Raw genomic sequence first — 54,331 nt, 5'->3', positions numbered from 1 at the left:
TGTCGATCTGCGCCAGCGCGATGACATTTGTGCTGCTGCAATTCGCCACCCTGCGGCTGCCCTCGGCCAAGGTGATGGCCTATACCTATCTGACGCCAACCTGGGTGATCTGCTGGGAGATCGCACTGGGCAATGGTGCGCCGGGCGGGCTGGTTCTGGTGGGGATCGCCATGACGGTGGTGGCGCTGGTCATGCTGTTGGAAACACCGGCGCGGCGGGGATAGTCGGGCGGCTCATCCGCCCGGTTGGGCGTCTTCGCCCAGTTCCGTTGCAAGAAAGCGTTCGAACGCATCCAGATTGACCGGCTCGAACTGACCGAACCCCTGCATCCAGACCGAGGCCTGCCGCAGCGCGTCGGGTTCCAGCTTGCACCATTTCACCCGGCCGCGTTTCTCTTGCGTGATCAGCCCGGCACGGGTGAGGATCACCAGATGTTTCGAGATGGCCGCAAGCGACATCTCGAACGGTTCGGCCACATCGGTCACGGCCATGTCATCCTCGAGCAGCATCGCGAGGATCGCGCGCCTTGTAGGGTCGGCAAGCGCCGAAAAGACATCGTCGAGCGGGTCTGACATGAACTGGCAGAACCATATGCCGGCTGGATCGTCAACCGTTTGGTTGAATATGCATTTCTGGCGGTTTTGACCCCGGACCTGCCTGCGGCGCATTTGCACCCCGTTTTGAAATGTAATAAATATCTTTTTATTTCAATGTGTTGGGCGCAGGTTTGCTGGGGTGACAGAGGCGTTGACTCTGTGCCCCGGCCCCCTTAGCACATGCCCAAGACTGCGTAGGGGTGCCACCCGTGACCGAAGACGACCAAAAGCAGCGGCTGACGCAGCTTGAGGCGCGGATCGAAGCGGCCAAGAAGGCCCGCGAAACCGGCACCAAACGCGCGGATGCAAGCCATGCCCAGGGCGAATTGGCCTGGCGGATGGTGATCGAGATGGTTTCCGGTCTGGGGATCGGATTTGGCATCGGGTACGGGCTGGACAGCCTGTTCGGGACGATCCCGATCTTCCTGGTGCTGTTCACATTACTGGGTCTTGCCGCCGGGGTGAATGTCATGCTCCGCAGCGCGCGCGAAATCCAGGCGAAGACAGAGGCCGAAGCCGCAAAGGCAACGGCCGAGAGAGACGAGAGGGACTAGACGTGGCAAGCGAAGCACACGCCGCAGACAAGGCAGCAGAACACGCGGCAGAGGGTGGTAGCCTGGTCTTCCACCCGATGGATCAGTTCATCGTCAAGCCGCTGTTCGGCGACGGCGCGGTGGGCATGTTCACCATCACCAACTCGACCCTGTGGATGGGTCTGGCGGTGCTGGCGATCATCGGCCTGCTGGTGCTGAGCACCTCGAAACGCGCCATCGTGCCGGGCCGCATGCAGTCGATCGCGGAACTCGCCTATGGCTTCATCTACAAGATGGTCGAGGACATCTGCGGCAAGGACGGGGTGAAATACTTCCCCTATGTCATGACCCTGTTCATGTTCATCGTCACCGCAAACTTCCTGGGCCTGCTGCCCAAGTCGTTCACCACCACCTCGCATTTCGCGGTGACCATGGTACTGGCGCTGGCGGTTTTCCTGACCGTGACCATCCTGGGCTTCGTCAAGAACGGCGCCGGGTTCCTGAGCCTGTTCTGGGTGTCGAGCGCGCCGCTGGCCCTGCGTCCCATCCTGGCGATCATCGAACTGATTTCCTACTTCGTGCGTCCGGTCAGCCACTCCATCCGTCTTGCCGGTAACGTCATGGCAGGCCACGCGGTGATCAAGGTCTTCGCAGGCTTTGCCGCCATCGCCGCGATCAGCCCGGTTTCGGTTCTGGCGATCACCGCCATGTACGGTCTCGAGGTGCTGGTGGCCTTTATCCAGGCTTACGTGTTCACCATCCTGACCTGCGTCTACCTCAAGGACGCGCTGCACCCGCATCACTAATCTCAGCGGCGGGCCCGTGCCCGCCCTGTGTATCCAACACCCTGACATTCAACTTCCAATCGTAAGGAGACACATCATGGAAGGCGATCTCGCACATATCGGCGCAGGCCTGGCAGCAATCGGTTCCGGCGCAGCCGCAATCGGTGTGGGCAACGTGGCCGGCAACTTCCTGGCCGGCGCCCTGCGCAACCCCTCGGCCGCCGCGTCGCAAACCGCGACCCTGTTCATCGGCATCGCATTCGCAGAAGCCCTGGGGATCTTCGCGTTCCTCGTCGCTCTGCTGCTGATGTTCGCCGTCTAATTCGCGGAACCTGATCCTTACGCGCAGGTGGGCCCAGGCCATAGCGGCCCACCTGTTGTAAAGACAACGTTCCGACGGAGGACAACATGGCGACTGAAACAACCGGAGCTGTCAGCACCTGCGTCGATTCCCATGGCTCTGCCATCGGCATGCCGCAGCTGTGTTTCGACTGGTTCCCGAACCAGATCTTCTGGCTTGTCATCACGCTGGTCGTCGTCTTTCTGGTCCTGTCGCGCGTGGCCCTGCCGCGTATCGCGGCAATCCTGGCCGAGCGTCAGGGGACCATCACAAACGACCTCGCCGCTGCCGAAGACCTGAAAGCCAAGGCCGCCGCAGCGGAAGAAGCCTATACCAAGGCGCTTGCCGATGCCCGCGCCGAGGCGCAGCGTATCGCCGCCGAGGCCCGTGCCGAAATTCAGGCTGGCCTGAACGACGCCATCGCCAAGGCCGATGCCGAGATTGCCGCCAAGGCCGCTGAATCGGAGAAGGTGATTGCCGGTATCCGTGCCGGTGCGCTGGAAAGCATCGAAGCGGTTGCCAAGGATACTGCCGAGGCGCTGGTCGATGCGCTGGGTGGCAAGGCCGACGCGGCCTCTGTTGCCGGTGCCGTCGAGCAGCGGATGAAAGGATAAGAGACATGCGTAACATTCTCGCCCCTGTCCTGAGCCTTGTCCTGATCGCTGGCGTGGCCAGCCCGGCCCTTGCCGCGAGCGGCCCGTTCTTCTCGCTGAAGAACACCGACTTCGTGGTGACCATCGCGTTCCTCGTCTTTGTCGCGGTCCTGTTCTATTTCAAGGTGCCGTCGATGATCGGCGGGGCGCTGGACAAGCGTGCCGAAGGCATCCAGTCGGACCTGGACGAAGCCCGCAAGCTGCGTGAAGAAGCGCAAAGCCTCCTGGCCTCATTCGAGCGCAAGCAGAAGGAAATGCAGGGTCAGGCCGATGCCATCGTGGCTGCGGCCAAGGACGAGGCACAGCGTGCTGCGGAGCAGGCCAAGGTGGATCTGCAGGCGTCGATCGCCCGCCGTCTGGCCGCCGCCCAGGACCAGATCGCCTCGGCCGAGGCGGCAGCGGTCAAGGACGTGCGCGACCGGGCCATCGCAATCGCGGTTGCCGCCGCCGGCGACGTGATCGCCAGCAGCATGACCGCGACCGAGGCCAACAAGCTGATCGATGCCGGCATTGCCGACGCGGGTGCCAAGCTGCACTGACGTCAACAGCATGTACCGATCTGGAAAACCCGGCCGATGGTCGGGTTTTTCGATTCCAAAGATGTCGTCAGGGTAGTTGCCCGGGCGCAGTTCAGCTACGCCCGGCCTCATGCTCCAACCGCTGCCGGGCGATGGCCTCGTTGCGTTCGGCCTTTTCCTGATCGGCCAGACATTGCTCGACATAGCTCAGATGGTCGGACACGGCAGCGCGGGCGCCGGCCGGGTCACGTTCCTGAAGCGCGGCGTTGATGGCGCGATGCTGGTCCAGGATCGCCTCGCGCGTGGTGCGCTGGTGGAACATGATCTTGCGGTTATAGAACACGCCCTGCCGCAGCAGGTCGAACATCGAGCGCAGCATGTGCAGCATCACCACGTTGTGGCTGGCTTCGATGATCGCCATGTGAAACTCGGCATCCAGTCGGGCCTCGTCCTCGCTCTTGCCGCGCTTATGCGCCTCGACCATCTTGTCAAAGATTGCCTGAATCACCTTGAGGTCGCTTTCCGAGCCCAGCCGCGCCGCGCGTTCGGCCGCCAGCCCTTCGATATCGCGGCGGAACGAGAGATAATCGAACATCGCCTCTTCATGCGAGGCGAACAGTCGGGTCAGCGCGGGCGAGAAGGCATTGCCCAGAACCTCGGCCACAAAGATGCCCGAACCCGCCCGCGACACCAGCAGACCCTGTTCCTGCAATTCGGCCACCGCGTCGCGCAGCGATGGGCGCGACACGCCCAACCGCTCGGCCAGGTCACGTTCGGCGGGCAGCCGTTCGCCTGGTCGCAGGATGCCTTGCAGGATCAGCATCTCGATCTGGCGCACGACCGAGGTCGACAGTTTTTCGGGTTGGACTTTCTGGAATGGCATATGCGGGCGGGGCCTCTGAATGTGGTCAAAACATATGACCGGGCGCGGCGGGACGCAACAGGGCGCGTTCACGTCCTCTGTAACATTGGTCAGAATTATTGACTTAAATTTCCTGCTTTCTAGTCTCACCCTGATCACAGGGAGGACCGGAGCATGAGTCTGGAAGAAATCTTTGCCACGCGGGCGGGGCGGCTGAAGGCCTCGGAAATCCGCGAGCTGCTGAAACTGCTCGACCAACCCGATATCCTGTCCTTTGCCGGGGGCATTCCCGACCCGGCGCTGTTCCCGGCTGAGGCCTTTGCCGATGCCTTTGCCGAGGCGCTGACGCCGGCGCATCAGGCGCAGGCGCTGCAATACTCGGTGAGCGAGGGGTACCTGCCGCTCCGCCGCTGGCTGGCCGATCACATGGGCACGCTGGGCGTGCCCTGCGGCGCCGACAACATCCTGATCACCTCGGGCTCGCAACAGGCGCTCGATTACCTGGGCAAGCTGTTCCTGTCGCCGGGCGATACCGCGCTGGTGGGCTGGCCCACCTATCTGGGCGCGCTGGCGGCGTTCAACGCCTATGAGCCGGTCTATGACCGGCTGCACGTCAACACCAACCGTGCGCCCGAAGATTACCGCACCGCGGCCGAGGCCGCCGGCGGGCGGGTCAAGATGGCCTATCTCTCGGCCGATTTCGCCAACCCGACAGGCGAGACGGTGGATGAGGCCGGACGCGAGCGCCTGCTGGACCTGGCCGAGACGCTGGACTGTGCGGTGATCGAGGACGCGGCATATCAGGCGCTGCGCTATGATGGTGCGCCGGTGCCGCCGATCCTGGCGCTTGAGATCGCGCGCAAGGGTTCGATCGAAGCCTGCCGGACGCTCTATTGCGGGTCGTTTTCCAAGACGCTTTCGCCCGGCCTTCGGGTGGGGTGGGTGGTGGCGCCGCAGGCGGTGATCCGACAGTTGGTGCTGATGAAACAGGCCGCCGACCTGCATTCCTCGACCATCAACCAGATCGCCATTCACCGGGTGGCCGAGACCCTGTTCGACAGCCATGTCGCCAGCCTGCGTACCACCTATCGCAGCCGCCGCGACGCCATGCTGGCGGCGCTGGCCCGGCACATGCCCGAGGGCGTCGACTGGACCCGCCCCGAGGGCGGCATGTTCGTCTGGCTCACCCTGCCGCAGGGCATGGATGGCGCCGCGCTGCTGGCGCGGTCGCTGGACACGGTGCGGGTGGCCTTTGTGCCTGGGCGCGCGTTCTTTGCCGATGGCTCGGGCGCCAATACGCTGCGCCTCAGCTTCTCCTGCGCCTCTGAGGAGATGATCGAAGAGGGGATGGCCCGGTTGGGGCAGTTGCTGCGCGCCGGGTGAAACCATCTGTTAACCGGATATGATGCAGAGTGCGGCCATGCTCCGCCTGCTCTCTCTCATCGTGTTGCTGGCCGGTTGCGGCGGCCCCGGGCGCGAGTTCCGGGGCCTGCCTGCGACCCGTGTCGATGTGGGCGGCAGCGTGTTCGACGTGCGGGTGCGCGGCAATCTGGCCGAGGCGATCCGGGTCAATCCGCAATACGCCCCCCGCTTTGGCCCGATCCGCGAGCGGGCCGGTTTTGCCATGGCGCAGGTCTCGGGCTGCCGGGTGGTCGGCGTGCTGGGCGATCAGGCGGTGGCGACCGGCGTGCTCAGCTGCGACGGGCGCCCGGCCAACTGGGCGCAGCCTGCGGCGTTGATGCGGTTCGACTGTTTCGAGGTGGACAGCTGGACCAGCGGCGACACCGAGTATACCGATTTCGAATGTACGCCTTACTAGGGGTAAACGGGCCGGAAATCGCCATATATTGGGGATAACTCGGCCTGATCCGCCAGATGATGGGGCGTGGGCGTTGACAGGCGGCAAGTGGCACGGGCAGGCTGATTGAGCACTGGAATCACCGAAAGCCGCCCGCACTTGCGTTTCAACAGGCTCAAACTGACCGGCTTTAAAAGCTTTGTTGACCCGACCGATCTGATCATCGCGGACGGGCTGACCGGTATTGTGGGCCCCAATGGCTGCGGCAAGTCCAACCTGCTCGAGGCGCTGCGCTGGGTGATGGGTGAAAACCGTCCCAAGGCGATGCGCGGCGGCGGCATGGAGGACGTGATCTTTGCCGGTGCCTCCTCGCGCCCGGCGCGCAATTTTGCCGAGGTCACGCTGCTCATGGACAATTCCGAGCGGCTGGCGCCCTCGGGGTTCAACGATGCCGACCAGCTGGAAATCGTGCGCCGCATCACCCGCGACGTGGGCAGCGCCTACAAGGCCAATGGCAAGGATGTGCGCGCCCGTGACATCCAGATCCTGTTTGCCGATGCCTCGACCGGAGCGCATTCCCCGGCGCTGGTGCGGCAGGGCCAGATCGCCGAGCTGATCAACGCCAAACCCACCTCGCGCCGCCGTATCCTGGAAGAGGCGGCGGGGATTTCGGGCCTTTACCAGCGGCGGCACGAGGCCGAGTTGAAGCTGAAAGGCACCGAGACCAACCTGACCCGCGTTGACGACGTGCTGGAACAGCTGGGCACCCAGCTAGCGCAACTGGCGCGTCAGGCCCGGCAGGCGGCGCGCTATCGCGAGATCGGCGAACAGCTGCGTCTGGCCGAGGGTCAGTTGCTCTATCGTCGCTGGCGCGATGCCGACGAGGCGCGCGCCAAGGCCGAAGAGGTGCTGCGCCACCGTACCCTCGATGCCTCGCGGGCCGAGGCGGCCGCGCGTCAGGCCGAGGCGCTGCGCGTCGAGACCGAGGCGGCGCTGCCTGCGCTGCGCGAGGAAGAGGCGATCGCCGGTGCCGTGCTTCAGCGCATGCATGTGCAGCGCGACACGCTCAACGATCAGGAACAGCGCGCCCGCCAGCAGATCGAGGTTCTGACAGCGCGCATCGCCCAACTGGGTCGCGATATCGAGCGCGAGACCGGGCTGAACCGCGACGCGGGCGACACCATCGAACGGCTGGAATGGGAGGCGCGCGAACTCTCCAAGGCCGGCGCAGGCCATGCCGACCGGCTGGCCGAGGCGGCGGAACTGGCCCGTGAGGCGGCCGCCGTCCTGCAAGAGCGCGAGGACCATCTGAGCCAGGTGACCGAGGATGTGGCACGGCTGGCCGCCCGCCACCAGTCGGCGCAGCGTCTGGTCGAGGACAGCCGCAAGACGCTGGCCCGCTCCGAGGCCGAGGAGACCCGCGCCCGGGGCGCGGTCGAAGAGGCCCACGCGGCGCTGGACCGCGCGGGCGAGGCCTATGAGGGCGCCGAGAGTGCTGCCGAAGAGGCCGCCGAGGCCGCCGAGGCCGCCGAAGAGGCGCTGGCCGCCGCCGACGAGCTGCGCGGCGAGACACAGGCGCGCGAGGCCGAGGCCCGCGCGCAGCTCTCCGAAGCCGAGGGCGAACTGGGCGCCATCCGCGCCGAAACCGGCGCGCTGGCCAAGCTGGTCGAACGCGACACCGCCGAGGGTGGTCAGGTGCTCGACCTGATGCGGGTGGAGCCGGGCTATGAAAAGGCGCTGGGCGCGGCGCTGGCCGATGACCTGCGCGCCCCGCTGGTCGAGGGCGAGGGGCCGTCGGGCTGGCTTGACCTGCCCGATTACGACCACGGCCAGCCTCTGCCCGAGGGCGCCGAGCCGCTGGCGCTGCATGTGTCCGGTCCCGACCGGCTGAGCCGCCGGATCGCGCAGATCGGTCTGGTCGATGCCGCCACCGGTGCCCGCCTGCAAGCGGCGTTGAAGCCGGGTCAGCGGCTGGTCAGTCTCGAAGGCGATCTGTGGCGCTGGGACGGGTTCCGCGCCTGGGCGCAGGATGCCCCCAGCGCGGCGGCAATGCGGCTGGAACAGCTCAACCGGCTGGAAGCGCTGAAGCAGGAACTGGCGCAGGTCAGCGCCCGCGCCGAAGGCGCGCGCGCCGCCCATGACCGCCTGTCGCTACGCCTGCGCGAAGTGACCGAGGCCGACCGTCAGGCGCGCGAGGCGCGCCGTGCCGCCGATCAGCGCATGGCCGATGCCGCCCGCGCCCAAAGCCGGGCCGAGGCCGAGCGCAACCTGGCCCAGGGGCGGCTGGAAACGCTGGGCCTGGCCGTCACCCGACACAAGGAAGACGCGATGGCCGCCCGCGCCCAGCTGCGCGAGGCCGAGGCGGGGCTGGCGGATCTGGGCAATCTTGACACTGCCCGCGCCTCGGTCGAGGATATCCGTCATGCGGTCGAGGCGGCAAGGATCACGATGCTGACCCACCGCTCGACCCATGACGAGGTGCGCCGCGAAGGCGAGGCCCGCACCAAGCGCGCACAGGAGGTCACCAAGGACCTCAGCGGCTGGCGCCACCGGCTGGAAACCGCGGGCAAGCGCATCGCCGAACTGGAAGAGCGCAAGGCCGCCTCCGAGGAAGAGCTGACCGAAGCGATGCAGGTGCCCGGCGAAATCGCCGAGGCACGCGAGGACCTGGCGGAACAGACCGAAACCGCCGAGGCCCGCAGGGCCGGGGCCGCGGATCGGCTTGCCGCGGGCGAGACGAAACACCGCGAGGCGGCATTGGCCGAACGCGAGGCGGCACGTCTGGCGTCCGAGGCGCGCGAGGGACGTGCGGCTGCCGAGGCCCGGGCCGAGGCCGCCCGCGAGACCATGCAGGCCGCCGCCGAACGCATCGCCGAAGAACAGCAACTGACCCCGAACCAGCTGTTGGCGAAGTTGGCGGTAGAGCCGGACGCCATGCCCGACAGCGACACGCTCGAAGCCGAGGTCAACCGCCACAAGCGCCAACGCGACGCCATGGGCGCGGTTAACCTGCGCGCCGAAGAAGACGCGCGCGAAGTACAGGAAGAGTTCGACTCGCTGTCCAAGGAAAAGGGCGATCTGGAAGAGGCGGTCAAGACCCTGCGCAGCGGTATCGCGAGCCTCAACCGCGAGGGGCGCGAGCGGCTGCTTACCGCCTTTGAACAGGTCAATTCGAACTTTGTCATGCTGTTCCGCCACCTGTTTGGCGGCGGCGAGGCCAATCTGGTCATGGTCGAAAGCGACGACCCGCTGGATGCGGGGCTGGAAATCATGTGTCAGCCGCCGGGCAAGAAACTGTCGACCCTGTCTCTCTTGTCGGGCGGCGAGCAGACGCTGACCGCGATGGCACTGATCTTCGCGGTCTTTCTGGCCAACCCGGCGCCGATCTGCGTGCTGGACGAGGTCGACGCGCCGCTTGACGATGCCAACGTGACCCGGTTCTGCGATCTGCTGGACGAGATGTGCCGCCAGACCGACACACGGTTCCTGATCATCACCCACCACGCGGTGACCATGGCGCGGATGGACAGGCTGTTTGGCGTCACCATGCAGGAAAAGGGCGTCAGCCAGCTGGTCTCGGTCGACCTGAAAAAGGCCGAGGCGCTGGTCGCCTGATCCGCCTCACCGCAACGTGACTGGGGGCGGGTACGCAGCCGGGTTAGGTTTGGCTCATGATCCTGCGCCTTGCCCTTGCCTGCACCCTTGTCGCAACACCCCTGATGGCCACCGAATGGCGCCTGAAAGAGGGCGACCGCCCCCTGAACGCAGTCGAGTTGGAGGCATTGGCCGGGCGCACGCTGACCTTCTACGACGATGGCCGCTCGACCTATTCGGCGGGGGGCTCGTTTTCCTATACCTATTCCCCGGCCAATGGCGGCGGCACCGCGTTCGGCACCTATCACATCGCCGAGGATGGCAGCATCTGCACCCGCTTCCGCAACGGTCTGGGCCGCTGTGACCTCTATGTGCTGAACGGCATCCGGCTGCTGCTGATCACCGAAACGGGCGAGCGGTATCCGGTCCGGCCAGAGTAAGGCGCTCCCTTACAATTGGCTAAGCAGTTCCGCCGTGGGCCAGGCATCGGCGGGCAGGCCCAGCCGCGCCTGCTCGGCCTGGACCGCAGCGCGTGTGCCCGCGCCCAGGATGCCATCGATCTTGCCCACATCATGGCCGCGCGCCTGCAACTTCTGTTGCAGCGCCTTCATGGCGGCACCGTCCAGCCCGGGCGCGGGGTTGCCAGCGTCATAGACCTGACCGCCCTCCAGCCGTGTTGCGAAATAGGCCGCCGTCAGCACATAGACAAAGCTCTGGTTCCATTCGAAATAGACGTCGAAATTGGGATAGGCGAGGAAGGCCGGCCCCTTGTGACCCTGCGGCAGGATCAGCGAGGCGGGCAGATCAGCCAGCGTTCCGGCGCGCGGGCGCACGCCCATCGCCTGCCACTCCACCGCTGAACGCGGCTTGCCCGGCCCGCTCAGCGACCAGTCCATTTGCGCGGGCACAGTTACCTCTTGCAGCCAGGGCTCGCCCGCGCGCCAGCCCAGATGCGACAGCATCCGCGCACCCGACATCAGCGCATCCGGCGCCGAGGTCTTGAGGGTCACATGCCCGTCGCCATCGCCGTCGACGCCGTTTTCCAGGATGTCGCGCGGCAGCATCTGCACCATGCCGATCTCGCCCGCCCAGGCGCCGGTGGTGCGGGCGGGGTCGAAATCGCCATGCGCGAAAAGTTCGATCGCGGCAAAGATCTGCGGCCGGAACAGTTCAGGCCGGCGGCAATCATGCGCCAGCGTGACCAGCGCGTTGCGGGTGTTGAAATCGCCCTGATAGCCGCCGAAATCGGTCTCGAACGCCCAGAACGCTAAAAGCACGCCGCGCGACACGCCGTATTCCGCTTCGATCCGGTCGAACACCGCATCGTATTTGCGTCCCATCGCCTTGCCGGTATCGAGCCGGTTTTGCGAGATCAGACGGCGCGAGAACTCGACAAAGGGTTTCTGGAACACGCCCTGTGCGCGGTCGGCCCTGAGCACCTTGGCGTCCTGCGCCGCCCCCTGAAAGAAGCGGTCGACCAGCGCCGGGTCATGGCCCATCGAAACCGCCTCGGCTTTGAGACCATCGACAAAGCTCGAAAAACTGCCGCCGCATTGCGCCAGCGCCGGAGAGGCCAGCACAATAGCGGCCATGATCTGGGGAAGAATGCGCATGATGTCCTGTTGGTTTGGTCCTTGAATACGATCAGAAGATCGCCGCCAGCGCCACCAGCGTCAAGGTCAGACCCAGGGCCAGCGCCCAGACCTGCCACAGCAGGGTCACCGCGCGTTCGATCTCGCGCGGGCCGATTTCTTTGCGGCCCTCTTCGTTTACCCAGGCCAGATGCCGGATTTCGCCGTGATAGCTGCGCGGCCCGGCCAGCGCGATGTTGAGCGCGCGGGCCATGGCGGCCTCGGGCCAGCCGGCATTGGGCGAGATATGGCGCTGGGCGTCCTCGACGATGCCGCGCCAGTGGCGCCAGCCATTGGACAAGAGCACGATCATGCTGCAGGTCAGTCGGGCCGGGATCAGGTTGAGCAGATCATCCAGCCGTGCAGCGGCCCAGCCGAACTGCGCATAACGCTCGTTCAGATAGCCCACCATGCTGTCGGCGGTGTTGATCGTCTTGTAGAGCAGCAGGCCCGGCAGGCCACCGACCAGAAACCAGAAGGCGGGCGCGATCACCCCGTCGCTGAGGTTTTCTGCGGCGCTTTCGATGGCGGCGCGCGCCACCTGCGGTTCGGACATGGTGGCCGTATCGCGCGAGACGATGCGGGCGACGCTGCGCCGGGCCTCGGGCAGCGACAGGCGCAGCGCGTCGGCCACATCCGCCACATGCCCGGCGAGCGATTTCTGTGCCAGCAGGATGGCGCAGATCAGCACCTCGGCCACCGGTCCCAGCAGCGACAGCAGCGCACCCACCGACAAGGCACCCACCGCCAGGATCGCGGTCACCGCCACCCCTTTGAGCCGGCGATGTCCGCCCTCGTTCAACTCGTCATCCAGAACCGAGATGATGTCGCCGATCAGAACCGCCGGATGGCGCAGGCGCGACCACAGCCATTCGGGCTCTCCCAGCGCGGCATCGAGCAGCATGGCAAAGCCGAGCAGCAGGGCGGTGCTCATAATGCGCTCTCCAGCCGGCCCCAGCCTTCGGCGGGGGGAAGGCCCAGCCGCAGGAAATGGCCGGAATAGGGAAAGATGCGGCTCCAGATCCGGGCCTGGGCCAGGCGGTCCTGCCAGGCGGCGGCATCATCGACGTGGTAAAGGCGGAACAGGTCGGTGCCGCCCAGACGCTCGGCGCCGCGCGCGGTCATCAGCGTGTCGAGCCGGGCGGCCTCCTGCGCCAGCCTGATCCGGGCCTCTTCGGCCCATGCAGGATCGTTCAGCGCCCTTGTCCCGATGCGCAGCGCCGGACCCGACACCGCCCAGGGGCCAGTCAGGTCATTGAGGCGCGCGATGGTTTCGGGCAGGGCGACGGCAAAACCGAGCCGCAGCCCGGCAAGCCCCCAGAACTTGCCAAAGCTTTTCAGCACCACGGTGCCCGGGCGCGTGGCCAGATGCGCCAGCGAGGTCTCGGGTGTCACGTCGCCAAAGCTCTCGTCGATGACGCAAAGCGCGCCTTCGGCCTCGGCCTCGGTCCAGATGCGGCCGTCGGGATTGTTGGGATGCACGATCACCCGTGCCTCGGCCGGGCCATCATCGACCACCTGCCAGCCATGGGCGGCAAAGGCGGCGGCATGTTCGTTATAGGTGGGCCGGGTGATCCGCACCCGCGCGGGCTCTGCCAGCGCCGGAATGCGCGCGATCAGGGCCGAGGCGCCGGGCGCGGGAAGGATCGCCGCCGCGTCGGGCAGGTGCCAGAACGCGCGCGCGGCGCGGGTCAGCTCAGCAAAGGCACCGTGATCGGGCAGCGCCGTCCAGTCCTCGGGCAGCAGCGCCCCAACTGGATAGGGCAGGGGGTTGATGCCGGTCGACAGGTCGATCCAGTCGGCGCGCGCGCCACCATATTGGCGCATCGCTCCGTCCAGCCCGCCGCCATGGTCACGGCGTGCGCGCGGATCGGTCGGATCGTCCGGCTTGGCGGACGGATTGGCAAATCCCGTGTTCATGTCCCTGTCATCCCCGACATCGCGACTTGCATCAAGCGGATTTCCGCCCGAAGCTCAAGGGAGGAACGCGGCTTCCCGGGTGCGGCGGCCGCTGTTAACAATTTGTAAAGTATTTGATCAGATTACGGAGCCAAGGGAGACTGGCACCGCAAACGAACTCAAACAAAAGTGCCGGGTTAACTGTTATGCATGTATTGATCGTCGAAAGTAACCCAGAGCTTGGTGCGCTCTGGCAACGCCATCTGCAACGCCAGGGTCTGCAGGTCACGTTGGTGACGTCGCAAGAGGATGCGATCCTGGCGCTCTATCGTGCTGAGTTCGAGATCATCGTTCTTGACCTGGTACTTGAGCAGGGCAGCGCCCTGGCGGTTGCGGATTTCGCCAGCTACCGGCGCCCGGATGCGCGGGTGATTTTCGTTACCAACACGACCTTCTTTTCAGACGGTTCGATCTTTGCCCACAGTCCCAACGCCTGCGCCTATGTGCATGGCGACACGCCGCCCGAGGATCTGGCGGCGATGGTCGAGCACTACGCCACCGCGCGCTGATCGCGTCCATGCGGCGCGAGATGGTCGAGCTCGGGTCCGATCGGAACGATTCGGTGCGGATTGATGCTGTCGTGGCTGTAATGGTAGTGCCGGATGATGTGATCCATATGGACGGTGCCAGCCACACCGGGCCATTGATACAGTTCCCGTGTATAGGCCCAGAGGTTGGGATAATCGATCAGCCTCCGCCGGTTGCATTTGAAATGCAGATGATAGACCGGATCAAAGCGGATGAGCGTGGTGAACAGGCGCCAATCGGCCTCGGTTACCTGGTCACCCATTAGGTAACGGTTGTTCGCAAGACGTGATTCCAACCAGTCCAGAGTGTCGAACAGTGGGTGCACCGCAGCGTCATATGCCTCTTGAGTCGTGGAAAATCCGCATCTGTAGACGCCATTGTTTACGTTTTCGTAAATACGCGCGTTCACCGTCTCGATTTTTTCTCGGATGCTCTCCGGCCAAAAATCCTCGTGGTTTCCGGTCAGGTGATCGAAGGCCGAGTTGAACATGCGGATGATCTCGGCGCTTTCGTTCGAAACGATGGTCCGGCGTTCGGTATCCCACAGGATCGGCACGGTGACGCGTCCGGAATAGGCTGGGTCGGCACGGGTATAGATCTGATGGGCATAGTTCAGCCCATACAGACGGTCACCGGTGCGGCCCTCTGTCTCGGGTGCAAAGGTCCAGCCTTGGTCCAACATGTCGGGATGTACGACCGAAACCGGGATATGTGTGGACAAACCCTTGATTTCGCGAAAGATCAGGGTCCTGTGCGCCCAGGGACAGGCATAGCTGACATAAAGGTGGTAGCGCCCCGATGCGGCGGCAAAGCCGCCTTTGCCGGATGGTCCGGGGGCGCCATCGGGGGTGACCCAGTTGCGGAACTGCGCCGCCGAGCGCTGGAAGGCGCCGCCGCTGGATTTGGTATCGTACCAGGTGTCATGCCAGATGCCGTCGATCAGCAGGCCCATCGGAGTCTCCTTCTGCTTTGATCAGCATCTAGGATCTGCGGTGCGGGATACCACGCCGTTGCCGCGCACGTGACCTGCGCAGGTGCACATCCGGCGCGGCCCCGCGGAAAGCACGCGGGTGCCATGCACCGAACATGAAAATCTTTGCTTGATTTTAATGGATGCTGCGGCAGGCTGATGAGGTTCGCACGGAGACGCTTTATGAGCACCTATATTTCAAAAGAAGTCGGCGAGGATCTGGCCCGGGCCCGGATCGCTGGATTGAAGAAGATGAGCCGCTTGCGGGTGGAACATATCGGTATGTTTTATACTGTACTTCGGCTGTGGCGCGACGGGTTTGCCGTCGAAGCCGAAAGCACGCCGCCACTGCGCGGGCTGGTCGATATCTACGAGGGGTCAAACCTGCTCTATCAATGCCTGATCGTGGCCTCGGGCGGCGAGCGCGGCGAGATGGTCTATGAGTTCAAGCGGCATACCCTGGCACAGGACCGCGCGCCGCTCGACTTCGAACGCGCGGTGGATGCGCCTGTCGGGTTGCTGGGCGAGGGATAGCCCCCTGCGGGCGTTCTCGCTGAGCCCGCTCCTGCACTACACCTATTGCAGATCGCCGAAGGCGCTGTTGAGCCGGTCGATCGCCTCTTCGATCCGCGCCCTCTGGGTGCCAAGGTTGAAGCGCAGAAAATTCTCGCCACCGGTACCAAAGCTGGTGCCGTGATTTACCGCGATCCTGGCCTGCTGTTCGACCCGCTCGGTGAATTCGGCCCGGTCCATGCCCGTCCCCGAGAAATCCACCCAGGCGAGATAGGTCGCTTCGAGCGGCATCGCGCGCAAACCGGGAATGGCCGAGATGGCGCTTTCGAAGAGGCGCCGGTTCTCGTCCAGATAGGCCAGCAGCCCATCAACCCATTCCGCCCCTTCGGGAGAATACGCGGTCAGTGTCGCCATCTGCCCGGTCGAGTTCGGTGCCAGCGAGAGCGCGGCCATCCGCTTGGCGAAACGTCCACGCAGTTCGGGGTCGGGGATGATTACCTGCCCGGTATGCAGGCCCGCGATGTTGAACGTCTTGGACGGCGCAGTGAGCATCAACAGCCGGTCGACGATATCGGGCGCCGCGTTGGGCATCGGGATATGGGTGTGTCCCGGATAGACTAGGTCATGATGGATCTCGTCCGACACAAGAAGCAGATCGTGCCGCTTGGCGAAATCGGCCACCGCGCGCAGTTCCTCTTGCGTCCAGACCCGGCCGCCGGGATTGTGCGGCGAGCAGAGGATCACCATCCTCTCGTTGCCGGTCATTTGCGCGTCATAGGCGGCGAAATCCATCTCGTACCGGCCGTCATTGTTGACCATCTGGCATTCCACCACTTGCCGGCCCGCATTGCGGATCACCTTGGCAAAGGCGTGATAGACCGGGGTGAACAGCACGATCCCGTCTCCCGGCTGGGTATAGGTGTCAAGGCACATGCCGACACCGTTCACCAGCCCGGTGGTGGTAAAGATCGCCTCGGGCGTCACATCCCAGTCGTGGCGGCTGCGCATCCACCAGCGGATCGCGTCGGTATAGGGTTTGTCATAGTTTACATAGCCCAGGATGCCATGGTCCGTCATCTCGCGCAGCTTGGCCAGCACGTGTTCGGGCGCGCGGAAATCCATGTCGGCGACCCACATGGCCAGACCGTCCTGTGCGGGCACGCCATAGATGGGTTCCATCATGTCCCATTTAGAGCAAAAGGTTCCGTGGCGGTCGATCAGGTCGTCAAAGCTCATCTGGGTCTCCGAGGGTCAATTGTCGGCCAGAGGCTAGCCAGTTTGCCGCCATGCGCAAGGGGCGTTGCAGCAGGGCGGTCAATCGCCTAAATCGGGACCATGAAACGTGCTATTCTCATTCATCCCGATCCGCGCCTGAAAAAGGTCTGCGCGCCCGTGGCCGATATCTCGGACGAATTGCGGGCGCTGGCCGACGACATGCTGGAGACCATGTACGACGCGCCGGGCATCGGCCTGGCCGCGCCGCAGATCGGTGTGCTCGACCGCTTGATCGTGCTGGATTGCGTCAAGGAAGAAAGCGCGCCCGCGCGCCCGCTGGTGATGTTCAACCCGCGTATCCTGGCTTCTTCGGACGAGACCAATGTTTACGAGGAAGGCTGCCTGTCGATCCCCGAGCAATATGCCGAGGTGACCCGCCCCAAGGTGGTGGATGTCGAATGGATCGACCGCGACGGCAAATTGCAAAGCGAGACCTTTGACGGGCTCTGGGCCACTTGCGTGCAGCATGAGATCGACCATCTGGATGGCAAGCTGTTCATCGACTACCTCAAGCCGCTGAAACGCCAGATGATCACCCGCAAGATGCAGAAGCTGAAGCGCGAGCGGGCGCGGGCGTGAGCGTCCTGCCGATCCTGACCTGGCCCGATGCACGCCTGTCGCAGCGCTGTGACCCCGTCGAGGGGATCGTGCCCGACGATCTGATCCGCGACATGTTCGACACCATGTATGCCGCCAAGGGGCGTGGGCTGGCCGCGCCGCAGGTGGGCGTGATGCAGCGGTTTTTCGTCATGGATGTCGGCTGGAAAGAAGGCACGCCCAGCCCAATGGCGATGATCAACCCTGTGATCATGGCCGCCGAGCGGGTGCCGGTCGAGATGGAGGAAGCCTGCCTCTCGATCCCCGGCCTCTCGGTGCCCGTCACCCGGCCCAAGGCAGTGACGGTGCAATGGACCGCGCCCGAGGGCGACATTCACATGGCCGATTTCGACGGGTTCGAGGCGCGCTGCATCCAGCACGAATTCGACCATCTGAACGGGGTCGTCACGCTGGATCATCTGGACCCGCAGGCCCGCGCCGCCATGCTGTCCGCTTATGAGGAAAACCATCCATGACCGTCCGCCGCTGTCTGCCCTGGCCCGACAAGCATCTGCGCAGCCGCGCCGCCGAGGTGAGCGAGATCACCGACGAGATCCAATCGATCTGGAACGACATGATCGACACGATGGAGGCGATGCCGGGCGTGGGGCTGGCCGCGCCACAGATCGGGGTGATGCTGCGGCTGGCGGTGGTCGATGGCTCGTCTGAGCGGGGCCGTGCGGTTCGGATGGCCAACCCCGAGATCCTGCATGCCTCGGTCGAGCTGCGTGAACATGACGAGGCGAGCCCCAACCTGCCCGGCGTCTCGGCCAGGCTGAAACGCCCGCGTGCGGTGACGGTACGGTTCCTGAACGAACAGGGGCAGGTCGACCGGCGCGATTTCGTCGGCATCGAGGCGACCAGCGTGCAGCATCAGATCGACCACCTGAACGGGCGGATGTATTTCGACAATCTCAGCAAGGTCAAACGCGACATGCTGCTGCGCAAGGCGCGCAAGCTGGGGGGCTGAGGTCATGCGCGTCGTGTTCATGGGAACCCCCGATTTCTCGGTTCCGGTACTGGAGGCGCTGGTAGGTGCGGGGCATGAGATCGCCGCCGTCTATTGCCAGCCACCCCGCCCGGCGGGGCGCGGCAAAAAGGACCGCCCCACGCCCGTCCATGCCCGTGCGCTGGACCTGGGGCTGGAGGTGCGCCACCCGATCTCGCTGAAAGGGGCCGAGGCGCAGGCGGATTTCGCGGCGCTGGGCGCCGATGTGGCGGTTGTGGTGGCCTATGGGCTGATCCTGCCGCAAACGGTGCTGGACGCGCTGCGCCACGGCTGCCTCAATATCCACGCCAGCCTGTTGCCGCGCTGGCGCGGCGCGGCGCCCATTCACCGGGCGATCATGGCGGGAGATGCTGAAACGGGCATTTGCATCATGCAGATGGAGGCGGGGCTGGATACCGGGCCGGTGCTGTTGCGCGCCACGACACCCATCGGGGCAGAGGAGACCACCGGCGCGTTGCATGACCGCTTGTCGGCCATGGGGGGCGACCTGATCGTTGAGGCGCTGGCACGTCTGCCCGAGTTGACTGCGGAGCCGCAGCCCGAGGATGGCATCACCTATGCCGCCAAGATCGACAAGGCAGAGGCGCGGGTCGACTGGACTCGCCCGGCGGTCGAGATCGACCGGCAGATCCGGGGCCTCTCACCCTTTCCCGGCGCCTGGACCGAGATCGCGGGTGAACGGGTGAAACTGCTCGCCTCGCGCCTGGCCGAGGGGCAGGGCGCCCCCGGCGCAGTGCTGGACGATGCGTTGACCGTGGCCTGTGGTACCGGCGCTGTGTCACTCACCCGCTTGCAACGGGCGGGCAAAGGGGCGCAGGATGCCGACATCTTCCTGCGCGGCTGGCCCGTGCCAAAGGGAACCCGCCTGTAGAAGGGGATCGCGTATGTTCATGGTTCTGATGGGAACGGTCGTGATTGCCGGGATCGTCGGCTACATCTCGGAAAAATCGGGGTTCACCCATAACGGCTATCTGCAATCCATCATCATCTGTGTCGGCGGGGCCTTCCTGTTCTACTTCCTGCGGATCATGTTCGGGATCGGTTTCGGATCCCCGGGGATGAACGCCATTCTCTCTTCGATTGGCGCGCTGATCATCGTGCCCTTCCACTGGAGGAAATGAGATGCATGTCGTTGTCCTGATCATCATCGGCGCCGCTGCCGGGTTCCTCGCCACCCGGCTGATGCGGGTCGAGGCGGATATTCCCACCACCATGCTGATCGGCATCGTGGGCGCGCTGATCGGCGGGCTGATCCTGCGGGCGCTGTTGACGATGATGGGCTGGTTGTCGGGCTTTGTCGGCGCGGTGCTGGGGGCGCTTCTGGTTGTCTGGCTCTGGCAGACCTATCTGCGGCGGCGCTGAGACGCGCCGGGGGGATGCGAGGCTCTGCCTCGCGCTCCGGAGTATTTTGGGCGAAATGAAGGGGGGTCAGCCGCGCGTGCGCGGCGGGCGGCTCTTGTAGACCGGCAGGCGCCAGCCAAAGACCAGCGATCCGGCGCGCAGCCCCCAACAGACAAGCGCGCAGAGGCCCAGCGCGGGCAGGGTGGCCAGCCCCAGCCCGGTGGCGATCACTGCCGCCACCGCCCCCGCCAGCGCGCAGGAGACATAGAGTTCGCCCTGTTTCAGGACCAGCGGCACCTCGTTGCAGACCACATCGCGCATCAGCCCGCCCAGACAGCCGGTCATCATGCCCATCAGCACCACGATCACCGGCGGTTGTGCCTGCGCCAGCGCCACCCCGGTGCCGGCAGCCACCGCGATGGACAGCGCGAAACTGTCGAGCCAGATCAGAAGGCGATAGCGGCTTTCGACCAGGTGTGCGGTGAAAAAGACCAGCGCGGCAGCGCCCGAGGCGATCAGGATATAGGCGGGTTGCCCAACCCAGAACACCGGGTCGCGGCCCAAAAGCAGGTCGCGCATGGTGCCGCCGCCCACCGCCGTCAGGCAGGCGACAAAGGCAAACCCAACCAGGTCGAGCTGCGCCCGGCTGGCCACCAGCGCGCCGGTCAGGGCAAAGACCAGGACCGAGGCGTAATCGAGCAGGGCAAGCAGGCTCACGCGCGGGCCTTCTTCGGCTTGAAGGGTTTCATGCCTGCGCGCGCCAACTCGTCGGCGCGTTCGTTTTCCGGGTGGCCCGCATGGCCCTTGACCCATTCCCAGGTCACGTCATGGCGCGCCTGCGCCGCATCCAGCCGCTGCCACAGCTCGACATTCTTGACCGGCTTCTTGCCGGCGGTTTTCCAGCCGTTGCGCTTCCAGCCGAAGATCCAGCCGGTCACGCCGTTCTTTACATAGGCGCTGTCAGTGACCACGGTGATTTTCGAGGGCCGTTCCAGCGTTTCCAGCGCGTTGATCGCGGCCAGCAGCTCCATCCGGTTGTTGGTGGTCTCAGCCTCGCCACCGCACAGCTCGCGTTCCTTCAGCACGGTCTCGCCCTCGATGGCGCGCAACAGCACGCCCCAGCCGCCGGGGCCGGGATTGCCGGAACAGGCGCCGTCGGTATAGGCAAAGAGCTCAGGCATGGGCGCGCATCGCGATCCAGTCCTCGACCTTGCCACTGAGGCCCGGCCCGGCGCCGAAGGCGCGGTCGATAACTGTGAAACCGGCCTGCTGCAACAGATGCTCCAACGCGTCCTCCTGATGGTAGCTATAGAACCGGCCGAGGCTGTCACGCCCTTCGCCGGTTCCGAGTTTGAGGGCGATATGGAAAATCCCGCCGGGTTTCAAGGCCCGATGGAGCCGGGCGAGATGGCCGGGAAACTCGACATGGGGGGCATGCAGCAGGCTGAAATTGGCCCAGATGCCGTCATAGGCGGCGGTCTCCCCGATCTCGTCGAAACGGGCCTGACGGGCGGTGACGCCTGGGTGTTGCGCCGCCAGCGCCACCATCTCGGCCGAGGCATCAACCGCCACGACCGCAAGTTCTGCACGCGCCATTTGGGCCGCAGAGGTGCCGGGGCCGCACCCGAGATCCAGCACCCGACCGCCGCTTGGCAGCATGGCGACAAAGGCCTCCAGCATGGGGTCGGCGGCGTTGTAATCCTCGGTCAGCGCGGCATAGTCGCTGGCGCGGCTGTCATAGATGCGGATCGTTTCTGGATCGCTCATAGAAAGGCCCCCACCGCCAGACACAGGGTGACAACCGCTGTCAGCAAGAGGCGCAGCCGCATCCACCAGACCGGCGCCAGGCCCCAGCTGGCAAAGGCGGCATCCAGCATCAACAGGCCCAGAAAGCCGAAGATCAGGTTGATCGCCGCTCCGGTCGGGCCGCCCCCGGTCATGAAGAAGGCCCAGAGCGCGGGCAGCACCGCAAGCGCATAGCCGGTCGCGGCGCGGCGGTCATCGGCCTTGGTGGCAAAGCCCCAAAGGACGCCGGACATGAAGGCAAGGATGATCTGGCCATAGGCGATCTGCACATAAGGTCCCACAAAACGCGGGCCGAGCGCAGCGGCGCCCCAGGCCTGCAAGGCCGGGCTCAGATAGGTGAGCGCGCCCCAGAGGAACGGGATCAGCCCGGCAAGGCCCAGGATCAGCGGTGCGCGGGGGATGGTGGTCATGTGCGCTCCTTCAAAGGTGAGCCGATGAGGCAATCAACGGCAATGCCGAGATTGAAAAAGGGGTCTCAACAACCGACCGAGTTTGTCGCCCGCGCCTGTTGAGTATTCGCGGCCAGACTAGCCACGATTGCCGTTGGGTGAAAGCGCGGTTTCGGTGACGCTTGCCAGCAGGTTGCAAATGCTGGCTGTCGCGTTTGCAACAGAAGCGTCTACCGTGCTGAAATTCGGGTGGGGATCATTTGCGCAGGCTCATGCCGGCTGCCGCAATACCCGCGGAACCTTGAACTCGACATGTTCGACCGCGGTTTCGACCACCTCGACCGTCACGTCGAACCGTGTGCGAAAGGCGTCGATCACTTCATTCACCAGCAATTCGGGGGCCGAGGCACCAGCAGAGACGGCAACGGTTGCGATGCCGTCCAGCGCGCGCCAGTCGATGTCACCGGCGCGCTGCACCAACTGCGCATAAGAGCAGCCCGCCTTGGCCGCGACCTCGACCAGGCGGCGCGAGTTCGACGAGTTCGGCGCCCCAACGACGAGGAGCGCGTCCGATTTCGGCGCCACCGCCTTGACCGCCTCTTGCCGGTTGGTGGTGGCGTAACAGATGTCTTCCTTGTGCGGGCCGACGATCTGCGGGAACCGGGCCTGAAGTGCGGCCACGATGTCGCGGGTATCGTCCACCGACAGGGTGGTCTGGGTGACAAAGGCGAGGCGTTCTGGGTCACGCACCGCGATGCGGGCGACATCCTCGACCGTTTCGACCAGCAGCACCTCGCCCTCGGGCAATTGCCCCATGGTGCCGATGGTTTCAGGGTGACCGCGATGGCCGATCATGATGATCTGAAGGCCGCGTTCCGCGTGCCGCTCGGCCTCGATATGGACCTTGGACACCAGCGGGCAGGTGGCATCGACATAGATCATCTTGCGTCGCTCGGCCTCGGCCGGGATCGCTTTGGGAACCCCGTGGGCGGAAAAGATCACTGGCCGGTCGTCGGGGCATTCATCCAGTTCCTCGACAAACACCGCCCCTTTGGCGCGCAGCCCGTCGACCACGAACTTGTTGTGCACGATCTCGTGCCGGACATAGACGGGGGCGCCCCATTTCTCGATTGCCATCTCGACGATCTTGATGGCGCGGTCGACACCGGCGCAAAACCCGCGCGGCGCGGCAAGATAAAGGGTGAGGGGCGATTTGGTCATGGGCGGGTCTCCTTGCCTGAGCACAGGTAAGGTTTTGTGCGGTTCAGATCCAGCCCGGTTCTGGGTGTCACGAATCCGTCACCGGAGCCGGCTAGAAGGCGGGTATTGAAGCAGGCAGTGATACTTAATGATATACGGCCAGATGATCGCTCATCTGGCCGTATTTTCTTGATGGGGTGTGCTGGCTCGGATCAGTTGCCGTTGGCCGCAAACGAGCGCGGCTCTGCCGGCACTTCGCGCGGGGGACGGCCGATCACATCACGCAACTCTTCAAGCTCGATGAAGTTGTCGGCCTGCCGACGCAACTCGTCCGAGATCATCGGCGGCTGGCTGCGGATGGTCGAAACGACCGAGACACGCACGCCCTGACGTTGCAGGCTGGCCACCAACGGGCGGAAATCGCCATCGCCCGAGAAGAGCACGATATGATCGACGCGCGGGGCCAGTTCCATGGCATCGACGGTCAGTTCGATATCCATGTTCCCCTTGACCTTCCGGCGCCCCATGCTGTCGGTGTATTCCTTGGCCGGTTTGGTCACCATGGTGAACCCGTTATAGTGCAGCCAATCGACAAGCGGACGGATCGGAGAGTATTCGTCGTTTTCCAGCAGTGCCGTGTAATAGAAGGCTCTCAGCATCTTTCCGCGACGCATGAACTCCTGCCTGAGAAGCTTGTAGTCGATATCAAAGCCGAGAGCCTTGGCCGCCGCATAAAGATTCGAACCGTCGATGAACAGCGCTAGCCGTTCGTCCTTATAAAACATAATTGTTCCTTCCGGTATGTACCGAAACCGCCTGCTGTCCGTGAGTGAGTGCAAATAAATTCGGCGGTTCGGTGGCACTAATGTAGGAGAATCGGCATGTATAGCAAGTCCACTCTTGACGTTCACGGAAGCCGCTTATGATCGAGAAAGAGCAAATTGGCGTTATCGCATTGGGAGGAAATCTTTCTTTTGATCAAAATCCTCCGCGCATAACGTTGCGGAATGCGACGAATGAGCTGATTGCGCGCGGGGTAAGGGTGCTCGCAGAGAGTCGGTATTTTACAACCCCGTGCTTTCCAGCAGGCGCGGGACCCGACTATATCAACGCCGCGATTTCCTTCAGCTCCGAGCTTTCTCCGGCCGCTCTCTTGCAGCTATTGCACGAAGTGGAGGCGGCATTCGGGCGCGCCCGCGAACAGCGCTGGGGTATGCGCACATTGGATCTGGACCTGATCTGTTATGGTGACCGAATCCTGCCGGATCGCGAAAGCTATGACGCCTGGCGACAGCTGGACCCGGCGCGCCAGACCAAACTGGCGCCCGACCAACTGATTCTGCCTCATCCCCGGTTGCAGGATAGGGGCTTCGTGCTGGTGCCGATGGCAGATGTCGCCCCCGAATGGCACCATCCGGTCCTGGGGCTGACCGTGCAGGAGATGCTGGCGGCGCTGCCTGCCAGGGACCTAGCCGAGATCCGGCCGCTTTGACCGTAAAACCGGGCATTTCCCGCTTGTCAAGCTGGGGAATCGCGCCTAGAACCGTGCTTTCTGGACAAAGCTGCACTTTGGAGAGTCGCTGATGGCCCGCGTGACGGTAGAAGATTGCGTAGACAAGGTTCCGAACCGGTTCGAGCTGGTATTGCTTGCCGCTCATCGGGCGCGTGAGATCTCTGCCGGCGCCTCGATCACCGTGGACCGCGACAATGACAAGAACCCGGTCGTGTCGCTGCGCGAGATCGCCGACGAGACCCAGAGCGCCGACGAACTGCGTGAACGCCTGATCGAGGCGAACCAGACCCAGATCGAGGTGGACGAGCCCGAAGATGACCAGATGGCCCTGCTGATGGGTGCCGAGAGCGACCGCCCGGCCGAGGACGACATGTCCGAAGAACGCCTGCTGCGCGCCCTCATGGAGGCCCAGGGGCAGGGCTGAGAACGCCGCGTGAGAGGATGCGGACCGGATGATTTCTGCTGACGACCTGATTGCCCTGGTCCGCAACTACAATCCCAAGACCAATGCCGAGCGTCTGACCCGGGCCTATGAGTTCGGGCATCAGATGCATGATGGCCAGTTTCGCCATTCGGGCGAACCCTATTTCACCCATCCTGTTGCCGTCGCCGCCATTCTGACCGAACAGCGGCTGGACGATGCCACCATCATCACCGCGCTGCTGCACGACACGATCGAGGATACCAAGGCCAGCTATGGCCAGGTGTCCGAGCTGTTCGGCGAAGAGGTGGCGATGCTGGTCGATGGGGTGACCAAGTTGACCAACCTGCAACTGTCGTCGCGCGAGACCAAGCAGGCCGAGAACTTCCGCAAGCTGTTCATGGCCATGTCCAAGGACCTGCGGGTGATCCTGGTCAAGCTGGCCGACCGTCTGCACAACATGCGCACCATCAAGGCGATGCGCCCGGATAAGCAGGCGGTCAAGGCGCGCGAGACGATGGATATCTATGCGCCGCTTGCCGGGCGCATGGGCATGCAGTGGATGCGCGAAGAGCTGGAGGATCTGGCCTTTCGCGTGCTCAACCCAGAGGGGCGCCAGTCGATCATCCGCCGCTTCATCACGCTGCAACGCGAGACCGGCGATGTAATCCACAGGATTACCGGCGACATGCGGCACGAACTGGACAAGGCGGGCATCGAGGCCGAAGTGTTCGGGCGTGCCAAGAAGCCTTATTCGATCTGGCGCAAGATGCAGGAAAAGGACCAGGGATTCTCGCGCCTGTCCGATATTTACGGCTTTCGCATTATCACCCAGTCCGAAGAGGATTGTTATCGCACGCTCGGTACCATCCACCAACGCTGGCGCGCGGTGCCTGGCCGGTTCAAGGACTATATCAGCCAGCCGAAATCGAACGGCTATCGCTCGATCCACACCACGGTGTCGGGGCGCGACGGCAAGCGGGTCGAGGTGCAAATCCGCACCCGCCAGATGCATGACGTGGCTGAAACCGGGGTGGCGGCGCATTGGTCCTATCGCGACGGGGTGCGCACTCAAAACCCCTTTGCCGTCGATCCGGCCAAGTGGATTGCGGGCCTGACCGAACAGTTCGACAGCGAGGAGGATCACGAAGACTTCCTCGAAGCGGTCAAGCTCGAGATGTATTCCGACCAGGTGTTCTGCTTCACCCCCAAAGGTGACGTGGTCAAGCTGCCGCGCGGCGCCACCCCGATCGACTATGCCTATGCCATCCATACCCGGATCGGGCATGCCTGCGTCGGGGCCAAGGTGGACGGGATCCGGGTGCCGTTGTGGACCCGCCTCAAGAACGGCCAGTCGGTCGATGTCATTACCGCCGAGGGCCAGACGCCGCAGGTAAGCTGGCTTGAAATCGCGGTGACGGGCAAGGCCAAGACTGCGATCCGACGTGCGTTGCGCGAGGTGGACCGTGAACGGTTCATCAAGCTGGGGCATGAACTGGCGCGCTCGGCCTTTGACCATGTCGGGCGCAAGGCCACCGACAAGGCCCTTGATACCGCCGCCAAGCACCTGCGGTTGAAGGATCGCGGCGAGTTGCTGGCCCGTCTGGGTTCGGCCGAACTCACCGCCCATGACGTGGTGCAGGCTGTCTATCCCGAGTTGGCCCCAGACGAGGGCGACGCCATTCCCCCGCGCCGCGCCGTGATCGGTCTGGAACCGGGGCAGAGCTTTGACCGCGCGCCCTGCTGCCAACCGCTGCCGGGCGAGCGTATCGTCGGCATCACCTATCGCGGCAAGGGCGTGGTGGTGCATACGATTGACTGCGACCGGCTGAGCGAGTTCGAGACGCAACCCGAACGCTGGGTCGATTTGCATTGGCATTCCGGCACCCACCCGGCCGCCTATGGCGCCACGCTAGAACTGACGATCGGCAACGACGCCGGGGTGCTGGGGCGGATTTGCACATTGATAGGCGAGAAGAAGGCCAATATTTCCAATCTGGAATTCATAGACCGCAAGCCGGATTTCTATCGCCTCATGATCAGCGTCGAATTGCGCGATGTGGAACAATTGCATTCCTTGATGCTGGCGCTCGAGGCAGAGGGTGACGTGGCCTCGGTTGAACGCTACAGGGAAAAGGCCAAGGCGGGCGCCGTGGCGGTTTAAACGCCGGAAGGCAGGGAAAGGACATCCAAGCGTGGTTTTCAAGCGCCGAGATCGACGCTCTCCGCTGCAGGTGCTGTGGGAACTGATCTGGCCGCGTGGCGGTTGGACCCGTGCCTTTCACTATGTCAAACACCGGGTGCGTCGTCTGCCGGACCGGCCCGAACGGATCGCGCGGGGCATCGGTGCGGGGGTCTTCGCTTCGTTCACGCCCTTCTACGGCATCCATTTCGTGATCGCAGCCATCCTCGCTCGGCTGATCAACGGCAATATCCTGGCCGGGCTCAGCGGTACCTTCTTTGGCAATCCGTTGACCTATGTGCCGATCGGTGTGATCTCGTTGCAAACCGGGCATTTCCTGCTGGGAACCGAGTTTCAGGAAGGCGCCGAACAGGGGTTGATGCGCAAATTCGCCGGTGCTGCGGGAGAGCTGAAAGACAACTTTCTGGCACTTTTCACTGATCGCTACGCCGACTGGCAGGCGCTCGAGCTTTTCTATGATGAGGTATTCTTTCCCTATATGATCGGCGGCATCGTACCGGGGATCGTTGCGGGCGTTGTCTGCTATTACCTCAGCCTGCCGGTGATCAGCACCTATCAGAAACGCCGCCGCTCCAAGATCAAGGCCAAGTTCGAGGCGATCAAGAAAAAGGCACAGGCCGATCTGCCAAACCCGGAAAATCCCGGCTAGGGTCGGGCGCGAGCGAGTCGGAAAGGAAATCCCGTCATGTCTGTTCCCCACCTGCGTCTTGGCGTGAATATCGACCATGTAGCGACCGTGCGCAACGCGCGCGGCGGTGCCAGCCCCGACCCGATCCGCGCCGCGATCCTGGCCGAGCAGGCCGGTGCCGACGGCATCACCGCGCATCTGCGCGAGGATCGCCGCCACATCACCGATGCTGATATCGACGGGCTGATGGCGGCGCTCAGCGTGCCTCTCAACTTCGAGATGGCCGCAACCGACGAGATGCAGAAGATCGCGCTGCGCCACAAGCCGCACGCGGTCTGCATCGTGCCCGAAAAGCGCGAGGAACGCACCACCGAAGGCGGGCTTGAGGTCGCGCGCGAGGAAAACCGGCTGGCCCATTTCATCGCGCCGCTGCGCGAAGCGGGTTGCCGGGTGTCGATCTTCATCGCCGCCGACAAACGTCAGATCGAGGCCGCGCACCGGATCGGCGCGCAGGTGATCGAACTGCATACCGGGGCCTATTGCGATGCCCATGCCGAGGGCGATTTCGCCACCCGCGACCGCGAGTTGGAGGCGATGCGCGAAATGTCCGCCTTTGCCCATTCGCTGGGGCTCGAGGTGCACGCCGGCCACGGGCTGACCTATGACACGGTGCAGCCGGTCGCGGCCTTTCCCGAGGTGATGGAACTGAATATCGGCCATTTCCTGATCGGCGAGGCGATCTTTCGCGGGCTCACACCCGCCATCGCCGAAATGCGCCGCCTGATGGACGAGGCGCGGGCATGACACCCGGGCTTGGCCTTGTCGTCCTGGGCTGGCTGGTGGCGGGCGGCAGTCCCGGGCCTGCCACCCTGACGATTGCCGGTACCGGCATGGCCGAAGGGCGCGGGGCCGCACTGGCCGTGGCGCTGGGCATCGTGGCAGGTTCGGCCAGTTGGGGATTGGCCGCTGCGCTGGGCATGAGCGCGCTGATGCTGACCCATGTCTGGATCGTCGAGACGGTCCGTTATGCCGGGGCGCTTTACCTGCTTTGGCTGGCGGTGAAATCCCTGCGCGCGGGTCTGGCCCCCGCAGGTGTCAAACCCTTCAGAACCGCCACGGGCACGGCACGGCGGCTGTTCCTGCGCGGTTATCTGATCCACCTGACAAACCCCAAGGCGATCCTGAGCTGGGGTGCGGTCTTTGCCATCGCGCTGCCGCCCACGGCATCTCTGGCAAGCGTATTTGCACTGTTCGCTGTGCTCATCACCGCCTCGACTTGCCTGTTTCTGGGCTATGCGCTGCTGTTTTCGACCCGCGCCATCGGCGAGGGATACCGCCGTCTGCGCCGCTGGTTCGAGTTGAGCTTTGCGCTGCTCTTTGGCGGCGCGGCGCTGAAACTGCTGACGGCCCGGTTGCAATGATCCTGGGTATCGGCACCGATCTGGCCAATATCGAGCGGATCGAGCGCACGCTCGACCGCTTTGGCGACCGCTTTCGCAACCGCGTTTTTACCGAGATCGAGCAGCGCAAGGCCGAGCGTCGCGCCGACACCGCCGGCACCTATGCCAAGCGCTGGGCCGCGAAAGAGGCCTGTTCCAAGGCGCTGGGCACCGGCCTGCGCATGGGCATCGCCTGGAAGGACATGGCGGTCAGCAACCTGCGCAGTGGTCAGCCCGTCATGCAAGTCACCGGCTGGGCCGCCGAACGCCTGCGCGAGATGACGCCCGAAGGTTACGAGGCGATCATCCATGTCACCCTGACCGATGATCACCCCTGGGCGCAGGCCTTTGTCGTGATCGAGGCGCGTCCGCTCGCCGAGGCGGGGGAGGTGAACTTGACTTACCCCGCCCCGCCCCGCATGTAGCCCCGAAACGCCCGCAGCAACTGGAGAGCCTGATGGCCAGCAAAGCCGCCAAGACCGGAAATGCCTTTGTCGAGACGATCAAGACCATCGTCTATGCGCTGCTGATCGCGGGCGTGTTCCGGACGCTGTTCTTTCAGCCGTTCTGGATCCCCTCGGGCTCGATGAAGGAAACGCTGCTGATCGGCGATTTCCTCTTCGTCAACAAGATGGCCTATGGCTATTCCTATGCATCGTGCCCCAGCCTGGTATTGCCGCAATTCGGCATCGACATCGACGCCGAGGATGTTTGCGGCTGGGCCAAGGGCGACAATGACCGCCTGTTCGGCGGCACGCCCGAGCGTGGCGACGTGGTGGTGTTCCGTCACCCGGTTTCGGGGCGTGATTTCATCAAGCGTCTGATCGGCTTGCCGGGCGACCGCATCCAGATGAAGGACGGCGTCCTTTACATCAACGATCAGGCGGTAAAGCTGGAAGATGACGGCGTGTTCGAGGAACTGGCCGAGGCACAAGGCCCCCAGCGCCTGCGCCCGCGATGCGAAAACGGTCCGGTGGGCGAGGGCGGCATCTGCCAGAAGTCGCGCCAGATCGAGACGCTGCCCAACGGGGTCAGTCACAAGATCGTCAATATCGGCAATCAGGCCTCGGACCACACAGGCGTCTACACGGTGCCCGAGGGGCATTACTTCTTCATGGGCGACAATCGCGACAATTCCAGCGATAGCCGCCTGCCGCAATCGGCCGGTGGGGTCGGCTATGTGCCTTATGAGAACCTGATCGGGCGGGCCGACCGTATCATGTTCTCGTCGGCGGGCCGGTCGATGCTGTTCTTCTGGACCTGGCGCAGCGATCGTTTCTTCAAGGGGATCGAGTGAAGCTTTCGGCAGAGATGAAGGCCTTTGAGGCGCGGCTGGGCTACTCTTTCGAGCGGCCCGAACTGCTGGTGCGCGCGCTGACCCATGGCTCGATCTCCTCGGCCACCCGGCAGGACAATCAGCGGCTGGAGTTTCTGGGCGACCGGGTGCTGGGGCTGGTGATGGCGACGGCATTGCTGGAGGCGGACAAGGACGCGACCGAGGGTCAGCTGGCGCCCCGCTTCAACGCGCTGGTGCGCAAGGAGACCTGCGCCGAGGTTGCCCGCGAGGTCGATCTGGGCGCTGTGTTGAAACTGGGCCGCTCCGAAATGATGTCAGGCGGGCGGCGCAAGCTGGCGCTCTTGGGTGATGCGATGGAGGCGGTGATTGCCGCCGTCTATCGTGATGGCGGTTTTGCCGCTGCCGAGGCGGTGATCCTGCGGCTTTGGGGCGCGCGTATCCATCAGGTCGAGGCCGACGCGCGCGACGCCAAGACCGCGCTTCAGGAATGGGCGCAGGCGCGTGGCCAGACTCCGCCGCGTTATACTCTGGTAAAACGTTCTGGCCCCGATCATGCGCCGGTCTTTACCATTCTGGCAGAGCTTGCCGATGGCCGCCGGGCCGAGGCCACCGCCGGGGCCAAGCGGCAGGCCGAACAAACCGCCGCGCGCAAGCTGCTCGACAGTCTGGACTAGGCCCGCGATGCTGGCCCGCCTCGCCCTTTTGCTGCCCGCGCTGGCGCTGGGATATTGCGGGCAGGACGAGACCGCCACCGCCTATGGTGCCGCCGGGCAGGTCTGGCAGGCTCAGAGCATCGACGGCGCCACCTTTGCCGCCGGGGCAGAGCTGCGCTTTCCCGAACCGGGCCAAATTGCGGGGCAGGGGCCGTGCAACAGTTTTTCCGCCCGGCTGGACGCGCCCTATCCCTGGTTCGAAATCGCCGATCTGGTCGCCACCCGCGCCGCCTGTCCCGAGTTGGAGGCCGAGGGGATCTTCTTGGCCGCGCTGCTGGCGATGGAGCAGATCGAGGTCTCGGGCGCGGTGCTGATTCTGCGCAACGAGGCCGGGCACGAGATGCTGTTCAGGGCAGCCGACTGATCAGGTCGATCAGCCGCCCGCGCGCCTGCGGCAGCGGCGCATGGCCCAGGGCGGGCGCGACGCGGTGTTCCAGGAAATAGCCGGTGGTGCGCAGGGCCAGTGCGATCTCTGGATCCGATGCCGGGCCTTCGCCGCGCAGGCAGGGGGGCAGCGGCAACAGCCGGTCGGCCCATTCGCCCGCGGCCCCTGCGCTGACCGCGCGCCCGCTGCGCGGCGAGACATAGACCAGATCGTCGCTGGCGCCGGTCACCGCGCAGGCGCTCAGGTCAAGGCCAAAGCCCAGCGCGTCAAGCAGCGCCAGCTCCCAGCGCAGATAGGCCAGCGGCCAGATCTCGTCCTGACCCAGCAGGTCCAGCAGCTGTTCGGACTGCTTGTATAGTCGGGGATGCGCCTCGCGCTCGGGCAGGCAAAAGGACAAGAGCGAGACAACCGCGTTCAGCCCGGCCAGCGCCAGCCGCCCCGACATCGCCGCCGCCGCGCGCGAGCGCAGCGGTTCCACCGTGAAACTGCCCAGATGCTCCTCCAGCCGGGCGCGCCAGCTGAGGTCGAGCTGCGCCCCCGGTTGCAGGATCGGCGCGATGCGGCGGCTGGTACCACCCCGCACCACGCCCGCATGGCGGCCATGGCTGGCGGTAAAGGTGTCGATGATGGCCGAGGTCTCGCCGTGGCGACGCACGGAAAGCAGGATACCCTGATCACGCCAATCCATGTCGCCCCTCACGCTCGTTCGGGGCCAGAATGGCCGCATCCGGGGGCAGACCGCAAGGCCCGCCCGCGCGGTTCAGGCCCGTCTGGGCCTCAACCGCATTTGGAATGGCCGCAACTGCGGCAGGTCATGCAGCCCTCCACCATCTGCATGTCGAACTGGCCGCAGCTGGGGCAGGCCTTGCCGCGCGGCGCGTCGCCATTCACCACCTGCGCCTGCGGGTCCGATTTCAGGCCCATGCCCTCGCCTTCGAGAAAGCCGATGGCGATCAGGTGCTGTTCGATCACCCCGCCAATGGCAGCCAGGATCGAGGGGATGTACTTGCCCTTGACCCAGGCACCGCCGCGCGGGTCGAACACGGCCTTCAACTCCTCGACCACAAAGGACACATCGCCGCCGCGCCGGAACACCGCCGAGATCATCCGGGTCAGTGCCACGGTCCAGGCGAAATGCTCCATGTTCTTGGAGTTGATGAATACTTCGAACGGGCGGCGGTGGCCGTTGATGATGATGTCGTTGATGGTGATATAGAGCGCATGCTCGCTGTCGGGCCACTTGATCTTGTAGGTGTTGCCTTCGAGATGCTCGGGCCGGTCCAGCGGCTCGGACATATAGATGACGTCGCCATGGGGTGTCTGTGGTTCGGAATCGGAAGTGGCAATGACAGTAGGGGCGGTGTCATCAAAGTCGGGTAGCGTGATATTCAGGATCTTCTTAATTGCTAAGAGTTCCTCAACAGTAACTTTGCGACCCCCAGAAATGATCTTGCTAACTTTGGCCTCGTTAAAGTCCCTTCCAAGCTTCTTCGACAGAGCTATCCCGAAGTCGCGCTGGCTCATTCCTTTCTCAAGCAAGACCGCCTTAATCTGCAAACCGATGGGTTTATTGTCCTTTGCTACACTCAACACACTCCCGGTCACATCATTGGGCCGATAGGTGGTGCAGCCCTTGCAGCCCAGATCCCAGGCCTGCATGTAGACGTCCTTGAACTCGTCGAACGAGATGTCCTCGGGGCAGTTGATGGTCTTGGAAATCGAGCTGTCGATCCATTTCTGCGCCGCCGCCTGCATCCGCACGTGATCGGCAGGCGCCAGCGTCTGGGCGTTGACGAAATAGTCGGGCAGGGGGGTGTCGCCGAACTTGTCGCGCCACATCTGCACCGCGTAATCGACCACCTCTTCCTCGGTCCGGCTGCCGTCCTTTTGCAGCACCTTGCGGGTATAGGCATAGGCAAAGACCGGCTCGATCCCCGACGACACATTGCCGGCATAGAGCGAGATGGTTCCGGTGGGTGCGATCGAGGTCAACAGCGCGTTGCGGATGCCATGGGCGCGGATCGCCTCGCGCACATCCTCGTCCATGGCCCGCATGGTGCCCGAGGCCAGGTATTTCTCGGCGTCAAACAGGGGAAAGGCGCCCTTTTCCTTGGCCAGCTCGACCGAGGCGAGATAGGCCGCGCGGGCGATGGCGTGCAGCCAGTCCTCGGTCTGCTTGGCGGCCTCGTCGCTGCCATAGCGCAGGCCCAGCATCAAGAGCGCATCGGCCAGCCCGGTCACGCCCAGCCCGATCCGGCGCTTGTTCTGCGCCTCGGCGGCCTGTTCGGGCAGCGGGAATTTCGAGGCATCGACCACGTTGTCCATCATCCGCACGGCGGTGGCGACCAGCTTTTGCAGCGCCTCGGGGTCCAGTTCGGCTGCGTCTTCGAACGGGTTCGTCACCAACCGCGCCAGGTTGATCGAGCCCAACAGGCAGGCGCCATAGGGCGGCAGGGGCTGTTCGCCACAGGGGTTGGTGGCGGCGATGGTTTCGACATAGTTCAGGTTGTTGGCCGCGTTGATCCGGTCGATGAAGATCACGCCCGGTTCGGCATAATCATAGGTGGCCTGCATGATCCTGTTCCACAGGGTGCGTGCCTCGACCGTGTGATAGACCTTGCCGTCGAATTGCAGCTCCCACGAGCCATCGGCCTTGACCGCCTCCATGAAGGCATCGGTGACCAGCACCGACATGTTGAACATGCGCAGGCGGGCGGGGTCGGACTTGGCGGCGATGAACTGTTCGATATCGGGATGGTCGCAGCGCATGGTCGCCATCATCGCGCCCCTGCGGGAACCGGCGGACATGATGGTGCGGCACATGGCGTCCCACACATCCATGAAGCTGAGCGGCCCCGAGGCATCGGCGGCCACGCCCTTCACATCGGCGCCGCGCGGGCGGATGGTCGAGAAATCGTATCCGATGCCGCCGCCCTGCTGCATGGTCAGCGCCGCCTCTTTCAGCATCTCGAAGATGCCGCCCATGCTGTCGGGGATGGTGCCCATGACAAAGCAGTTGAACAGCGTCACCTGCCGCGCGGTGCCCGCACCGGCGGTGATGCGCCCGGCGGGCAGATATTTGAAATCCTCCAGCGCGGTGTAGAATTCCCGCTCCCAGCGGTCGGGATCCTGTTCGACGCGGGCCAGATCGCGGGCGATGCGGCGCCAGCTATCCTCGACCGTCTGGTCGATCGGGGTGCCGTCCGCCTGTTTGAAACGGTATTTCATGTCCCAAATCTGCTCGGCGATGGGGGCGGCGAAACGGCTCATCGGATGATTCCCTCGTGCTGGAAGAGACATCCAGACTAAACCAAATGTGAGGTAGGCCACAACTGCTTGATGCCCGGGTGGGGTGAGCTACAATATCAAGGTGGCCTTGGGACGACTCTGTGGGAAAGCTGTGGATAACTACCTCAATCTGATCAAGCTCAGCGTCGGGACGGAAAGCGTCGACAACCTTGCCGAATGGCAGGCGATGCGGCGGGCGCAGACGCCGGACGGGTTGCCGCGCCATGTCACCCGCATGTGGCCCAAACGCGAGAGCGAGATCCTGGCGGGCGGCTCGATCTATTGGGTGATCAAGGGGTTGATCCAGTGCCGTCAGCGGGTGCTGCGGATGGACGAGGTGACCGGGCAGGACGGCACCCGCCATTGCGCGCTGGTGCTCGACCCCGAATTGCACCGCACCCACAGCACCCAGAAACGCCCGTTTCAGGGCTGGCGCTATCTGAACCCCGCCGACACGCCGCCCGACCTGCCCAAGGGACGCGCGCAGGACGATGCGTTGCCCGAGGACCTGAACCGGGCCCTGGCCGAGATCGGGGTGATCTGAACCTCAGCCGGTCCAGGGGCTGTGACGCAGGATGTCGGCGAATTCCGCGACCAGCTGCGGGAACTGGGTCCGGGTGTGGATCAAGAGAGACACGCTGCGCTGTTCCTCCAGCCCGGCGATGGGGCGGAATGTCAGCTCTGTTGGCTGTACCCGTGCCACCGAGCGCGGCAGGATCGTCACCCATTTGCCCGTCCGCACCATCGCCAACAGCGAATGGGTGTTGTGCACGGTGATCCGGGCGCGGGGCAGGGCGGCGCGTATCTCGGGCGCCTCGATCAGCCCGCACAGGCTGTTGCGGATGAAGCCCGAGGCAAAGACCGCGTCGATATCGGGTGCCTGTGGTTGCTGCGCCAGCGGATGACCGGTGGCGCAAAGCAGGCCATAGGCGTCTTCGAACAGGGTTTCGCTTTCGACCCCGTTCAGCACCGGTTGGCCCGAGACAATGCCCAGATCGGCCTGCCCTTGCAGGATCGCATCCACCACCCTGCCGCTATCCATGTCGCGCAGTTCCAGATCCAGTGAAGGATGGCGCTGCATCATCGTCTCAATCGCGCCTGGCAGCGCCAGACCAGAGGCAGAGGGGATCGACGCCACCCGCAGCAGCCCCTGCGGCGCCCGCGCCGCCGCCTCGATCGCCTGTATGGTATCGTCGAACTGGCGTAACTGCTGCTGGGCAAAGCGGAACACCTCTTGCCCCAGCGGGGTCAGGCGGTTCTTGCGCTCGTTCTCGAACAGGCGCTGGCCCAGATGTTCCTCCAACTGTTTCAGGGTCATCGACAGCGCAGACTGGGTCCGCCCCATCCGCATCGCCGCATCGGCCAGGTTTCCTGTTTGTGCAACAGTGCTGAAACAGCGCAGCATCTCGATCTTGATCATGAGTTCAGAAAACCTGAAATTTCATTAAGAAGTTTAAGTTTGACCGATATGGTGCGCGGAGTCCACCATGACCCAATTCATTCGAGGAACTGGGCCAGAGGCATGTCGGACACAAAACTCAATCTCATCGCGGGCGAATGGTTGGCAGGCGAAGTTGAAATCGAAAACCGCAACCCGTCGGACCTGAGCGATCTGGTTGGTATGTTTGCCCAGGCCAGCGCCGATCAGCTCGATACGACGCTGCTTCAGGCCCGGCGCGCACAGGCGGAATGGGCGGCTTACGGGATGGAGCGCAAGCAGGCGGTGCTGATGGCCATCGGCACCGAGCTGATGGCCCGGGCCGAGGAACTGGGCACGCTGCTCAGCCGCGAAGAGGGCAAACCGCTGGCCGAGGGCAAGGGCGAGGTCTATCGCGCCGGTCAGTTCTTTACCTATTACGCCGCCGAATGCCTGCGCCAGTTGGGCGAGAATGCCGACAGCGTGCGCCCGGGCGTCGAGATCGACGTGCGCCGCGAGGCGGTCGGTGTGGTCGCGGTGATCAGCCCGTGGAACTTTCCCACCGCCACCGCCTCGTGGAAGATCGCGCCCGCGCTTTGCTATGGCAATGCGGTGGTGTGGAAACCGGCCAATATCACCCCGGCCAGCGCCGTGGCGCTGACCGAGATCATCGCGCGTCAGGACATCCCCAAGGGCCTGTTCAGCCTGGTCATGGGCTCGGGTCGCAGCATTGGCCAGCGGCTGGTGGAAAGCCCGCTGGTCAACGCGATTTCCTTCACCGGCTCGGTGCCGGTGGGCAAGGGTATCGCCTCCGCCGCCATCCAGAACCTGACCAAGGTGCAGATGGAGATGGGGTCCAAGAACGCGCTGGCGGTGATGGATGACGCCGATCTGGATCTGGCCGTGACGCTGGCGCTGGGCGGCGCCTTTGGCGGCACCGGGCAGAAATGCACCGCAAGTTCGCGGCTGGTGGTGCACGCGGCCATCCACGATGCCTTTGTCGAGAAGCTGGTGGCGGGCGCACAGGCGATGAAGGTGGGCCATGCGCTGGCCGAGGGCACCCAGATGGGCCCGGTGGTCAGCGCCCAGCAACTGGCCGAGAACCTCGCCTATGTCGATCTGGGCAAGTCCGAGGGCGCCGAACTGGCCTGCGGCGGCCAGCGGCTCGATATGCCGCAGGACGGCTATTACATGTCGCCCGGCGTGTTCCTGAACACCACCAACACCATGCGCATCAACCGCGAAGAGATGTTCGCGCCGCTGACCAGCGTGATCAAGGTCGGCAGTTATGACGAGGCGCTGAGCGTGGTGAACGATACCAATTTCGGCCTGACCTCGGGCATCGTCACCCAGTCGCTGGCACGCGCCACCCATTTTCGTCGCAACGCGCGCACCGGGGTGGTGACGGTGAACCTGCCGACCGCGGGCACCGATTACCATGTGCCGTTTGGGGGTCGCGGCGACAGCTCTTACGGGCCACGTGAACAGGGCAAGGCGGCGGCCGAGTTCTATACCACGGTCAAGACGGCGTATATCAGCGCGGGGGCACCACAATGAGCTATCGCATCGACGGCCTGCAATATGCCAACTGGTCGGAAAAGATCTTTCGCCAGCTGCGCGCGGGCCATGTCGATGCGGTGCATGTCACCATTGCCTATCACGAAAGCTTTCGTGAGACGGTCCTGAATTTCGAGAAATGGAACCGCTGGTTCGAGCAGTATCCCGACCTGATCATGAAGGGGCAGTGGGCCGGCGATATCGACATCGCGCGCGAGACCGGGCGCACCGCGATCTTTTTCGGGTTCCAGAACCCCAGCCCGATCGAGGACGATATCGGGCTGGTCGAGATCCTGCATACGCTGGGCGCGCGTTTCATGCAGTTGACCTATAACAACCAGTCGCTGCTGGCGACGGGCTGTTACGAGGCCGAGGATGCGGGCATCACCCGCATGGGCCGTCAGGTCATCAAGGAGATGAACCGGGTGGGGTTGGTGGTGGACATGAGCCATTCCGCCGACCGCTCGACCATCGAGGCCGCCGAGATCTCGGAGCGTCCCATCGCCATCACCCATGCCAACCCGCATGACTGGGCCCCGGCCCTGCGCAACAAGCGTCACGATGTGATCCGGGCGGTGACCGAAAACGGTGGCATGTTGGGGTTCTCGGTCTATCCCCATCACCTGAAAGACAAGTCCGACTGCACGCTGGACAGTTTCTGCGAGATGATCGCGCGAACCGCCGAGCGGTACGGCGTCGACCATCTGGGGATCGGCACCGACCTGTGCCAGGACCAGCCCGACAGCGTGGTGGAATGGATGCGCACCGGGCGGTGGTCCAAGGAGATCGACTTTGGCGAGGGGTCCGCCAGTGCGCCGGGCTTTCCCCCGATGCCGCACTGGTTCCAGGACAATCGCGATTTTGGAAATATCGAGAACGGGTTACGCGCGACCGGCCTGAACAAGGACGAAGTGGCCGGGATCATGGGTGGGAACTGGTACAGGTTCTTTGCCCAGAACTTCGTCCCGCAAGGATGAGAGAGATGGACACCGCCCCGAACAGGCACATCCAACGCAGGGATCCGGCGACAGTCATGCGGCTGTCGCGGCTGGGGTCGCTGCATCAATGCCGCCTCAGCTTCATGCGCATCCTGACCCGGCGCATGGCGCGCGAGAACTGGAGTTTTTCGCGCCCCGTGTTCCGCATCGACGCGGCGGGTGTGGGCCATGCCGTCTATACCGCGCAGGGACCCGACCGTGCCTATTCGCTGGTGGCCTTTGCCCATGACCTGCCGCCCGAGATGCGTTCGGATCGGGTGATCGCCACCGCCTGGGATGCCACATTCACCCTGTTCGACGGCATCCCGACCGAGGACGATATAGTGCGGCTGTCGCAGAACGTGCCGCTGCAAGAGGCGGGCCGGGTCAGCGAGCGCGAGATTTCGGTCAGCCGGGCCAACCGCTCGGTGCGGCTCTGGGCGCATGTGGTTGACGCGCTGGCGAGCGGGCAACAGCCCGACCGCGCCGAGATCGACAAGGTGGGCTATCTGATGCGCACCACCGCCGTCTATGGCTCGGGCAAGCTGGGCGCGGCGGATCGCGAGCAGATCGCCGACCGCCCCGAGATGCAGGTGCCGTTTCAGGCCGAGATGCTGTCGGTCTATCTGACCCGTGTCTTCGTGCGCGATTTGGTGCAGCACATGGCACGGGCCAAGGGTGGTGAAGGCGCGGTCGATCTGGACCCGGCGCTGGCGCGGCGGATGGGCATCGGCAATTCCACCGGCCTTGGCATGGCGCCCTATATCGTCAACCACCCGGTCCTGTTCAACAACTGGGTCATGGCCCGCGAAGAGGCGATTGCCCGGGTGCGCGGTGTTGCCACCGCCAGCCCCGACGCGACTGCGCAGTTTCGCCGGATGCTGAGGCGCAGCGAGGTGTCGCTGGGCCAGTGGCGTTCCGAACACCCGATCCAGCTTGAGAAACTGGCCGATCTGCGCCGCGACATGGAGGTGCTCTCGCGCCATGTGACGGGCGATGACCTGTTGAACGATCACCCCTGGGACCGGCTGATGCGCTGGGCCGAGGGCGCGCTCAGTGAGGAGGGGCAGGAACTGGTCGCCTCGCTGATCCTGGAACCCTATCCCGATCTGGTGGACGGTCTGGCCAGCTGCATGGCCGATGGCAACCCGGGTGCGTTTCGCATCGACGGGGCCATGCCGATCTCGGAACTGCGTGGCCTGATCGCGGCCAGCTACGCCTGGGCCTTTGATCTGGATTGGACGGTGCCCGAGAATTGCGCCCGCGCCTGGTATGTCTCCGAGGAGAAGCTGGAACCGCGTCTGGGCGAGCGGTTCGACGAGCCGATTGCCGAGTACGAACAGCCGCTGGCCCCGGCCCGCGATGCGGCGGCGGCCCATGCGGCACTGGCCGATTGGGACGGTGCCCGTCCGGTGGCGGAATTCCTGCTGGCCCATCCCGAACACCGCCACACCGTGCGCCGCGCCCAGATGAGCCGAGTGGCCCCATATGGCGAGATCCACGACAACACCATCAGCGCCTCGGTGCTGCCCATCGACATGCTGCGGGCGAAACTTGCCTTCTTTGGCGCTATCCATTTCGACCCCCGTTCGGATCGCTGGGTGCGGATTTGCATGTACGCGGGTGCGCCATACCCCGAGGAGCTTTCGCCCGAGACGGCGGATGACTGGGTCTATCCAGAGGTGCCGGCATGAGCTTTTCCCTCAACGAGATCGAGGCCACCGCCAAACGCGCGACGCGTGGCGCGGGCTATCCCTGGGGCCTTGCCGAAGAGGCGGCCAAGGCGATCCGCTGGCTGGCCGCCCATGATCTGGATGCCTGCGCCGAACTGGCCGGGCTGCTGACCCGGGTCGATGGGGTGTCGCTTGCCGATCTTTCTCCCGACCCAAGGGGCATGACCTGGGCCGCGCCGGGCGGCACGCTCTGCCCGCTGGCGGCGGGGGCGGCGCTTTCGGATCGCGCGGCAGAGCTGTCCGATGCAGGGTTTCGGCTGGAACAGGTGGCCCGGCCCGCGCTGCTGGTGCCCTTTGCCGCGCTGATCGCGCAGCAGATCGGTCGCCCGGTTTCCCTGCGCTGGGGGGGCGGATGTGCCGTCACCGATGGTAAGGCGCTCGACCTTTCCGGCGCGACACCGGACCTTGCGCCTCTGGTCGAGGTGACATTGGGCGGCCAGATCGACGCCGCGACGCCCATGCGCAGCCGCGCCCAACCCGCGCCCGAGACCTGGGCCACCCTGAACCGTTTCGCCCATCGCACCTATGCCCCCGCAACCGAGGAATCCCGGTTGAAGGGCGCAGGCGCGGGACTTTCCGACAATGACTGAACCGAGGACGCCATGACAGCAACCAAAACCCTGAGCCTGGACGAGATCGAAGATCTGAGCTTTCGCGCATTGGTGGCCGCTGGCACCTCCGAGGCCAATGCCCGGCCATTGGCCGTGGCCACCGCCGCGACCGAGGCCGACGGCATCGCCAGCCACGGGTTGCTCTATATCCCGATCTATTGCGAGCATGTGCAATGCGGCAAGGTCGACGGGCGGGCCGAACCCCGGCTCGACCGTCCCGCGCCCTCGGTGCTGACCGCGGATGCGGCGACCGGGTTTGCCCATGCGGCGATCGATCTCGGCTTTGACCAGCTGATGCCGCTGGCGCGCAGCCAGGGCGTTGCCGTTCTGGCGATCCGCAACAGCTATAACTGCGGCGTGCTGGGATATCACACCGCCCGACTTGCGCGGGCGGGGCTGGTGGGGCTGGGCTTTACCAATGCGCCCGCTTCGATCGCGCCCTCGGGCGGATCGAAACCGGTGGTCGGCACCAACCCGTTCTCGCTTGCCGTGCCGGGTGAGGATGGTGAACCGGCGATCTTGATCGACCAGAGCGCCAGCACCATCGCCAAGAGCGAAGTGATGAAACACGCCCGCGAGGGCAAGCCGATCCCGGTCGGCTGGGCACTGGACGCCGACGGCAACCCCACCACCGACCCTGAGGTCGGGTTGAAAGGCTCGATGGCGCCATCGGGGGGCTACAAGGGAGTCGGGGTTGCCCTGCTGGTCGAGACCATGGCCGCCGCGCTGACGGGCGCGACGCTGGGCATCGACGCTTCGCCCTTTTCCGGCACGGCGGGAGGGCCGCCGCGCACCGGACAGTTCTTTATCGCGATCGACCCCGGCGCGACTTCGGGTGACCGGTTTGCCCCATTGGTTGCGCGTCTGGCGGGGGCGGTTCATGATCAGGACAACGCCCATTTGCCCGGCGACGGGCGTCGCGCCCGCCGAATCCGCTCGCGCGAAGAGGGAGTCGCGGTCAACGTCGCGACCCTCGAACGGATCGAAAAGATCATCGCGGCATAAGCGACATTTCAGACGTCGCTTCTGCGACAAAAACCATCGGTCCTGCGTCACTCTGACCGGCGCGGGATCGCTAGAGTAAGCAAATTGTTGCGTCAGGGAGGGATCGCATGTCAATAAAACCACCATTCACAGAGATCGAGGTCAAAAGGGCCGCGTCCGGTTTCTATCAGGGACATAGCGTCGAAATCGCTCTGTTCTCCAAGGCGATCATGGTCGGCCTGGTCCTTTGGGCGCTGGTCTGGCCCGCGAATGCCAATGGCGTTCTGGGCAGCCTGAACTGGCGCCTGCTTGAGGATTTCAACGTCTTCTACATCGTCATCGTCGGCTTCTTTGCCGTGTTCCTGTTCGTGCTGGCGGCGCTGCCGCAGACCGGCAAGCGGATCATGGGTCGGCCCGGCGAGGGCACCGAGTTCTCCAACTTCTCCTGGTTCTCGATGATGTTCGGTGCCGGTCTGGGCGTCGGCCTGATGGTGTTCGCCACCGCCGAACCGCTGGGCCTGTGGGGCTCGAACCCTGTCGTGGTTTCGGGCGCTGTTGCCGGCAACTCCGAGGAGGCGCTGCAATCGGCCTATCGCTACACCTTTGCCCATTACGGCTTTCACGCCTGGGCGATCTATGTGGTGACCGGCCTGGCGCTGGCCTATTACGCCTATACCCGTGACATGCCGCTGACCATCCGTTCGGCGCTGACGCCGCTGTTCGGCCCGCTGATGAACGGGTTCCTGGGCCATGTGGTCGACATTCTGGGCGTGGTGGCAACCATCCTTGGCGTGTCGGTGACCATCGGCTTTGGCGTGTCGCAGTTCATCGATGGTATGTATGCCATCACCGGCATGGAATGGATGATGGACATGACCGGCGAGGCGCCTGCACCGGGCACCGTCGGCCTGATCTCGGGTCTCTTCGTGATCATGGGTCTGTCGGTCATTTCGGCGGTATCGGGCGTGGGCCGCGGCGTGAAGTACCTTTCGAACCTCAACCTGGTGTTGTCGCTGATCCTGCTGTTCACCTTTGTGGTGTTTGGTTCGTTCCTGTTTGCCATGACGACCTATGCCTCGGCGCTGGTGGACTATATCCTCCACTTCCTCTCGATCAGCTTTGGCGCTTATGGCCCGCAGGATCCGGCCGCTTTTGCCGCCGCTCTGCCGACCGAGGCCGCTCCCTATGCCGATGCGCTGCGCGGTGGGGCGACCAATGCCTGGGGCTCGTTTGACGGGTTCAAATCCGGCCTCGAAGGCGAAGCCGCCGCACTGTCCGACGAGGTTCTGGCCGCGGCCTACGCCGCGGGTGAGCCGGGCCGTCAATTCGGCTGGCAGGCAGGCTGGACCACCTTCTACTGGGCCTGGTGGATCGCGTTCTCGCCCTTTGTGGGCCTGTTCCTGGCGCGCATCTCGCGCGGTCGCACGGTGCGTGAGTTCATCGTCGGCTGCCTGTTCGCCCCGGCGCTGGTCTGCTTTGCATGGATGACCGTCCTGGGGGGCACCGCCATCGACCTGGAACTGACCGGCAATGCCAATGGCGCCATCATCGGCGCGTCGAACACCGCCAAGCTGTTCGTGACCCTGGGCCAGATGCTGTCGGGTGGGTTCCTGTCGGCGATTACCGTCATGTGCGTTGTGCTGATCATGACCTTCCTCGTCACCTCGGCGGACTCGGGCATCCTGGTGATGAACACCATCATGTCGGGCGGCGATCAGGAAGTCGGCAACAAGCACAAGATCGTCTGGGGCGTGATCCTGACCGCGGTGATCGGTACGCTGCTGATCGCGGGCAAGACCAATGGCGGCGCCGACCCGATGGAGGCGCTGAAGAGCGCGATGATCATCGGTGCTCTGCCCTTTACCGTGGTGATGGGGCTGATGTGCGTGTCGCTGGTCAAGGCGCTTTATCGCGATGGAAAACGTGAAAAGCTGGGCCTGACCGTGGGCAAGCCGGCCGAGTAAAGCCAATGTGTCGGGCGGTTTGCCGCCCGGCCCCGACCCTTGCAGACGGGCCTGTGCCGGATTGGCGCGGGTCCGTTTCGCTTTTATGTGTCATGCCGTCTCCAGCAGGGCACGCATCGTGTCCAGGGCCGGGTCCATCTCGGCCTCGGAAAAGGCGCAGAACCCCAGGATCAGCCCGTTGCCGCGCCCTGGCACAGCGCAATAGCGCGAGAGGGCGGAAACGGTCAGCCCCGCCGCACGGGCACGCTCGGCCAGCGCCATGTCATCAAGGCCGGGATGCAGGTGCAGCACCGTCTGCATTCCGGCCTGATGGTCGGCGGCGGTTCCATAATCGGCAAACTCCCGCGCCAGCCGGTCCAGCAGATAGCGCCGGCGCTCGCCATAGACCCGCCGCACCCGGCGCAGATGCCGGTAGAACTCGCCGCTCGACATGAACTCGGCCAATGCCTGCTGCGGCATCGAACTGGCCCGGACCCCGAACCGGCGCACGGTCTGGCGGAACGGCTCCAGCAGCGGTTCGGGCGCGATCAGGTAGCCCAGTCGCAGCGCGTTCGAGAAGATCTTGGAAAAGGAGCCGACATAGATGGTGCGGCTCAGCGGATCGAACCCGGCCATGGCGGGGATCGGGCGCCCGGCATAGCGGAACTCGCTGTCATAGTCGTCTTCGATGATCCAGGCATCGCCGGACCGCGCCCATTGTGTCCAGGCACTGCGACGGCTGGGGGACATGGCACCGCCCAGCGGATAGTGATGCGAGGGGGTCAGCACCGCCAGTCGCGGCGCTGTGTCGGGTGGCGGCAGCGTCGCCCCCTGTTCGTCGAGCGGCAGAAAGACCGGCTGCAAGCCCTGTGCCTTGGCAAAGCTGCGCAATGGGCCATAGCCCGGATCCTCGAGCGCGATGACCTCGCCGGGACGCGACAGGCTGCGCATGCAAAGTTCCAGCGCATCGGTGGCCCCGGCGGTGATGATGATCTGTTCGGGCGCGGCCTCGACCCCACGCCAGTCGCGCAGATGTGCAGCGATGGCGCCGCGCAGCGCCGGATTGCCGAAGGCGTCACCGGTCGTGAACATCGCCTGCGGGTTCGAGCGGCAGAGCCGTGCCACGGTGCGCGCCCATTGCCGGTAGGGAAACAGCCGCATGTCCGGCGTGCCCGCCACGAAAGGACGCGCTTTGGCGGGGGCGGTTTCGACCTGCGTCGGTCGGGTACGTGCGGCCGGCGGGGCGGTCTCGACTTCCCCCATGGCACAGACAACATGGCCCGAGCCCTGGCGCGCGCGCAGATACCCTTCGGCCACCAACTGCTCATAGGCGGTTACCACCGTCGAGCGGGACACGCCAAGCTCGACCGCCAGTATCCGTGTGGGCGGCACCGCTGTGCCCTCGGGCAGGGCGCCGGTACTGGCACGGGCGCGGATGGCGCTACAGATCTGTTCAAAGACCGGCACCGGGCTGTTGCGCTCAATCGAGATGGCGGGCCAAGAGGTCTGGCTCATGAAATTGGTTTGCCTGTTTGTTCTGATTTTGGAGGTTAACGGCTGTCCACCTTATGGGCAAACAGAGAGTAGCGCAGGAGGGGCGGAGATGATGGAACGCAGAAACGAACTGGGTCAGCCGATCGGGGCGGCACTGCCGGGTTGGCGGGGATGCCCAAGACCCCGGCGGCAGCAGATGGAAGGCAGCTTTGCCCGGCTGGAGCCGTTGCAGGCGGCCCGTCATGGCGCCGATCTCTGGCACGCCTTCGCCGCCGATACCGAGGGGCATGGATGGACCTATCTGCCCTTTGGTCCATTTGACGGGCAGGCCGACATGACGGCGTTTCTGGAGGCGATGAGCAAGACCGAGGACCCGCTCTATTTCGCCATTTGCGACAGGGTCAGCGGGCAGGCGCAGGGCATTGCCAGCTATATGCGCATCCAGCCCGAGCATGGGGTGATCGAGGTTGGCGGCATCGCCTTTGCGCCGGTTCTGCAACGCAGCCGGGTGGCGACCGAGGCGATGTTCCTGATGATGTCTCATGCCTTCGACACGCTGGGCTATCGTCGTTACGAGTGGAAATGCGACGCGCTGAACGCGCCGTCGCGCCGGGCAGCGGAACGGTTGGGGTTTCACTATGACGGTTTGTTCGAACAGGCCATCGTCTACAAGGGCCGCAATCGCGATACGGCCTGGTTCTCGGTCCTGGATCGCGACTGGCCCGAACTGCGGCAGCGCTTTGTCGATTGGCTGGCGCCCGAGAATTTCACCCCCGACGGTCAGCAACGCCGCAGTTTGGGCGACGACCGGGCCTAGGCCCGATCCACCTCAACAAAGGTCTCGTTGTAACAGGCGCCCCTCTCGATATCTGTTCGGATATCCGAGGGGATCAGCGCATTCACGGTCAGCCCGGTGGAGGAGCTTTCGAGCCAAGTGCCCTTGGGGCTGTAGAGGACGCCGGGCCGGGTGGCGTCGGTGATCTTCAGCCGCAACGCCACCGCGCCACGCCCATTGCGCAGAACCACGGGGTCGCCATCGCTGAGTTCCAGCCGCGCGGCATCCACGGGGTGCATCTCGACCGTCTCGGGGTCAAGGCTGTCGCTATGGCCGCCAAAGGTGGTATTGGTGCGTTTCGACGAACTGGGTGTGATCAGGGTAAAGGGCAGGTCGGGCGCAACCGGATCATGGCGCGGCAGGCCGCAGCCGAACCGATCCTCCAGATCCTGACTGTACAGCTCGATCCGCCCCGAGGGCGTGGCGGGCAGCACGGTGTCGCACATCACCAGCGGCGCATCGGAAGGCCTTGCCATATCCAACGCGCGATCGGTCGGCATTTGACTGGGCGCATGGCCCCCCAAACGCGGATCGGTGCCGTCTATCGCCTGGTCCATCAGCGCCGCGTCGTTGTCGCGGAACTCGGGCTCGTCATAGCCGAACCGGGCGGCCAGCCTGCGGAAGATCTCGGTATTCGGCAGGCTCTCACCCACTGGGGCAATCACCGGTTCGGCCCGTTGCAGCCAGGTCTGCCCATAGGCGCCATAGATATCGTCGAACTCGAAATGACTGGCGGCGGGCAGGATCACGTCGCAATAGGCCATGCTGTCGGTCATGGTCACATCGGCGCCGACGATGAACAGATCCGGCCGGTTGAGCGCGCGGATCATGTTGGATTGGTCCGGATGTGTCGCCACCGGGTTGTGGTTGTAGATCATCAGCGCACGGATCGGCGGGTCCAGCGTCTCGTCCAGCAGATGCGCCGCCACATCGACGATGTTGAACACCCGCGTTCCGGGCTGCTTCAGATGATCGCCCTGAAGTCGTGCCGTGGTGCGCGGAAAGGCGAGGCCGGGCTTGGCGATCACGCCCGCGCCGGGGCGGCCATGCTGGCCGGTCAGCGCGTTCAGGGCCATTGCCGCGCGCAGGCCCGCCCCGCCCGAGCGGCCGCGCTCGATCCCGTTGCCCAGAGAGGTTGCCATGGTGCGCGCTCCGGCGATCCAGTCGGCCAGCATGTGGAACTCGACCGGGGTCAACCCGCAATGGCGCACCACCGCGTCCACGTCATTGGTGCGCGCGGCCTCCAGATACCGGTCGGCGCCCAGCACCCATTTGCCGATGAAACCATGGTCCAGCGCGCCGCGTCGTTCCAGTTCAGCCGCCAGCGCCAGTGCCAGCACCACGTCCGAACCGGGGTGGAGTTGCAGGTGCAGATCGCATTGTTCGGCCAGCTTGATCCGGCGCGGGTCGATCACCACAACCCGCCCGCCCGCCGCGCGGACCCGTTTGAGAAGCCGCATCAGATGCAGGTTCGAGACGGTGACATTGTTGCCCCAGACCAATACCAGGTCGGCCAGCTCGGCCTGTTCCGGTGGCATACCGGGAGCAGAGCCGAACAGACTTGTATACGCGGTGCCGCGCACGCCGCCGCAGAGCGGTCCGCGATCCAGCATCGTCGCACCCATCCGGTAAAAGAACCGCCGGTCCATCGAGCCGCCTGCCAGCTCTCCATGCGGGCCGGCATAGTTCAGCGGCAGCACCGACTGCGGCCCATCTGTGGCGATTGCGCGAGAGAACCCCTCGTGGATCAGGTCGAGCGCACCCTCCCAGCTGATCGGTTCATAGGCCCCCGAACCGCGCGGCCCGGTGCGGCGCAGGGGGTGGGTCAGCCGACGGGGACCATGAACGAAATCAGGGTAATAGCGCGCGACCTTGTTACAGATCACCCCGGCGGTAAAGGGATTGGCCGCAGATCCACGCACCTGCGCAACCCGGCCGTCCTCGACAGTGACGCTCAAACTGCACGTATCCGGGCAATCCAGCGGGCAGACAGAGGGCAGGGTAAGGGTCATCTTGGTCTCCGATCAGAAGGTGAGAGGACAAGATAGCCAAACAGGACTGGTGGAAAACGGCCAAAACAAGTCAAAACAAGCAGACCAATCATCGGCGGGTACCCGCCATTCAGCCTCAGACCGCAACAGTGCGGCCTTAAGAACACGTTTTAAGGGACTGGAAACAAAGTTCTTCCCCTATCGGCGATTATTTGCTACCGAAAAGTTAATAAAAAAACTGAGGCAGGCAGACGGTAAATGAAAACGGGCTTTCGTGGCACGTTCGTCATTTCCTGGTCGCAAACGGATTTGGATGGTCTTGAGGGGGCTCCCCTCGACGCGCTGACCGCGGGGGCGGTCTGGTCATGGCGTGGCGAGACCGTGCAGGTGGATGGGCCCACGGGCGTGTTGCGGCTGGACCGGGCGGACGGAGAAGAGGCGCTGCGCAAACGCGCGGCCCGCAAGGTGAGGCGTCTGGTCGGGGCGGCGGTACAGCATCGTACCGATGTTGAGGCGGTCGAGGTCGAGGACCCCTTGATGGATCAGGCCTTTGTGGTCACCAACGGGGCGCAGAGCTACACCATCACCGTGATCGAAACAGGCAATGGCACGCCGCCGCTGCTGATGTTCATCGACGAATTGCCACCGCGCGATACCGATCTGTGGGTGGTGCATCACAACCTGAACAGCGCCGATCCGCTGCCGGGCGCGCGCGAACGCGGCGGGGTGATCTGTTTCACCCCCGGAACCCGCATCGCCACGCCGACCGGCCCGCGCCTGATCGAGGAGCTGCGCGAAGGTGACAAGGTTCAGACCCGAGACAGCGGCCCGCAGGAGATCCAGTGGATCGGCCAGCGCCGGATGACCGGCGCGCGCCTGTTCGTGATGCCGCACCTGCGCCCGATCCGTATGCGGGTGGGGGCGCTGGGCATCGACCGGCCCGACGCCGAGTTGCTGGTCTCGCCCGAACACCGGATGCTGCTGCGCGGTCCGACCGCGCAGGCGCTGTTCAACACCGACGAGGTGCTGGTACCGGCGCGCGACCTGGTCAATGACAGTACGATCATGGTCGACCTGACCCTGCGCGAGGTGACCTATGTCCACCTCATGCTGCCCAGCCACCAGATCCTCTGGGCCAACGGCATCGAAACCGAAAGCTTTCATCCCGCCCACGCGGCGCTTTCGGCGCTGGCCGAGACCGACCGGCGGCGGCTGTTGCAGCGCATGCCCGAGATCGAGATCGACCCCTACCTCTATGGCGGCTTTGCCCGGCGCAGCCTGACCCCGACCGAGGCGGCGTTGATGTTGCACGAGGCCGCTTGAGGCCGATCCCGGATGCGCGGGCGGTTCATTCCGCGCATCCCCTGCAAAACCCCTGTTGACTCCCCCTGCCGCGCGGCTATAAGCGCGGCTTCATTGGTGTTGGTGGCTCCCGCAAGGGATCGCCTGTCATGCCGCAAGGCAAGAGGACAACGCCCTTCATAGTGGCCCTTTGGGCCTCGACCAAAACGAAGGAGATCAGCCGTGACCAAACGCACGTCTGCCAAGTACAAAATCGACCGCCGGATGGGCGAAAACATCTGGGGTCGTCCGAAATCCCCGGTCAACCGCCGCGAATACGGCCCCGGCCAGCATGGCCAGCGCCGCAAGGGCAAGATGTCCGACTTCGGCCTCCAGCTGCGCGCCAAGCAGAAGCTGAAAGGCTATTACGGCGACCTGACCGAAAAGCAGTTCCGCCGCATCTACGGCGAAGCCGAGCGTGTGAAGGGCGACACCGGTGAAAACCTGATCGGCCTGCTGGAACGCCGCCTGGACGCCGTCGTCTACCGCGCCAAGTTCGTGCCGACCGTCTTTGCCGCCCGTCAGTTCGTCAACCACGGTCACGTTCTGGTCAACGGCAAGCGCGTCAACATCCCGTCCTACCGCGTGAAAGAGGGTGACGTGATCGAGGTGCGTGACCGCTCCAAGCAGCTGGCCTCGGTTCTCGAAGCCGTGTCGCTGGCCGAGCGCGACGTTCCGGATTATCTGGAAGTCGACCACTCGAAGATGACCGCAACTTTCGTCCGTACCCCCAGCCTGGGCGATGTGCCCTACGCAGTGGTGATGGAACCGAACCTGGTCGTCGAATACTACGCCAAGAACTGATCCGTTCAGTTCCCGAGATTTCCGAAAGCCGCGCATATTCTGCGCGGCTTTCTTTTGTCCGGGTTGACCCTGTCGGTCGCTGTGGGTATCGCGCGGCCAAAGCCCTTTGCGCAATTCGGAGCCTGCCGTCATGACCGCCAGCAAACGTATCGTCCTGTCCAGCGACCACGCTGCCATCGAACTGCGTCGCGCGGTTGCCGCGCATATCTCGGCCCAGGGCTGGGAGGTGGTCGATATCGGCCCGCAAACCACCGAAAGCACCCATTACCCCAAACATGGCCGCGCCGCGGCAGAGCGGGTCGCCTCGGGCGATTGCCGGTTGGGGATCATTCTCTGCGGTACCGGTCAGGGCATCATGATGGCCGCCAACAAGGTCGCGGGCATCCGTTGCGGTGTCTGCTCCGATACGTTCTCGGCCCGGATGATCCGCATGCATAATGACGCCAACATGCTCTCGATCGGTGCCCGCGTGGTGGGCGAGGGGCTGGCGCTGGATATCGTCGATGCGTTTCTGTCGGCCGAATTCGAAGGCGGCCGCCATGCAACGCGCGTGGACATGATCGAAAAGCCCGAGGTCTAAAGCGGCAGCGGCCGCCCCTCGGCAATCGCCTCCATCGCGAAATAGCTGGTGACGCTGTCCAGTTCGACCTTCTCAATGAGCCGCTGATAGACCTTGTCATAGCTGGCCATGTCGCGCGTCACCACCTTGAGCTGATAGTCGTAGTCGCCCCCGATGCGGTGGAAATCCACCACTTCGGGGATGGTCAGCACATGTGTGCGGAACTTTTGCAGCCACTCCGCCGAATGGTGGCGGGTCCGCAGCATGACGAAAACCACCAGATCGAGCCCGAGTTTCTCGCGCGCGACGCGGGCGGTGGAGCCTTTGAGCACGCCCTCATCCGTTAGCGCCTTCAACCGCCGCCAGCAGGCATTCTGCGACAGCCCGACACGGTCGGCCAGGTCCCGCTGGCTGAGCGAGGCATCGCGTTGCAGCTCTTTCAACAGCCTTGTGTCAATATGGTCTATCTTTTTCATGCCTTCTATCAAATGACACGAAAAATTGGAAAATCAACTAAAGATAGGTGAGAAAATCTCTGGTTTGTTAGGTCAATCTGCCCTCACCAGCAGGAGGCCGCAGACATGACCCTTTCCCAGTTTCGCCAAGTGATCGAAGGTGATGCCCGTGCCGGACGCCTGGCCGACGGGCTGATCGGAGAAGGGGTGATGATCCCCGGCCTCAACGGGGACGTGCCGCTGGTCTATGCCGATTACGTCGCCTCGGGCCGGGCACTGCGGCAGGTAGAGCGGTATGTGACCGAACATGTCCTGCCGTTCTATGCCAACAGCCATACCGAGGCGTCTTTTTGCGGATCGTACATCACTCGTCTGCGCAGGGAGGCGCGGGACGAGATCGGCCGGTGTGTCGGCGCCACGGAAGACGACACGGTGATTTTTGCCGGGTCGGGCGCCACTGCCGGATTGAACCGGCTGGTCAGCCTGTTTGGGATTGGGGAGGCTGACCGGCCGGTTGTCTTTATCGGGCCATACGAACATCACTCCAACATCCTGCCCTGGCGCGAAAGCGGCGCCAAGGTGGTCGAGATCGTCGAAGCGCCTGAGGGCGGGCCGGATCTGGCAGAGCTGGACGCGGCGCTGCGTGCACACGCGGGCAGCGACCTGATGATCGGCGCCTTTTCGGCGGCCTCGAACGTGACCGGCATCATCACCGACACCGTGCCCGTGACCCGGTTGCTCAAGGCGCATGGCGCGCTGTCGGTCTGGGATTATGCGGGCGGTGGGCCCTATCTGCCCATCGACATGGGCGAGGGCGGGCTGCGCAAGGATGCCATCGTGGTCTCGCCGCACAAGTTTCCAGGCGGCCCCGGTGCCTCGGGCGTTCTGGTGGTCAATCGCGGCGCGGTGCGGCGCGATGTGCCGACTTGGCCCGGTGGCGGCACGGTCAGCTTCGTCTCGCCCTGGGGCCATGATTACAGCCCCGACCTGGCCGCGCGTGAAGAGGCGGGCACGCCCAACGTGATCGGCGATATCCGCGCCGCGCTGGCCTTTATCGTCAAGGACGCGGTGGGCGCGGACGAGATCGCCCGGCGCGAGGCGCTTTATAACACCATGGCGCTGGAGGGATGGGCCGACAATCCGCACCTGATGCTGCTGGGTACCGACAAGGGTCACCGGCTGCCCTTCTTTTCGTTCCAGGTGCGCGACGACGCTGGCCGTCCGGTGCATCAGCAGTTGTTCACCCGGATGCTGAGCGACGTGCATGGCATCCAGGCGCGTGGCGGCTGTGCCTGTGCCGGTCCTTACGGCCACCGGCTGCTGGGGATCGACCGGGCCACCTCCGAGGCGCTGCATGCCGATCTGGCCGCCGGGCGCGAGATGCACAAGCCCGGCTGGGTGCGGCTCAACTTCTCTTACCTGATGGACGAGGCCACAGTGCGCTTCATCATCGACGCGGTGAATGACTTGTCACGGCGGACCGGAGACTATGTGCCGCTCTATCAGGGGGATCCTGCCACCGCGCGCTTCAAGGCCGCATGAGGGAATTGCGTCTTTTCTCAGCCGAATGAGACCGGTATGAGGGGCTAATCTTCAGGAGCGCCCCGCATGAACCAGTTCACCCCGCAGCCCGGCATCATGGATATCGCCCTTTACCAGGGGGGCAAGGCCCATGTGGACGGCGTGGCCAATGTGATCAAGCTCAGCTCGAACGAGAACCCGTTGGGCCCCAGCCCGGCGGGGGTCGAGGCGATCCGGGCCACCGCGGCGCAGGCGCATCGCTATCCCAGCACCGACCATGCCGAACTGCGCGCCGCCATCGGCGCGGTGCACGGGCTGGACCCCGACCGCATCATCTGCGGTGTCGGCAGCGACGAGGTGCTGCAATTCGTGGCCCAGGCCTATACCGGTCCGGGGGACGAGGTGATCTATACCGAGCACGGGTTCTCGATGTATCCGATCCTGGCGCGGATGGCGGGGGCGACCCCGGTTCAGGTGCCCGAGCGTCAGCGCGTTGTCGATGTCGATGCGATCCTGGCCGCCGTCAACGACCGCACGCGGCTGGTCTTCCTGGCCAATCCGGCCAACCCCACTGGCACCATGATTTCCGAGGCCGAGGTGACACGGCTCGCCGACGGTCTGCCCGGTCATGTGCTCTTGGTGCTCGACGGGGCCTATGCCGAATTTGTCGAGGGGTTCGATGGTGGCGCCGGGCTGGTTTCGGCCCGCGACAACGTCATCATGACCCGCACGTTTTCCAAGATTTACGGGCTGGGCGGGCTGCGCATCGGCTGGGGTTATGCGCCGCGCGACATCATCGACGTGCTGAACCGGATCCGCCAGCCCTTTAACCTGTCGACCATGCAGCTGGCCGCGGCCGAGGCGGCGGTGCGCGATCAGGACTGGGTCGCCCGGTGCCGGGAGCAGAACACCACCTGGCGGGGCTGGCTGGCCGCGCGGCTGGCTGAACTGGGCGTGCCCTCGGACGTGTCCTGCGCAAATTTCATCCTGGCCCGTTTCGCCGATCAGGGTGAGGCCGAGGCTTGCGACCTGTTCCTGCAATCGCGCGGCCTGATCGTGCGCCGGGTGGCGGGGTACAACCTGCCTCAGGCGCTCAGGATCACGGTGGGCGATGAGGCCGGATGCCGTGCCGTCGTCGATGCCGTGCGCGCCTTCAAGGAGGGTCGCGCATGAACCCGGTCTATGACCGCGTCGCCCTGATCGGTCTGGGCCTCATCGCCTCGTCCATGTTCTGGGCGATCAAGCGCGCCGGGCTGGCGGGCGAGGTGACGGGCTATGCGCGCTCCGAGGCGACGCGGGACACCGCGCGCCGGATCGGCCTGTGC

At 64.6% G+C, this 54,331-nt stretch carries 60 protein-coding genes and 1 pseudogene (1 of these 61 cut by a window edge); 42 read left to right on the top strand and 19 right to left on the bottom strand.

Annotated elements, in window-relative coordinates:
* Window positions 1-224, top strand: the final stretch of a protein-coding gene (locus AC2FNY_RS04250) for a DMT family transporter (protein WP_234176570.1). The gene continues 676 nt to the left of window position 1, outside the view; 224 of the gene's 900 nt are visible here — the last part of the coding sequence; its start codon lies off the left edge, out of view; the stop codon is at window positions 222-224.
* Window positions 225-233: 9 nt separating this feature from the next.
* On the opposite strand, the gene AC2FNY_RS04245 is transcribed toward AC2FNY_RS04250, so the two are convergent.
* Window positions 234-575: an ArsR/SmtB family transcription factor gene (locus AC2FNY_RS04245; RefSeq protein WP_234165814.1), complete on the bottom strand. Its 342-nt coding sequence runs from the start codon at window positions 573-575 to the stop codon at window positions 234-236.
* Between the two features lie 230 nt (window positions 576-805).
* On the opposite strand from AC2FNY_RS04245, the gene AC2FNY_RS04240 reads away from it, so the two are divergent.
* The 5 genes from AC2FNY_RS04240 (at window position 806) to AC2FNY_RS04220 (ending at window position 3,446) form a co-directional block, all read left to right on the top strand.
* On the top strand, window positions 806-1,150 hold the full coding sequence (locus tag AC2FNY_RS04240) for an AtpZ/AtpI family protein (RefSeq protein ID WP_234139871.1): 345 nt from the start codon (window positions 806-808) through the stop codon (window positions 1,148-1,150).
* Between the two features lie 77 nt (window positions 1,151-1,227).
* Window positions 1,228-1,935 carry a F0F1 ATP synthase subunit A gene (locus tag AC2FNY_RS04235; protein WP_235776025.1) on the top strand — a complete coding sequence of 236 codons (708 nt, stop codon included), beginning with the start codon at window positions 1,228-1,230 and terminating at the stop codon, window positions 1,933-1,935.
* Between the two features lie 76 nt (window positions 1,936-2,011).
* Window positions 2,012-2,236 (top strand): F0F1 ATP synthase subunit C, encoded by a 225-nt coding sequence (locus tag AC2FNY_RS04230; RefSeq protein WP_011048925.1) that lies wholly within the window; start codon window positions 2,012-2,014, stop codon window positions 2,234-2,236.
* A gap of 86 nt (window positions 2,237-2,322) precedes the next feature.
* Window positions 2,323-2,868 carry a F0F1 ATP synthase subunit B' gene (locus AC2FNY_RS04225; protein WP_496801728.1) on the top strand — a complete coding sequence of 182 codons (546 nt, stop codon included), beginning with the start codon at window positions 2,323-2,325 and terminating at the stop codon, window positions 2,866-2,868.
* Between the two features lie 5 nt (window positions 2,869-2,873).
* Window positions 2,874-3,446: a F0F1 ATP synthase subunit B gene (locus AC2FNY_RS04220; protein WP_234139868.1), complete on the top strand. Its 573-nt coding sequence runs from the start codon at window positions 2,874-2,876 to the stop codon at window positions 3,444-3,446.
* Window positions 3,447-3,537: 91 nt separating this feature from the next.
* Here the strand turns inward: AC2FNY_RS04220 and AC2FNY_RS04215 are convergent, their stop codons facing one another.
* Complete coding sequence (locus AC2FNY_RS04215; RefSeq protein ID WP_234139867.1) at window positions 3,538-4,308, bottom strand: FadR/GntR family transcriptional regulator; 771 nt, start codon at window positions 4,306-4,308, stop codon at window positions 3,538-3,540.
* A gap of 153 nt (window positions 4,309-4,461) precedes the next feature.
* On the opposite strand from AC2FNY_RS04215, the gene AC2FNY_RS04210 reads away from it, so the two are divergent.
* The 4 genes from AC2FNY_RS04210 to AC2FNY_RS04195 all read left to right on the top strand — a co-directional run bounded on the left by AC2FNY_RS04210 (window position 4,462) and on the right by AC2FNY_RS04195 (window position 10,119).
* On the top strand, window positions 4,462-5,670 hold the full coding sequence (locus AC2FNY_RS04210) for an aminotransferase-like domain-containing protein (protein WP_496801727.1): 1,209 nt from the start codon (window positions 4,462-4,464) through the stop codon (window positions 5,668-5,670).
* A gap of 37 nt (window positions 5,671-5,707) precedes the next feature.
* A complete protein-coding gene (locus tag AC2FNY_RS04205) occupies window positions 5,708-6,106 on the top strand; it encodes a hypothetical protein (RefSeq protein WP_234139865.1) in 399 nt (132 codons plus the stop codon).
* A gap of 138 nt (window positions 6,107-6,244) precedes the next feature.
* Window positions 6,245-9,700 carry a chromosome segregation SMC family protein gene (locus tag AC2FNY_RS04200; protein WP_496802099.1) on the top strand — a complete coding sequence of 1,152 codons (3,456 nt, stop codon included), beginning with the start codon at window positions 6,245-6,247 and terminating at the stop codon, window positions 9,698-9,700.
* A gap of 56 nt (window positions 9,701-9,756) precedes the next feature.
* On the top strand, window positions 9,757-10,119 hold the full coding sequence (locus AC2FNY_RS04195) for a hypothetical protein (RefSeq protein ID WP_496801726.1): 363 nt from the start codon (window positions 9,757-9,759) through the stop codon (window positions 10,117-10,119).
* A 9-nt stretch (window positions 10,120-10,128) separates the two neighbouring features.
* On the opposite strand, the gene AC2FNY_RS04190 is transcribed toward AC2FNY_RS04195, so the two are convergent.
* Genes AC2FNY_RS04190 through cobD form a run of 3 tightly spaced genes read right to left on the bottom strand, consistent with a single transcriptional unit; the run spans window position 10,129 to window position 13,230 of the window.
* A complete protein-coding gene (locus AC2FNY_RS04190; protein WP_496801725.1) occupies window positions 10,129-11,292 on the bottom strand; it encodes a lytic murein transglycosylase in 1,164 nt (387 codons plus the stop codon).
* 31 nt (window positions 11,293-11,323) lie between these two features.
* Window positions 11,324-12,244, bottom strand: coding sequence for an adenosylcobinamide-phosphate synthase CbiB (gene cbiB / locus AC2FNY_RS04185; protein ID WP_496801724.1), 921 nt, complete (start codon window positions 12,242-12,244; stop codon window positions 11,324-11,326).
* Window positions 12,241-13,230 (bottom strand): threonine-phosphate decarboxylase CobD, encoded by a 990-nt coding sequence (gene cobD, locus AC2FNY_RS04180; protein WP_496801723.1) that lies wholly within the window; start codon window positions 13,228-13,230, stop codon window positions 12,241-12,243. The genes cbiB and cobD overlap by 4 nt, the downstream gene beginning before the upstream one ends.
* A gap of 185 nt (window positions 13,231-13,415) precedes the next feature.
* On the opposite strand from cobD, the gene AC2FNY_RS04175 reads away from it, so the two are divergent.
* Window positions 13,416-13,778: a response regulator gene (locus AC2FNY_RS04175; RefSeq protein WP_234165820.1), complete on the top strand. Its 363-nt coding sequence runs from the start codon at window positions 13,416-13,418 to the stop codon at window positions 13,776-13,778.
* Here the strand turns inward: AC2FNY_RS04175 and AC2FNY_RS04170 are convergent.
* Complete coding sequence (locus AC2FNY_RS04170) at window positions 13,760-14,749, bottom strand: glutathione S-transferase family protein (RefSeq protein WP_234165821.1); 990 nt, start codon at window positions 14,747-14,749, stop codon at window positions 13,760-13,762. The two genes, AC2FNY_RS04175 and AC2FNY_RS04170, sit on opposite strands and share 19 nt — an antisense overlap.
* 201 nt (window positions 14,750-14,950) lie before the next feature.
* Here AC2FNY_RS04170 and AC2FNY_RS04165 point away from each other — a divergent pair, with 201 nt between their 5' ends.
* On the top strand, window positions 14,951-15,301 hold the full coding sequence (locus AC2FNY_RS04165; protein WP_234165822.1) for a hypothetical protein: 351 nt from the start codon (window positions 14,951-14,953) through the stop codon (window positions 15,299-15,301).
* A gap of 42 nt (window positions 15,302-15,343) precedes the next feature.
* Here the strand turns inward: AC2FNY_RS04165 and AC2FNY_RS04160 are convergent, their stop codons facing one another.
* Window positions 15,344-16,516, bottom strand: coding sequence for a MalY/PatB family protein (locus AC2FNY_RS04160; RefSeq protein WP_496801722.1), 1,173 nt, complete (start codon window positions 16,514-16,516; stop codon window positions 15,344-15,346).
* Window positions 16,517-16,615: 99 nt separating this feature from the next.
* On the opposite strand from AC2FNY_RS04160, the gene def (AC2FNY_RS04155) reads away from it, so the two are divergent.
* The 6 genes from def (AC2FNY_RS04155) to AC2FNY_RS04130 are packed head-to-tail and all read left to right on the top strand — an operon-like array spanning window position 16,616 to window position 19,523.
* Entirely contained in the window at window positions 16,616-17,134 is a 519-nt protein-coding gene (gene def, locus AC2FNY_RS04155; RefSeq protein ID WP_164127230.1) for a peptide deformylase, read from the top strand.
* Window positions 17,131-17,628: a peptide deformylase gene (gene def / locus AC2FNY_RS04150; RefSeq protein ID WP_234172041.1), complete on the top strand. Its 498-nt coding sequence runs from the start codon at window positions 17,131-17,133 to the stop codon at window positions 17,626-17,628. The genes def (AC2FNY_RS04155) and def (AC2FNY_RS04150) overlap by 4 nt, the downstream gene beginning before the upstream one ends.
* Window positions 17,625-18,122: a peptide deformylase gene (def, locus tag AC2FNY_RS04145; RefSeq protein ID WP_234165825.1), complete on the top strand. Its 498-nt coding sequence runs from the start codon at window positions 17,625-17,627 to the stop codon at window positions 18,120-18,122. Before def (AC2FNY_RS04150) ends, def (AC2FNY_RS04145) begins: the two co-directional genes overlap by 4 nt.
* Window positions 18,123-18,126: 4 nt before the next feature.
* Window positions 18,127-19,032 carry a methionyl-tRNA formyltransferase gene (gene fmt, locus AC2FNY_RS04140; protein ID WP_496801721.1) on the top strand — a complete coding sequence of 302 codons (906 nt, stop codon included), beginning with the start codon at window positions 18,127-18,129 and terminating at the stop codon, window positions 19,030-19,032.
* A 13-nt stretch (window positions 19,033-19,045) separates the two neighbouring features.
* Complete coding sequence (locus AC2FNY_RS04135) at window positions 19,046-19,282, top strand: hypothetical protein (RefSeq protein WP_234139851.1); 237 nt, start codon at window positions 19,046-19,048, stop codon at window positions 19,280-19,282.
* A gap of 1 nt (window position 19,283) precedes the next feature.
* A complete protein-coding gene (locus AC2FNY_RS04130) occupies window positions 19,284-19,523 on the top strand; it encodes a GlsB/YeaQ/YmgE family stress response membrane protein (RefSeq protein WP_234139850.1) in 240 nt (79 codons plus the stop codon).
* A gap of 66 nt (window positions 19,524-19,589) precedes the next feature.
* Here AC2FNY_RS04130 and AC2FNY_RS04125 read toward each other — a convergent pair whose 3' ends face one another.
* From AC2FNY_RS04125 to AC2FNY_RS04100, 6 genes are all read right to left on the bottom strand, one after another.
* Window positions 19,590-20,219, bottom strand: a complete 630-nt coding sequence (locus AC2FNY_RS04125) for a trimeric intracellular cation channel family protein (RefSeq protein ID WP_234172046.1) — start codon at window positions 20,217-20,219, stop codon at window positions 19,590-19,592.
* Window positions 20,216-20,683: a ribonuclease HI gene (rnhA, locus tag AC2FNY_RS04120; protein WP_496801720.1), complete on the bottom strand. Its 468-nt coding sequence runs from the start codon at window positions 20,681-20,683 to the stop codon at window positions 20,216-20,218. The genes AC2FNY_RS04125 and rnhA overlap by 4 nt, the downstream gene beginning before the upstream one ends.
* Window positions 20,676-21,269: a class I SAM-dependent DNA methyltransferase gene (locus tag AC2FNY_RS04115; RefSeq protein WP_496801719.1), complete on the bottom strand. Its 594-nt coding sequence runs from the start codon at window positions 21,267-21,269 to the stop codon at window positions 20,676-20,678. Before AC2FNY_RS04115 ends, rnhA begins: the two co-directional genes overlap by 8 nt.
* On the bottom strand, window positions 21,266-21,718 hold the full coding sequence (locus AC2FNY_RS04110) for a DUF3429 domain-containing protein (protein WP_234165829.1): 453 nt from the start codon (window positions 21,716-21,718) through the stop codon (window positions 21,266-21,268). The genes AC2FNY_RS04115 and AC2FNY_RS04110 overlap by 4 nt, the downstream gene beginning before the upstream one ends.
* A gap of 249 nt (window positions 21,719-21,967) precedes the next feature.
* A complete protein-coding gene (gene ispH, locus AC2FNY_RS04105; RefSeq protein WP_234165830.1) occupies window positions 21,968-22,918 on the bottom strand; it encodes a 4-hydroxy-3-methylbut-2-enyl diphosphate reductase in 951 nt (316 codons plus the stop codon).
* Between the two features lie 191 nt (window positions 22,919-23,109).
* Window positions 23,110-23,682, bottom strand: a complete 573-nt coding sequence (locus tag AC2FNY_RS04100) for a LabA-like NYN domain-containing protein (protein WP_234172050.1) — start codon at window positions 23,680-23,682, stop codon at window positions 23,110-23,112.
* 137 nt (window positions 23,683-23,819) lie between these two features.
* Here AC2FNY_RS04100 and folK point away from each other — a divergent pair, with 137 nt between their 5' ends.
* The 10 genes from folK (at window position 23,820) to AC2FNY_RS04050 (ending at window position 31,475) form a co-directional block, all read left to right on the top strand.
* The gene (gene folK, locus AC2FNY_RS04095) at window positions 23,820-24,389 is read left to right on the top strand and encodes a 2-amino-4-hydroxy-6-hydroxymethyldihydropteridine diphosphokinase (protein WP_234139843.1); all 570 of its coding nucleotides are present in this window, start codon (window positions 23,820-23,822) and stop codon (window positions 24,387-24,389) included.
* Between the two features lie 91 nt (window positions 24,390-24,480).
* A complete protein-coding gene (rpoZ, locus tag AC2FNY_RS04090; protein ID WP_234139842.1) occupies window positions 24,481-24,834 on the top strand; it encodes a DNA-directed RNA polymerase subunit omega in 354 nt (117 codons plus the stop codon).
* A 28-nt stretch (window positions 24,835-24,862) separates the two neighbouring features.
* On the top strand, window positions 24,863-26,995 hold the full coding sequence (locus AC2FNY_RS04085) for a RelA/SpoT family protein (RefSeq protein ID WP_234139841.1): 2,133 nt from the start codon (window positions 24,863-24,865) through the stop codon (window positions 26,993-26,995).
* 31 nt (window positions 26,996-27,026) lie between these two features.
* Entirely contained in the window at window positions 27,027-27,683 is a 657-nt protein-coding gene (locus AC2FNY_RS04080) for a DUF2062 domain-containing protein (protein ID WP_496801718.1), read from the top strand.
* A gap of 36 nt (window positions 27,684-27,719) precedes the next feature.
* The gene (locus AC2FNY_RS04075; protein WP_234162696.1) at window positions 27,720-28,466 is read left to right on the top strand and encodes a pyridoxine 5'-phosphate synthase; all 747 of its coding nucleotides are present in this window, start codon (window positions 27,720-27,722) and stop codon (window positions 28,464-28,466) included.
* A complete protein-coding gene (locus tag AC2FNY_RS04070) occupies window positions 28,463-29,083 on the top strand; it encodes a LysE family transporter (protein ID WP_234139838.1) in 621 nt (206 codons plus the stop codon). Before AC2FNY_RS04075 ends, AC2FNY_RS04070 begins: the two co-directional genes overlap by 4 nt.
* A complete protein-coding gene (gene acpS / locus AC2FNY_RS04065; protein WP_234139837.1) occupies window positions 29,080-29,526 on the top strand; it encodes a holo-ACP synthase in 447 nt (148 codons plus the stop codon). Before AC2FNY_RS04070 ends, acpS begins: the two co-directional genes overlap by 4 nt.
* Before the next feature lie 32 nt (window positions 29,527-29,558).
* Window positions 29,559-30,398 (top strand): signal peptidase I, encoded by an 840-nt coding sequence (lepB, locus tag AC2FNY_RS04060; RefSeq protein ID WP_234139836.1) that lies wholly within the window; start codon window positions 29,559-29,561, stop codon window positions 30,396-30,398.
* Window positions 30,395-31,072 carry a ribonuclease III gene (gene rnc, locus AC2FNY_RS04055; RefSeq protein WP_234139835.1) on the top strand — a complete coding sequence of 226 codons (678 nt, stop codon included), beginning with the start codon at window positions 30,395-30,397 and terminating at the stop codon, window positions 31,070-31,072. The genes lepB and rnc overlap by 4 nt, the downstream gene beginning before the upstream one ends.
* Window positions 31,073-31,079: 7 nt before the next feature.
* Complete coding sequence (locus AC2FNY_RS04050; protein ID WP_496801717.1) at window positions 31,080-31,475, top strand: META domain-containing protein; 396 nt, start codon at window positions 31,080-31,082, stop codon at window positions 31,473-31,475.
* Here the strand turns inward: AC2FNY_RS04050 and recO are convergent.
* On the bottom strand, window positions 31,459-32,184 hold the full coding sequence (gene recO / locus AC2FNY_RS04045) for a DNA repair protein RecO (protein WP_234139833.1): 726 nt from the start codon (window positions 32,182-32,184) through the stop codon (window positions 31,459-31,461). The two genes, AC2FNY_RS04050 and recO, sit on opposite strands and share 17 nt — an antisense overlap.
* A gap of 89 nt (window positions 32,185-32,273) precedes the next feature.
* On the bottom strand, window positions 32,274-34,766 hold the full coding sequence (locus tag AC2FNY_RS04040; protein WP_496801716.1) for an adenosylcobalamin-dependent ribonucleoside-diphosphate reductase: 2,493 nt from the start codon (window positions 34,764-34,766) through the stop codon (window positions 32,274-32,276).
* A 130-nt stretch (window positions 34,767-34,896) separates the two neighbouring features.
* Between AC2FNY_RS04040 and AC2FNY_RS04035 the strand changes: the two genes are divergently transcribed.
* The gene (locus AC2FNY_RS04035) at window positions 34,897-35,328 is read left to right on the top strand and encodes a DUF1489 family protein (RefSeq protein ID WP_234142942.1); all 432 of its coding nucleotides are present in this window, start codon (window positions 34,897-34,899) and stop codon (window positions 35,326-35,328) included.
* Between the two features lie 3 nt (window positions 35,329-35,331).
* On the opposite strand, the gene AC2FNY_RS04030 is transcribed toward AC2FNY_RS04035, so the two are convergent.
* Window positions 35,332-36,204, bottom strand: coding sequence for a LysR family transcriptional regulator (locus tag AC2FNY_RS04030; protein WP_234184294.1), 873 nt, complete (start codon window positions 36,202-36,204; stop codon window positions 35,332-35,334).
* Window positions 36,205-36,306: 102 nt separating this feature from the next.
* On the opposite strand from AC2FNY_RS04030, the gene AC2FNY_RS04025 reads away from it, so the two are divergent.
* The 6 genes from AC2FNY_RS04025 (at window position 36,307) to AC2FNY_RS04000 (ending at window position 44,027) form a co-directional block, all read left to right on the top strand.
* Complete coding sequence (locus tag AC2FNY_RS04025) at window positions 36,307-37,758, top strand: aldehyde dehydrogenase family protein (RefSeq protein ID WP_496801715.1); 1,452 nt, start codon at window positions 36,307-36,309, stop codon at window positions 37,756-37,758.
* Window positions 37,755-38,735, top strand: a complete 981-nt coding sequence (locus tag AC2FNY_RS04020) for a membrane dipeptidase (RefSeq protein ID WP_496801714.1) — start codon at window positions 37,755-37,757, stop codon at window positions 38,733-38,735. Before AC2FNY_RS04025 ends, AC2FNY_RS04020 begins: the two co-directional genes overlap by 4 nt.
* 5 nt (window positions 38,736-38,740) lie before the next feature.
* Window positions 38,741-40,429: a hypothetical protein gene (locus AC2FNY_RS04015; protein ID WP_496801713.1), complete on the top strand. Its 1,689-nt coding sequence runs from the start codon at window positions 38,741-38,743 to the stop codon at window positions 40,427-40,429.
* Entirely contained in the window at window positions 40,426-41,058 is a 633-nt protein-coding gene (locus tag AC2FNY_RS04010) for a DUF3726 domain-containing protein (RefSeq protein WP_496801712.1), read from the top strand. The genes AC2FNY_RS04015 and AC2FNY_RS04010 overlap by 4 nt, the downstream gene beginning before the upstream one ends.
* Window positions 41,059-41,070: 12 nt before the next feature.
* The gene (locus AC2FNY_RS04005) at window positions 41,071-42,084 is read left to right on the top strand and encodes an Ldh family oxidoreductase (protein ID WP_496801711.1); all 1,014 of its coding nucleotides are present in this window, start codon (window positions 41,071-41,073) and stop codon (window positions 42,082-42,084) included.
* Between the two features lie 107 nt (window positions 42,085-42,191).
* Window positions 42,192-44,027, top strand: a complete 1,836-nt coding sequence (locus AC2FNY_RS04000) for a BCCT family transporter (RefSeq protein WP_496801710.1) — start codon at window positions 42,192-42,194, stop codon at window positions 44,025-44,027.
* A gap of 90 nt (window positions 44,028-44,117) precedes the next feature.
* On the opposite strand, the gene pdxR is transcribed toward AC2FNY_RS04000, so the two are convergent.
* Window positions 44,118-45,521, bottom strand: coding sequence for a MocR-like pyridoxine biosynthesis transcription factor PdxR (gene pdxR / locus AC2FNY_RS03995; protein ID WP_496801709.1), 1,404 nt, complete (start codon window positions 45,519-45,521; stop codon window positions 44,118-44,120).
* An 88-nt stretch (window positions 45,522-45,609) separates the two neighbouring features.
* Between pdxR and AC2FNY_RS03990 the strand changes: the two genes are divergently transcribed.
* Window positions 45,610-46,317, top strand: coding sequence for a GNAT family N-acetyltransferase (locus AC2FNY_RS03990; RefSeq protein ID WP_496801708.1), 708 nt, complete (start codon window positions 45,610-45,612; stop codon window positions 46,315-46,317).
* On the opposite strand, the gene AC2FNY_RS03985 is transcribed toward AC2FNY_RS03990, so the two are convergent.
* Window positions 46,314-48,347, bottom strand: a complete 2,034-nt coding sequence (locus AC2FNY_RS03985) for a molybdopterin-dependent oxidoreductase (protein WP_496801707.1) — start codon at window positions 48,345-48,347, stop codon at window positions 46,314-46,316. The genes AC2FNY_RS03990 and AC2FNY_RS03985 overlap by 4 nt on opposite strands.
* Window positions 48,348-48,584: 237 nt before the next feature.
* Here AC2FNY_RS03985 and AC2FNY_RS03980 point away from each other — a divergent pair, with 237 nt between their 5' ends.
* From AC2FNY_RS03980 to rpiB, 3 genes are all read left to right on the top strand, one after another.
* A complete protein-coding gene (locus tag AC2FNY_RS03980; protein WP_234162688.1) occupies window positions 48,585-49,649 on the top strand; it encodes a Hint domain-containing protein in 1,065 nt (354 codons plus the stop codon).
* A gap of 201 nt (window positions 49,650-49,850) precedes the next feature.
* Window positions 49,851-50,471 carry a 30S ribosomal protein S4 gene (gene rpsD / locus AC2FNY_RS03975; protein WP_234162687.1) on the top strand — a complete coding sequence of 207 codons (621 nt, stop codon included), beginning with the start codon at window positions 49,851-49,853 and terminating at the stop codon, window positions 50,469-50,471.
* A 130-nt stretch (window positions 50,472-50,601) separates the two neighbouring features.
* On the top strand, window positions 50,602-51,051 hold the full coding sequence (gene rpiB, locus AC2FNY_RS03970) for a ribose 5-phosphate isomerase B (protein ID WP_496801706.1): 450 nt from the start codon (window positions 50,602-50,604) through the stop codon (window positions 51,049-51,051).
* Here rpiB and AC2FNY_RS03965 read toward each other — a convergent pair.
* A complete protein-coding gene (locus tag AC2FNY_RS03965) occupies window positions 51,048-51,506 on the bottom strand; it encodes an Lrp/AsnC family transcriptional regulator (RefSeq protein ID WP_234139818.1) in 459 nt (152 codons plus the stop codon). The two genes, rpiB and AC2FNY_RS03965, sit on opposite strands and share 4 nt — an antisense overlap.
* A gap of 105 nt (window positions 51,507-51,611) precedes the next feature.
* On the opposite strand from AC2FNY_RS03965, the gene AC2FNY_RS03960 reads away from it, so the two are divergent.
* The 3 genes and pseudogenes from AC2FNY_RS03960 to AC2FNY_RS03950 form a co-directional block, all read left to right on the top strand.
* Window positions 51,612-53,027 carry an aminotransferase class V-fold PLP-dependent enzyme gene (locus tag AC2FNY_RS03960; protein ID WP_496801705.1) on the top strand — a complete coding sequence of 472 codons (1,416 nt, stop codon included), beginning with the start codon at window positions 51,612-51,614 and terminating at the stop codon, window positions 53,025-53,027.
* 66 nt (window positions 53,028-53,093) lie between these two features.
* Window positions 53,094-54,179 (top strand): histidinol-phosphate transaminase, encoded by a 1,086-nt coding sequence (hisC, locus tag AC2FNY_RS03955; RefSeq protein ID WP_496801704.1) that lies wholly within the window; start codon window positions 53,094-53,096, stop codon window positions 54,177-54,179.
* Window positions 54,176-54,331: pseudogene (locus AC2FNY_RS03950) on the top strand (prephenate/arogenate dehydrogenase family protein); the annotation flags it as partial. The gene hisC and the pseudogene AC2FNY_RS03950, both read left to right, overlap by 4 nt.

It is taken from the genome of Ruegeria sp. BHSC223, from assembly GCF_059613025.1.
Note: the sequence above shows the minus strand (reverse complement) of the source record. Positions and strands in the feature narration are given on the sequence as shown.

Coding starts and splice junctions, on each gene's coding strand:
- AC2FNY_RS04245 (WP_234165814.1), bottom strand. CDS start 575: ATGTCAGACCCGCTCGACGATGTCTTTTCGGCGCTTGCCGACCCTACA.
- AC2FNY_RS04235 (WP_235776025.1), top strand. CDS start 1,228: ATGGATCAGTTCATCGTCAAGCCGCTGTTCGGCGACGGCGCGGTGGGC.
- AC2FNY_RS04230 (WP_011048925.1), top strand. CDS start 2,012: ATGGAAGGCGATCTCGCACATATCGGCGCAGGCCTGGCAGCAATCGGT.
- AC2FNY_RS04225 (WP_496801728.1), top strand. CDS start 2,323: ATGGCGACTGAAACAACCGGAGCTGTCAGCACCTGCGTCGATTCCCAT.
- AC2FNY_RS04220 (WP_234139868.1), top strand. CDS start 2,874: ATGCGTAACATTCTCGCCCCTGTCCTGAGCCTTGTCCTGATCGCTGGC.
- AC2FNY_RS04215 (WP_234139867.1), bottom strand. CDS start 4,308: ATGCCATTCCAGAAAGTCCAACCCGAAAAACTGTCGACCTCGGTCGTG.
- AC2FNY_RS04210 (WP_496801727.1), top strand. CDS start 4,462: ATGAGTCTGGAAGAAATCTTTGCCACGCGGGCGGGGCGGCTGAAGGCC.
- AC2FNY_RS04205 (WP_234139865.1), top strand. CDS start 5,708: ATGCTCCGCCTGCTCTCTCTCATCGTGTTGCTGGCCGGTTGCGGCGGC.
- AC2FNY_RS04195 (WP_496801726.1), top strand. CDS start 9,757: ATGATCCTGCGCCTTGCCCTTGCCTGCACCCTTGTCGCAACACCCCTG.
- AC2FNY_RS04190 (WP_496801725.1), bottom strand. CDS start 11,292: ATGCGCATTCTTCCCCAGATCATGGCCGCTATTGTGCTGGCCTCTCCG.
- cbiB (WP_496801724.1), bottom strand. CDS start 12,244: ATGAGCACCGCCCTGCTGCTCGGCTTTGCCATGCTGCTCGATGCCGCG.
- cobD (WP_496801723.1), bottom strand. CDS start 13,230: ATGAACACGGGATTTGCCAATCCGTCCGCCAAGCCGGACGATCCGACC.
- AC2FNY_RS04175 (WP_234165820.1), top strand. CDS start 13,416: ATGCATGTATTGATCGTCGAAAGTAACCCAGAGCTTGGTGCGCTCTGG.
- AC2FNY_RS04170 (WP_234165821.1), bottom strand. CDS start 14,749: ATGGGCCTGCTGATCGACGGCATCTGGCATGACACCTGGTACGATACC.
- AC2FNY_RS04165 (WP_234165822.1), top strand. CDS start 14,951: ATGAGCACCTATATTTCAAAAGAAGTCGGCGAGGATCTGGCCCGGGCC.
- AC2FNY_RS04160 (WP_496801722.1), bottom strand. CDS start 16,516: ATGAGCTTTGACGACCTGATCGACCGCCACGGAACCTTTTGCTCTAAA.
- def (WP_164127230.1), top strand. CDS start 16,616: ATGAAACGTGCTATTCTCATTCATCCCGATCCGCGCCTGAAAAAGGTC.
- def (WP_234165825.1), top strand. CDS start 17,625: ATGACCGTCCGCCGCTGTCTGCCCTGGCCCGACAAGCATCTGCGCAGC.
- fmt (WP_496801721.1), top strand. CDS start 18,127: ATGCGCGTCGTGTTCATGGGAACCCCCGATTTCTCGGTTCCGGTACTG.
- AC2FNY_RS04135 (WP_234139851.1), top strand. CDS start 19,046: ATGTTCATGGTTCTGATGGGAACGGTCGTGATTGCCGGGATCGTCGGC.
- AC2FNY_RS04130 (WP_234139850.1), top strand. CDS start 19,284: ATGCATGTCGTTGTCCTGATCATCATCGGCGCCGCTGCCGGGTTCCTC.
- rnhA (WP_496801720.1), bottom strand. CDS start 20,683: ATGCCTGAGCTCTTTGCCTATACCGACGGCGCCTGTTCCGGCAATCCC.
- AC2FNY_RS04115 (WP_496801719.1), bottom strand. CDS start 21,269: ATGAGCGATCCAGAAACGATCCGCATCTATGACAGCCGCGCCAGCGAC.
- AC2FNY_RS04110 (WP_234165829.1), bottom strand. CDS start 21,718: ATGACCACCATCCCCCGCGCACCGCTGATCCTGGGCCTTGCCGGGCTG.
- ispH (WP_234165830.1), bottom strand. CDS start 22,918: ATGACCAAATCGCCCCTCACCCTTTATCTTGCCGCGCCGCGCGGGTTT.
- AC2FNY_RS04100 (WP_234172050.1), bottom strand. CDS start 23,682: ATGTTTTATAAGGACGAACGGCTAGCGCTGTTCATCGACGGTTCGAAT.
- folK (WP_234139843.1), top strand. CDS start 23,820: ATGATCGAGAAAGAGCAAATTGGCGTTATCGCATTGGGAGGAAATCTT.
- rpoZ (WP_234139842.1), top strand. CDS start 24,481: ATGGCCCGCGTGACGGTAGAAGATTGCGTAGACAAGGTTCCGAACCGG.
- AC2FNY_RS04085 (WP_234139841.1), top strand. CDS start 24,863: ATGATTTCTGCTGACGACCTGATTGCCCTGGTCCGCAACTACAATCCC.
- AC2FNY_RS04075 (WP_234162696.1), top strand. CDS start 27,720: ATGTCTGTTCCCCACCTGCGTCTTGGCGTGAATATCGACCATGTAGCG.
- AC2FNY_RS04070 (WP_234139838.1), top strand. CDS start 28,463: ATGACACCCGGGCTTGGCCTTGTCGTCCTGGGCTGGCTGGTGGCGGGC.
- acpS (WP_234139837.1), top strand. CDS start 29,080: ATGATCCTGGGTATCGGCACCGATCTGGCCAATATCGAGCGGATCGAG.
- lepB (WP_234139836.1), top strand. CDS start 29,559: ATGGCCAGCAAAGCCGCCAAGACCGGAAATGCCTTTGTCGAGACGATC.
- AC2FNY_RS04050 (WP_496801717.1), top strand. CDS start 31,080: ATGCTGGCCCGCCTCGCCCTTTTGCTGCCCGCGCTGGCGCTGGGATAT.
- recO (WP_234139833.1), bottom strand. CDS start 32,184: ATGGATTGGCGTGATCAGGGTATCCTGCTTTCCGTGCGTCGCCACGGC.
- AC2FNY_RS04040 (WP_496801716.1), bottom strand. CDS start 34,766: ATGAGCCGTTTCGCCGCCCCCATCGCCGAGCAGATTTGGGACATGAAA.
- AC2FNY_RS04030 (WP_234184294.1), bottom strand. CDS start 36,204: ATGATCAAGATCGAGATGCTGCGCTGTTTCAGCACTGTTGCACAAACA.
- AC2FNY_RS04025 (WP_496801715.1), top strand. CDS start 36,307: ATGTCGGACACAAAACTCAATCTCATCGCGGGCGAATGGTTGGCAGGC.
- AC2FNY_RS04020 (WP_496801714.1), top strand. CDS start 37,755: ATGAGCTATCGCATCGACGGCCTGCAATATGCCAACTGGTCGGAAAAG.
- AC2FNY_RS04015 (WP_496801713.1), top strand. CDS start 38,741: ATGGACACCGCCCCGAACAGGCACATCCAACGCAGGGATCCGGCGACA.
- AC2FNY_RS04010 (WP_496801712.1), top strand. CDS start 40,426: ATGAGCTTTTCCCTCAACGAGATCGAGGCCACCGCCAAACGCGCGACG.
- AC2FNY_RS04005 (WP_496801711.1), top strand. CDS start 41,071: ATGACAGCAACCAAAACCCTGAGCCTGGACGAGATCGAAGATCTGAGC.
- AC2FNY_RS04000 (WP_496801710.1), top strand. CDS start 42,192: ATGTCAATAAAACCACCATTCACAGAGATCGAGGTCAAAAGGGCCGCG.
- pdxR (WP_496801709.1), bottom strand. CDS start 45,521: ATGAGCCAGACCTCTTGGCCCGCCATCTCGATTGAGCGCAACAGCCCG.
- AC2FNY_RS03990 (WP_496801708.1), top strand. CDS start 45,610: ATGATGGAACGCAGAAACGAACTGGGTCAGCCGATCGGGGCGGCACTG.
- AC2FNY_RS03985 (WP_496801707.1), bottom strand. CDS start 48,347: ATGACCCTTACCCTGCCCTCTGTCTGCCCGCTGGATTGCCCGGATACG.
- AC2FNY_RS03980 (WP_234162688.1), top strand. CDS start 48,585: ATGAAAACGGGCTTTCGTGGCACGTTCGTCATTTCCTGGTCGCAAACG.
- rpiB (WP_496801706.1), top strand. CDS start 50,602: ATGACCGCCAGCAAACGTATCGTCCTGTCCAGCGACCACGCTGCCATC.
- AC2FNY_RS03965 (WP_234139818.1), bottom strand. CDS start 51,506: ATGAAAAAGATAGACCATATTGACACAAGGCTGTTGAAAGAGCTGCAA.
- AC2FNY_RS03960 (WP_496801705.1), top strand. CDS start 51,612: ATGACCCTTTCCCAGTTTCGCCAAGTGATCGAAGGTGATGCCCGTGCC.
- hisC (WP_496801704.1), top strand. CDS start 53,094: ATGAACCAGTTCACCCCGCAGCCCGGCATCATGGATATCGCCCTTTAC.